This window comes from Streptomyces humi (assembly GCF_001005085.2).
Classification (GTDB): Bacteria; Actinomycetota; Actinomycetes; order Streptomycetales; family Streptomycetaceae; genus Streptomyces; species Streptomyces humi.
In genome coordinates, this window is record NZ_LBMU02000055.1 from 1 (window position 1) to 56,111 (window position 56,111).

A 56,111-nucleotide genomic window follows, 5' to 3' on the forward strand; every position below is an offset into this window, starting at 1 on the left:
CGCCTCCGCCTCCGCCTCCGCCTCCGCCCCCGCCCCGACCGGCACACCGAGCGCCGCCTCCACCGACCCCGGTACCCCCACCGCCTCCGGCACGTCAGCCGATGACGACGACAGCGGGGACGACCACGGCGGTGGGCGGGGGAGCGGCGGAGGGAGCGGCCGGGGCAGCGGTCATCGCAGCGGTCATGGCAGCGACGGGGGCGGCGGGAAGGCCGACGTCGACGACACCTACGGCAGCACCCCGGCCCGCGGCAAGGTGAGCACCGATGTGGACCGCGAGACGCTGGCCGTGCGGTTCGGCGACCGAACCCGCGACTACGGCTTCGCCGCCGTCCAGGGAACGACGTACGACGGACGCACCTACACCGTTTACGCGGGTACCTCCCTCGCGGACGAAAAGGCCACTCTCGACCAGGTCTCCCGCGCGATGCTCGCCGCCCTGCCGTTCCTGATCCTGGTCGTGGCCGGCGTGACCTGGCTGGTCGTCCGGCGAGCGCTGCGCCCGGTCGAGGGCATCCGGGCCGAGATGGCCGCGATCACCGGCAGCGGTGACCTGACGCGGCGGGTCCCGGTGCCCGGTTCCCGCGACGAGATAGCCCGCCTCGCCCGTACCACCAACCAGACGCTGGCCGCGCTGGAGGAGTCCGTCGAGCGCCAGCACCGGTTCGTCGCCGACGCTTCCCACGAACTCCGCAGCCCCATCGCCTCGTTGCGCACCCAGATAGAGGTCGCCGACCTGCATCCCGGTCTCCTGGACACCGGCGACCTGCACCATGACGTCGTACGCCTCCAGCACCTGGCCGCGGACCTGCTGCTGCTCGCCCGGCTCGACGCGGGCGAACAGCCCGGCCACGCCCGCCTCGATCTGACGGCGCTGGTACGGGAGGAGGTCGCCCGCCGTGCCCCGTCGGACCCGGTGGCCCCCGACGTACGGGCCGACGAGAACCTGCCACAGGTCCGGGGCAGCCGCAGCCAGTTGGTCCGCGTCTTCGGGAACCTCCTGGACAACGCCCAGCGGCACACCGCCACCGCGATCACCGTGACCCTGGCCCGATCGGGCGACGAGGTCGTGCTCACCGTCGCCGACGACGGTCACGGCATCGCACCCGACGACCGCGCCCGCGTCTTCGAGCGTTTCGTCCGCCTCGACGAGGCGCGCGGTCGCGACGACGGCGGGGCCGGGCTCGGGCTGGCCATCGCACGGGACGTCGTACGCAGCCACGGCGGGGACCTCACCGTCACCGACGCACCGGAAGGCGGCGCCGCCTTCCGGATCACCCTGCCGTCGGCACCGCCCGACGCAGACGCCGACCGCGTCTGACAGCGCGTGCTGGGGGCGACCGGGACAACCGGGCCGGCCGCCGGTTCATCCGGTCGGCGGCTGGATGTAGTCCTCCAGACGGGCTACGGCGAAGCCCTGTTCGCGGATGCGCCGGAGCAGGTTGGCGAACATGTGCGTCATCGTGGTGCCCTTGAGCTCGGACGGCCCGCGGAAGTGGGCCAGGATGATGTCTCCGGGGTGCAGCTTCCTGTCCGCCGACTGGTACTGCATGCCGCGGATCTGCATGGACTCCCGCCACCACACGATCGCGCGGGGCCCGCACTCCCCGACCGCGATCCTGGTGTCGGTGTCGTAGGCGCCGTAGGGCGGCCGGAAGAGCAGCGGCGCGGTGCCGTACTCCCTGGTGAGGATCTTCTGGTCGCCGCACACTTCTTCCTTCTGGCGGGCCAGGGAGAGGGTGCTCATCACGGGGTGGTGCAGGGTGTGGTTCTGGATGTGGTTGCCCAGTGCCTGTAGCGGTTTGAAGTACGTGTAGTCCGATTTGATGGCGTCGTTCATCAGGAACATCGTGATCGGGACCTTCAGGGCCCGCAGCATCTGGATGAACCTGGGGTCCTTCTCCTGCCCGTCGTCCACGGTGATGAAGACGACCTTCTGTGCGGTCGGAACGTGTGTGAGGACCGGAACGGTTCCGGTCGCCGAAAGCCGCACCGGCTTGTCGGCCGGTGGCCGTGGGGTGGCGGGCAGCGGACGCAGGCCCCACTTGCGCCAGGCGGCCACGGAGTCGGAAACGGCGGGCGCGGTGCTGCCGGCGCCGTCCGGTGCGGCGGGCCGGGAGGTGCGGGCGGCATGACCGGTTCCGCCGTCGGCGCCGCAACCGCCGACCATCAGGGCCACCGCGACCGCCCCTGTCACCGACCGGTACAGCCTGCCCGAGCCCCTGTGCTGCTTCACTGTGTCCGTCCCTCAACTGACAAGGATCTTGATCAGCCGAAAGGTATCCCGACGACACTAAGAAATGATCAACAGTCAGGTGTGATTACACCAGGCAGCGTCCCCCCCGGCCCGCGACGGACCCGCACCTCACCGTTCTCAGCCGCCCCGTCGCCCTCCGGCCGGCGCCGGGTCACCCCCATGGGCTATAGTCGATCTTGAGCTGGTCGCCGGACTCCGGTCGGCTGGTCCCGCGTTGGTGGTCCAAGGAAAGACGCCCCGCTTCCTGCGGGGAAATGCAGGTGCAAGGCCTGCCCGGCGCTCGATGTCAGGGCCCGTCCGCACACCGCGGACGGGCCCTGCGTGTTGCGGTGACCGCCCAGGCCGAACCGCGGACGACTGCTCAAGTCGAACCGCGGACGAAGGCCCGCACCGCCATTGGGCGGCCACCCGGCGCACTCGCCGCGGCCGGAGCCTCAGAGCCATACGCCCAGGTGGTTTGGCCGGTGCACCCCGTCGATCGACCTTACGCCCACCTTACCTTCGGAGAGTAGCCGTCTGGCTACACCGAGTGAGAGGTGGCGCGGATGCGTCCGAAGTCCATGGGCCGACTGGTTGCCCTTGCCTCGACGGCCCTGCTGGTGGCCGGTGCGGTGAGTGCCGGTTCGGCCACCGCGGTCCCGGCGAGCGCCGACCGCGGCCGGGCCGCACAGTCACTGAACTGGGTGGCGCTGGGAGACTCCTACAGCGCGGATGTGATGGTCCCGCCGTGGGACGACCCCGCTGACAGCGACGGGTGCGGCCGTTCCGGGTACAGCTGGGAGGCGATGCTGAAGCGGGACCTCGACGCGGCGCACCCGGGCTGGACGCACCTGACCGACGTGACGTGCGGTGGAGCCACGGTCGCGCACGGGGTTCTGGGACCCCAGCCGGCCGGAGTGCTCTTCGGGCCGCCCGCCAACGGCAAGGACCATGGCGGCTGGGTCACCAAGCCGCCGCAGATCGACAAGGTCAACGCCGGCACCGACATCGTCACGGTCGGCATCGGCGGCAACGACCTCGGCTTCGGGGACATCATGAACAACTGCCTGGCCATCGGTGCCGAGCAGACGCTGCCCGTCAACTACTGCAAGACCTACTACGAGTCCGAGGCAGGGCAGCACTGGCTCAACGAGCTCTGGGGGATCGTCGAGGACGGCCTCCAGGCCACTCTGGCGGACATCCACTCCAGGGCTCCTGAGGCGAAGGTGTTCCTGCTCGGGTACCCCGCCATCGCGCACTCCCGGTTCGGCTGCTCGTACGGCAACTTCCACCAGCTCGGCACGATCCGGCTGACCAACGACGCACCGTACCTCGACTCCGTGCAGCAGCAGCTGAACCAGAGGATCGCGGACGCGGCGGGCGAGAACCAGGCCACGTACGTCGACACCTACACCTCGAGCGAGGCCCACGGCGTGTGCGCCAGCGGCTCGAACCGCTGGATGTACGGCGTCTTCTCGAACCTGGTCATGCCGCCCGGAGTGGACAAGCCCGCCGACCCGGCCGAGTACCAGTGTCCGGCCCGCGACCACGTACCCGCGCTGCTCCCCAAGGGTGAGGCCTGCACCTTCATCCACCCCAACTACTACGGCGCGCTCAACCAGCGCAACGAAGTCGAAGCCGCGTTCCAGGCCGCCGGCCTCACCCCGTGAACGACCGGCCCGCCAGAAATCGCGCGTGGCCGGCCCAGGATCCCGACGACGTCGGCCTCGCCGATGGTCACACCTGCTGACACCACGTCCGACCTGACAGGGGTCGCGCTGTGCGGCGCGGTCGTACTCCGGTGGCCTGCCACCGGTACGGCCGCGCCGCTTCCGTTGGGCGCTCAGACCTGGGCTGCCGCGCCTTCGGACAGGTGCCGGCGCGGTGCCGTCGTCCGCGTCACACACGTGTGGGCGGTTGTGCGGTGAGGGCGCGGGCGAAGTCGAGGGACGTCGTGAAGCACCGTTCGACGTCCGCGTCGGACAGGCCGGCCCATGCGTGGTCGGCGCCTGGGACGGGCCGGAAGTCGACGTCGGCTCCTGCCTGGCGTAGGGCGGCGGCGAGTTGCTCGCTCTGGGCGAGCGGGATGAGGGCGTCTTCGGTGCCGTGCAGGATGAGGAAGGGCGGGGCGTCGGCGGTGACGTGACTGACCGGGCTGGCCGCGCGGGCGCGGTCGGGGGCCGTGGCCAAAGGTGCCCCGATCAGCAGCGCCTCGCGTGTCGTGGGGCTCGTGGCGTCATAGGTGCCGGGCCGGGACTGGGCGGGCAGAGTGGTCAGGTCGGTGGGGCCGTACCAGGCGACGCAGCCGAGCACCGGGGTGGTGAGGGCCAGCAGCGCGGCGAGATGGGCTCCGGCGGATTCTCCCCAGGTGACAACCCGACCGATGTCCAGGCCGAGTTCGCCGGCGCGGGCGTGGAGCCAGGCCAGGGCGGCGGTGACGTCCTCGAGCTGGGCGGGGTGGGTGGCCTCGCCGGTGAGCCGGTAGTCGAGGCTGGCGACGGCGAATCCGGCCTGTGCGAGGCGGGCGAAGGGGCTGGGGTGCCACGGGCGGAAGCGCGGTCCCATGTCCGTGCGGGTGCCCGTACGCCAGCCGCCGCCGTGGAGGTAGACGATGACCGGCAGCGGGCCGTGCGGCTCGTCGGGCAGCCACAGATCGAGTTCGAGTGGGCGGATCCCGTCGGGGGCGGCGTAGACGGCGCCCCGCAACAGCCGTGCGCCCGGGGCGGGGTGCGCGGCGGGCGGCAGCGGCAGCTGGGCGGGTGCGGGTGAGGCGAGCAGGGCGGCGAGCTCGGGCGACAGAGGCATGAAGGTTCTTTCCGAACGGGACGAGGGCGGTGCCAAGGGCGTCGGAGGAGGCGGCCCGGTCGATTCCGGTGCGCGGGTCACCGGGAGGTGTGCGGGCCAGCGAGGTGTGTGTGAGTCGGCGAGGTGTGTGCGGGTCACCGGGATGTGCGTGGGTCACCGGGATGTATGTGGGGCACCGGGATGTGCGTGGGTCACTGGGGTGCGGACGGCACGCAGGTGCAGCTGGACGGCTTCTCCAGGTCGGCCGCGTGCGGAGCTCCGGGTGGCGGCGGAGGGGCGCGGTGCAGGGTGATCCGCGCCCCCAGCGCCGTGGCGGCACGCTCGCCGAGGCCGATGCCCAGCAGGCCGGTGAGGCCCAGCAGGGCCGGCGCCGGTGCCCTCAGGCCGCAGATCCGGTAGAGGGCGCCCATGGCCAGCCCCGCGACGAAGGAGATGGCGACGCGTCGGCCGAACGCGGCCATGCGAGCGCGGGCTGCGCTGCTCACAGCCGCTCCAGGACGGTCTGCCCGATCAGTATGCCGAGCAGGCCGGCCAGGGCGACGGGCGGGGGAGCGGGGGCCTTGACGCGCAGTGCCGCGTACAGGGCGCCGGCCAGGGTCCCGGCCAGCAGCGTCTGGACGTACGCCATCGCGGTCAGTTCCCGGTGCGCCACTGGTGGTCGGGCAGGAAGCGCACGTCGTGCTGGAGCGGGACCGTGCCGAACTTGTGCGGTTCGGGCACGTACGGCTGCGTCGGCAGGCCCAGTTCCTCGGTGGGTGTGCCGAGGCTTTCGAAGAACCGCTCGAAGGTCTTGCCCGGGCCGGCGGCGACCCCGACGATCCGGCTGTGGTGGCGCTCGATGCGGTAGGCGTGCGGGCAGTTCTTGGGTACGAATCCGAAGTCGCCCGCGGTGAGGAGCTTCTCCTGCTGCTCACCCTGGAGGTCCTCGACGAAGAGCCGGACCGCGCCGTCGGTGACGTAGAAGATCTCGTGGGTGTCGGCGTGGGAGTGGGCGGGGATGATGTCGCCCCTGGGGCCCTCGACGGTGAAGAAGTTGAACGTGTTCTCGGTCTGCTCGCCGCCGGCGTAGACGGTGACCAGGTCGGTGAACAGGTGGGCGCGGTCACCCATGCCCTTCTCGATGAAGTAGGGCTTGCCCGGCTCGGCGGGAATGCGCGAGCGGGACCGGTAGCGGGTGGCGAACTCCATGGTCATGGAAAACCTCCGGTAGGACGACGAGACGACGGATCACGAGACGACGGGACTACGGGACTACGGGGCTACGGGGCTACGGCGAGACGCCGGCGTGACGATGGGGCGATGAATGTCAGGCTACCTGACATTTGGCTCCGGGTGCCCTGCGATGCGGCAGGTTTTGCCGGACCAGGGCCGCCGGAGAATGGTCGGTATGCTCGACACCCCGTCCTGCCGAGGAGCCATGACCACGCCCGCGCCGAACCTGCCCCAGCTGTTCACCGAGGCCAAGCGGTGGTTCGACGACGCGTTGCTGGCCAGCATGGAGGCCGCGGGCGAGCAGGCGGTGACCGTCGCCCAGGCCGCTGTCTTCGCCACCCTGGACGAACAAGGCACCACGATCTCCGAGCTCGCCCGCCGGATGGGCGTCACCCGGCAGACCGTCCATCAGGCCGTGCACGGCCTGATCGGCATGGGTCTGTTGGAGCAGATCCCCGACCCCGCCTCCGCCCGCAGCCGTCTGATCCGCCCCACCGGTGAAGGCGGCCGCGTCCATCACCGGGCCCAGGCCGCGCTCGCCGTGATCGAGGGCGTGCTGGCCGAACGCATCGGCACCGCAGCCGTCGGCGCGCTGCGGCAGGCGCTGGCCGCCCCCTGGGGGGAACCGCCTCTCGTCGAGGCACCCTGAGGCCCTGAGGCCCTGAGGCCCTGAGGCCCTGAGCACGGTGCCGGAGCGTGCGGCTGAGGCGCGCACACCACCGCATACGCATCCGTCAGGTGTGCTCATGGAACATGGCGATCGTGTAGGTGTGTGTGCCCGGTCCTGCGGTCACGGGATCGGCTCCCGGGAGGCGGATCTCCGCCTCGGTGCCCGGAGGGATCAGCACCGTGAGGCTGAACTCCCCGCCCTGGAGCCGCCATTCGCTCGCGATGCGGCCGTGGGGCGATTCGAGGCGAGCGGATGCGGAGCCGAGTCCGCCGCCCGGCTGCGGGGCGATGACGAAACGCCGGTATCCGGCTTCGCCCGCGGCGGGGGTCACGGGCAGGCGGATGCCCGCGACGTACTGGTGGAGGAAGGAGACGACGGAACCCTTGCTGTAGTGGTTGTAGGACATCTTGGGACGTCCCCCGCCGTCGGTTCCCTCCCAGTCCTCCCAGATGGTGGTCGCCCCTCTGTCGATCATGGTCAGCCAGGAGGGCGCGGTGTCCTGGAGCAGCAGTTCGTAGGCGAGGTCGAGCCGGCCGGCCTCGGCGAGGACCGGAAGCAGCAGGCCGGTGCTGAGGAAGCCGGTGGACAGGTGGGTGCCGGCGGCGCGGATCAGGGCGGCGAGCCGGTCGGCGGTGCGGGGCCGCAGCGGGGCCGGGACCAGGTCGAAGGCCAGCGCGCGGACCAGGGTGGCCTGGGTGTCGGGGGTGATGGTGCCGTCGTCGGCGAGGTACTCGCGCTGCCATGCGCGCCGGGCGCCCTCGGCGATGCGGCGGTAGCGGGCCTCGTCGGCCGGGTGCCCGAGCAGGGCGGCGGCGCGGGCGAGCAGGTCGGCCGAGCGGTGCAGGTAGGCGGTGGCCACGGCGCCGTGGTCGCGCGTGGGATCGAGATCCGGGACGACACCCGGCTCCAGCCATTCACCGAAGTGGAAACCCGTGTCCCACAAGTGCTCCTCGTGCGGGGCCGGTCGGCGCCGTGCGGCAGCCCGGTCGGGGTGGCGGCGGGTGCGGGCCTGGTGGGCGGCGAAGTCGACCCAGGCGCACATGGAGGGGTACTGGACGCGCAGGAGGTCCAGGTCGCCGTAGGCGCGCCACATCTCCCAGGGGACGATGACGGCGGCGTCGCCCCAGCCCGCCGATCCGTTCATGCCGCCTTCGGCGGAGGCGCGGCGGGCCCGCTCGTCGGCGGGGTCGGGTACGAAGTTGGGGACGGTGCCGTCGGCCCACTGGCCGGCCGCCAGGTCGCGCAGCCACTTGGCGGTGAAGCCTGCGACGTCGTAGAGGTAGGCGGCGGTGGGCGCGAAGACCTGCCAGTCGCCTGTCCACGCGGCGCGCTCGCGCTGGGGGCAGTCCGTGGGTACGTCGCACACGTTGCCGCGCAGGCTCCACACGGCGGCTTCGTGGAGTCGGTTGAGCCGTTCGTCGCTGCTGGTGAACCAGCCGGTGCGGGTCAGGTCGGTGTGCACGACGACGCCGCGGACGTCGTCCGGGGTGAGCGGCCCGGGGTGGCCCTCCACGCGGACGTAGCGGAAGCCGTGGGTGGTGTGGCGCGGCTCGAACACGTCGCCGGGCCGGCCCGCCGAGACGACCGTGTCGATCTGCCCGGCGGGCAGAGGACGACGGGTCGCCCAGTCGAACGCGCGGATGTTGTCGGTGGTCACGTCGCCTTGGGCGTCGAGGGCTTCGCCGTGGACGAGGGTGAGGCGGGTCCCGGCGGGGCCGAGGTTCGTCAGCCGTACCCAGCCGTTGATGTTCTGTCCCAGGTCCACCACATGACGGGCGGCCCCGAGTGAGGTCACCGCGACGGGTGTGAGTTCCTCGACCCGGCGGACGGGCGGGGCGAGAGGACCGGTCAGGCGCGTGAAGTCGTCGTAGAGCCCGCCGACGGCGACCTGTGCCTTCCCCCAGTCGCGGTCGTCGAACGCGGCCGTCGCCCAGCGCGGGGTGTGGAGGCGCAGATCGGTGGTCTGGCCGTCCATGAGGTCGGCGGCGGTGATGGCGCCCGGGGCGCTGCGCCAGGCGGGGCCGGTGCCCAGGACGGTCGTGGTGCCGTCGTGGTGCGTGATCGTCAGTTGGGCGAGAAGAGCGGTACGGGAGCCGAAGCCGTCCGCCTCGCGGGCGAAGCCGTGCCGGCCGCGGAACCAGCCGTCGGACAGGATCGCCCCGACGGCGTTGTCACCGTGGACCAGCAGGTCCGTGACGTCGTACGCCTGGACCTGGAGGCGGGAGCGGTAGGCGGTGAAGCCCGGGGTGAGTTCCATGTCCCCGATGCGCCGGCCGTTGAGGAACGCCTCGTACACCCCGTGGGCGGTGGCGTGCAGCCGCGCCTCGCGGACGGGCTTGGCGAGGCTGAAGCCGTGGCGCAGCAAGTGGGCGGGCCGGTGGCCGGCGGCGGCGGGTTCGTCCTCCGCCGGCTCGATCCAGTGTGCCTGCCAGTCCTGCGGCTCGAGCAGGCCGGTCTCCCACCAGGACTCCTCGGACCAGGGGCTTTCACCCAGGTCGGTCCACACCTTCACCCGCCAGGGTATCCGGACGGCCGAGCCGGCCACCGTACCCCCGTAGGGGATGCGGGTGTTGTCCTGGGACTCCACCCGGCCCGTGTCCCAGTCCCCGGCCTCGACGCGGTACGCGAGTTGTGCGCGGGCATCGTGCGGAAGTCGCCACGACAGGCGCGGGCGTCGGGTGTGGATGCCCAGAGGCCGGTCGAGGTGTTCGACGCGCAGGTGGCTGGGGCGGGCGTGGGGCACGGGTGTTCCTCTCAAACGGGTGTGGGAATGTGGAGGTGTGGGCGGTTTTTTCAGGCGGTCCGGGCGGTGGTCGGCGGGGTGGCGAGGTCGTGTGCGGCGGTGTCCGCGGGGCGGCCGAGCCGGGGGATGGCGAGCGAGATCAGCAGGCCGAGGACGACGACGGCGGCCATCGTGAGGTAGGCGTGGGTGAAGGCGGCGTCGTGGTAGAAGGCGGTGCCGTGGAACACGGTGGAGTCCGCCGCCAGGACGGTGTAGAGCGCCTGGTTGGTCAGAGCCAGGAAGACCTGGGTGAGAAGCGACGACAGTCCGTTGGCGGCGGCCTGCTCCTCGGCGGAGACCACCGACACGATCATGGCCTGCTGGCCGGCCATCAGGATGCCGCCGCCCAGGCCCATGACGAGACCGGTCAGGACGATCTGGGCGGCGTCGTGGTGGTAGAGGCCGGCCAGGACGAGCCCGGTGGCGAGGACGCCGAGTCCCATGTACCAGACACTGCGCGGACTGACCGTCCGCACGGCCCTGCCGACGCCGATGCCGGCCGCGAAGGTGATGATTCCGGCGGGGATGCCGAGCACTGCGTTGTGCGTGGTCGACCAGCCCAGCCCGTCGGAGACGTGCGGGATCGGCGGGAAGAGCGCCAGGAAGATCAGGATCGCCTGTGAGGCGAAGAAGGCCGCCTGGGGCACGGAGGAGCCGAGCAGCACGGTGGCCAGCGACCTGCGCCCCAGCATGCGGAGGTCCAGGATCGGGTTCGCCACCCGCAGTTCCACGGTGACGAAGACGGCCAGCGCGGTCAGACCGCCGAGGAAGGAGGCGATCACCGCGGCCGAGGTCCAGCCCCAGTCACGGCCCTGGCCGACGCCGAAGACCACCAGGGCGAGGCCGCCGCCCAGGAGCAGCGCACCGGACCGGTCGAGCCGTTCGGCCACCGCTCGCCGCGGTGTCTCGGGCACGGCGAGCAGCGCCAGGATCGCCACCACGGTGGAGGCGACCAGGAACCACAGGGCACCGCGCCAGCCGAACGCGTCCAGCAGCCAGCCGGACAGCAGCGGGGCGAGCATGCTGAGCACACCGACCGAGCCGGCGACCGTACCCAGCGCCACGGCGACCTTGCGGGGCGGGAACAGATCGCGGACGGCGGCCAGGACGAGGACCGCGACGGGACCGTAGAGGCCGCCGATCACGCGGCCGATGACCATCACCGGATAGTTCGGGGCGGCCACCGTGACGAGGTCGCCGACGAGTCCGGCCGCCGCGAGAGCGAGCATCACCCTGCGCTTGCCGTACATGTCGCCCAGGCGTACCGCGAACGGCGTGGCGACGATCGTGGCCAGGGTGAAGGCCAGGCTGAACCAGGCGATCTGCGTGGTGTGGAAGTGCTGCGCGATCTGCGGCTGGGAGTTCGCGGCGATGATCCCGGCCACCACGAGCAGCTGTCCGGGCCAGATCAGGGCGGTCAGCCGGCGCAGCTCGGAAGCGCTCCAACGCCCGGTATCGCGGGCATCGGTCAGGCGGGGGTCACCAGGGGCGGCGGGCGGGGACAGCGGCGCCGGGTCCTGCGAAAGGCTCATGTGGAGGCTCCCAGGAAGGTCGGCGCATCGTTACGCCGAGGTTTCGACCGATGATGCGAAGCGAAAACCGAGTACGCTAGGTTTTCGGAGAGTGACTCATGTCACAGCACGGGTCGTGGCGGGCACCGCCCGGTGCCCCCGCGAACGGAGGTGACTACGGTGAACCCCATGACCAGCAGCACCCAGGGGCGGCGAGGCAGCTACGCGGTCGGCATCGCCCGACGGCAGAAAATCGTGGAGGCGGCCGCCCGGCGGTTCGCCCTCGAGGGCTACCAGCGCACCGCGCTCACCCGCGTCGCGGAGGACGTCGGCATCACCGAGGGCGGTCTGCTGCACCACTTCCGCAGCAAGAAGCACCTGCTGCTCGCCGTGATGGAGCATCGCTTCACCGCCGAGGCCGCGTGGTGGTCCCGGCTCCCCGACGACGCGGACGGCCGCGACATCCTGCGGGCCATGGTGGCGGCCACCGAACGCCACCTGAGGGAGCCCGGTCTCATCGAGCTGTTCGTCCTGACCTCGGCCGAGGCCGCCGATCCCGCGAGCGCGGCGCACGCGCTCTTCGCGGAGCGCTACCAGAGCGCCGTCGACGAACTCGCCCGGAAACTGGCCGCCGCGATGGATCTGGGCACGGTACGCGCGGACACCGACTGCCCCGCGGTGGCCCGCGAGTGCATCGCCGTCAGCGACGGCCTCCAGTTGCAGTGGGTGATCTCCGGCGGCACGCTGGACCTGGCCGAAGCCGTCCGCCTGCACGCCGACCGCCTCGCACGCACACTCCTGCCCGACGGCAACGGACTCTGACCGCCTCCACGGAGAGCGGGGCCCGGCCCGGCCCCCGCACGTCCTTCCTGCACGCCCCCTTGTCGGCGGGTGTGCCCGAGCACGTCAGGTACGCAATCCCGGACTTCTGCTGCGGTGACTCCAGCCGCACGCCCTGCGTTCCTACCGACCGACCGCCCCGAGACGGTGACGTCGCGGACCAGGGCGAGGGACCAGCGGTCGAGCGTTCGGCCGGCAGCGCGCGTGACGACGGCCACGTGCCGGCCCGTTCCTCCTCGTTCAGGCACTGGCCGGGGCGGTGGTGTACTCCTCGTCGGTGACGGGGGCGAGCCAGTGCACGACGTCGTGATCGTCGTCCCCCTCGTTGATGGCCAGGTGGACCATCAACCGGTTCGGGGCGGCGCCGTGCCAGTGCTCCTCGTCGGCCTCGAACAGGACGCGGTCGCCGGGCCTGATGACCTCGACCGGCCCGCCACGGCGCTGGCACAGACCGACGCCCTCGGTGACGAAGACGGTCTGCCCCAGCGGGTGCCGGTGCCAGTGGGTGCGCGCGCCGGGCATGAAGTGCACCAGGTTCGCGGTGACCCGGGACGGGGCGGGGGCGGCGGCGACGGCGTCGATGTAGACGTCGCCGGTGAACCAGTCGGCCGGTCCCTTGGCGGTGTCGACCGAACTGCGGGTGATCTGCATGGATGTTCCTTCGGACTGGCGCTTGTCAGGGCTTCTTGTCAGGGCTTCTTGTCAGGGCTTGAGGAGGGTCTTCACGGCGCGGCGCTCGTCCATCGCCCGGTAGCCCTCGGCGACCTGGTCGAGGGGCAGGGTCAGGTCGAAGACCCGTCCCGGGTCGATCCGGCGGTTGAGGACGCGGTCGATCAGGTCGGGGAGGTAGCGGCGTACGGGGGCGGGGCCGCCCCGCAGGCCGACATGGGAGAAGAACAGCTCCTGCCCGTCGACCGCGACGTCGTGGGGGACGCCGACGAAGCCGACGTTGCCGCCGGGGCGGGCGGAGTGCAGGGCCTGGCGCATCGCCTCGGCCGTGCCGACGCACTCCAGGACACTGTCGGCGCCGATCCCGCCGGTCAGCTCCCTGATCCGCTCGATGCCCTGGTCGCCGCGCTCGGTGACGATGTCGGTGGCACCGAACTCCAGCGCCAGCTTCTGCCGGCTCTCGTGCCGGGACATGGCGATGATCCGCCGCGCGCCCATCTCCTTCGCCGCGATCACGGCGCACAGGCCCACCGCGCCGTCGCCGACGACCACGGCCGTCGAGCCGGGCGTGACCTCGGCGGCCTCGGCGGCCCACCAACCGGTGCCCATGACGTCGGACACGGCCAGCAGACCCGGCCAGAACTCCTCGCCGGGCACCTCGTCGGTGGCGACCAGGGTGCCCTGGGCGTTGGGGATGCGCACGTACTCGGCCTGGCAGGTCGACATGAACTCGCGGTGCAGGCAGTTCGACTGGAAGCCGTTGGCGCAGTTGGCGCAGGTGTTGTCGGAGGTGGCGAAGGACCCGACGACGAACTGGCCCGGCCGCAGCGCGGTGACCTCGGGGCCGACCTCCTCCACGAAGCCGACGTACTCGTGGCCCATCGGGTGCGGGTCGACGATCGGCTCGGCACCGCGGTACGACCACAGGTCCGAGCCGCACACACAGGTCACGGCCGTCCGGATGACCGCGTCGGTCGGGTGAAGGATCTCGGGGTCGGCCACGGTCTCGAAACGGACGTCGCCGGGAGCGTGGATCACTGCACTGCGCCGCGCATGAGTGGGGTTCCTTTGCGTGCCGGGGCGTGCGGCCGCCGGATGACCGGGGCCGTCGCCGTGCCGTGTGCGGAGCGGGGTGCATGTCCGTCGTGCCGGGGCGGAAAGCACCACGTCAACCAGGTAACCCGGTCCGGCCGTACGGAGCGAGGCACCGTCAATGGGTGTACCGCCAGTACACCCTTGTGGACGCGGGCAGGACGTACCGTCGAAGGCGTGGACAACCAGGCAGAGGTACGCGAGTTCCTGACCTCGCGGCGCGCGAAGATCAGCCCCGAACAGGCGGGACTGCCCGCGGGCAGCCGCAGGCGGGTGCCCGGCCTGCGCCGCAGCGAGGTCGCCGCGCTCGCCGATGTGAGCGTGGAGTACTACGCCAAACTGGAGCGCGGGAACCTCGCCGGAGCCTCCCCGGCCGTCCTCGAAGCCGTCGCCCGCGCCCTTCACCTCGACGACGCCGAACGCGCCCACCTCCTGAACCTGGCGCAGGCCGCCGACGGCTCCGACGCCCTCACGCGGCCCCGCCGCCGCGCCACCCGGGCCTGGACCGCCCACCGGAGCCTGCAATGGGTCCTGGACGCCGTCACCACCGGCCCGGCCTTCGTCCGCAACGGCCGTATGGACCTGCTCGCCACCAACCAGCTCGCCCGCGCCTTCTACGACGACGTCTACGCCTCGGCCGGCAACCAGGCCAACCTGGCGCGCTTCCAGTTCCTCGACCCCGCCTCGCGCCGCTTCTACCCCGACTGGGACCTGGCCGCCGACATGGCCGTGGCCATCCTGCGCACCGAAGCCGGGCGCGACCCCCACGACAAGGACCTCCACGACCTGGTCGGCGAGCTGTCCACCCGCAGCGACGACTTCCGCACGCGCTGGGGCGCCCACGACGTCCGCCACCACGGCACCGGCACCAAGCGCTTCCACCACCACGCCGTCGGTGACCTGACGCTCGCCTACGAGGGCCTGGAGATGGCCGCCGAACCCGGCCTCACGCTCACCGTCTACACCGCGGAACCCGGCTCGGTCTCCGAGGAGGGACTGCGCCTGCTCTCCTCCTGGGCCGCCACAGCGGAGTCCGAGCGTCCCTCCCACCAGCCGGCGGACTGACCGCCGGGCTCAGCACCGACGCCCCGGCCTCGCTGCCTGATCACGGAACGTGGTCGAGTGCGCCTTCGGAGGCCCGCGCCGCCAGGTCGGGCCTGAGCATGCGGACCAGCGTGGGAAGAGCGTGGGCCGCGCTGCGAGCCTGAGCCGTTGCCAGCCCGGCGACGTCGGCGGGCAGCTCCGTGCCGTCGCGCGGAATGGCGAGGACGCGCATGCCCGCGGTGACCGCCGAACGGATGCCACTGGGGGAGTCCTCCACGGCCAGGCACTCGGAGGCCGGGACGCCGAGTTCGTACGCCGCGCGCGCATAGGCATCGGGCGCGGGCTTGGCCCGGGTCACGTCTTCGCCGCAGACGACGGTGTGCAGCCGCGCTGCGAGCCCGAGCCGTTCGAGTGCGGCGTGGACGAAGCGGCGGGGGCTGGCGGTGGCGATGCCGATCAGCCCGTGCCGTGCGGCTTCGCGCACCAGGTCCACCGCGCCGGGGAGTGCGTGTACGCGTCCGGCGTCGACTTCGCCGATCATCGCGACGGTGCACGCTTCGATCACCTCGTCGGGTCCCGTCGCGTCGGCGCACAGGGCAGCCACGTAGGCGGCCCAGGCGCCGTTGCCGTGCAGTGCGAGGGTGTCCTCGGTGCGCCAGCGGTGCCCGTGGCGGGCCGCGAACGCGGCGCAGACCCGCGGCCACAGGTGCTGGGTGTCGAGCAGGGTGTCGTCGAGATCGAAGATCGTCGCCCGGGCCGCCACCGTCACGGGGTCACCGTCTGGGCGTTGCGCAGCCCGTCGGCGATCTGCTCGATGGAGACGAGTGCGAGGCCGTGCGTGTCGGCGAAGGCACGCAGCTGCTCGAAGCGGGCGACGGAGCCGTCGTCCTGGCAGACCTCGCTGATCACTCCGACAGGGCTGAGGCCGGCCAGCCGCAGCAGGTCGACGGTGGCCTCGGTGTGCCCGCGCCGTTCGGCGATCCCGCCCGGGCGGGATCGCAGCGGGAACACGTGCCCGGGGCGCGTCAACCGGTCGGGAAGGGTGTGCGGGTCGGCCAGCGCCCGTACGGTGCTCGCCCGGTCCGCGGCGGAGATCCCCGAGCCGGTGCCCGCCGCGTCCACGGACACGGTGAACGCGGTCGCCCCGACCGGGTCGGTGCCCGCGAGGGGCGGGACCATCAGCGGCAGCTGAAGCCGGTCGGCCACCTCCGGTGCCAGCGGTGCGCAGATCAGGCCGCTGGTCCAGCGCACGAAGAACCCGATGGCCTCGGGAGTGGCGAACTCGGCCGCCATGACCAGGTCCCCCTCGTTCTCCCGGTCCTCGTCGTCGACCACGATGACCGGGCGCCCGGCCCGCAGGTCGTCGACGGCAAGCGCGAGCGAGTCCAGCGTCCGCCGCACCGATGCTGACGTCACAGTGTCCAGCCCTTCCCAGGAGGATCTTCCAGGGAGGACATCGGTCACCGCCCGCACGGACTTGAGCCCGCGGCACCCCGACAGCGCAACGCGAACAGACCGACGGAGCCCCCCCCGTGATGGGCGTCGTGGGACCCGATCGGCTCCCGCCGGGGCCGGTGCTGGTTCGTAATCAAGGTCGGCTTCGCCGCATGGCCGTGCCTTGTTGAGGTCGTCCTGTGCATGCGGACACGGGCCCGGATCACCGAGCGTGGCGTCCTGTGCTCACGGGGGAGCGCCCCGCAGCGCGTGGCTGCGGGGCGCCTGGTGGGATTCAGTCGACCATCTGCCCGTCGAACCTGCCGCCACTGCACGTGTTGTTCGCCCAGTTCACAGTTCCGCCGCCCTGCTCGCACTCACCCGGGGTGAGGCTGGCGGCGGTGGCGGTGGCGGCGCCTGTGAGGCCGAGTCCGGCGAGGGCTGCCGTGGCGATGACGGCGGCGAGGATTCGTCGAATGCGCATGTGGTTCCCCTTTCACGGATTGCCTCAATTGGGGCACTGGCCAGCCTGATCTTCACCCATGTGGGTGGCACGTCACGTTGGGCCATTCGGGTGACGTTGCAGATGGCGTCGGCAGTGCCACCCGAGGAGAACGGCTGTCAGCGTCTCACGACGGCACGACGCCTCAGGAGGCGCTCGCCCGCTCGCCCGCTACCCGCTCCGCCGACGGCGCTGAGATCGCCCATGGTCGTCGGCGGTCTCCTGTGCTTTTAGGATGGCGAGGGTGACAGCAGGAACCAGTGACATCGAGAAGGCGGCCGGTGTGCTGCGCGCCGGCGGCCTGGTGGCCCTCCCGACCGAGACCGTCTACGGACTGGGCGCGAACGCCGAGGATCCCGCCGCCGTCGCGCGCATCTTCCAGGTCAAGGGGCGCCCGCCCTCCCACCCGCTGATCGTCCACATCGGCGGCGCGGAGCAGCTGGACGACTGGGTTGAGGACGTGCCCGCCACGGCTCGCCTGCTGGCCGAACACTTCTGGCCCGGGCCGCTCACGCTGGTCCTGCGGCGCGGTTCCCGCGTGCCTCTCGAAGCGACCGGCGGCCTGGACACGGTCGCCGTGCGTGTGCCGGACCACCCCGTCGCGCTCGCGCTGCTGGCGGCCTTCGCCGGCGGTGTCACGGCCCCGTCCGCCAACCGCTTCGGCCAGGTCAGTCCGACCACGGCGAACGACGTCCGGGACGAGCTCGGCGACGCCGTCGACTTCGTGCTGGACGGCGGCCCCTGCCAGGTCGGCGTCGAGTCCACCATCGTCGACGTCACCGGCGAGGCCCCGAGCATCCTGCGGCCCGGCGGTGTGACCCGCGAGGACCTCGAAGCGGTACTCGGATTCCCGCTCGCGGTCCCCTCGGCCAGCCACATCCGGGTGCCGGGCCAGCATCCGTCGCACTACGCGCCGCGTGCGCGGGTCGTCCTGGTGGAGCCGGAGAAGGTCATCGCCGAGGCGGAGCGCGCCCAGGAGCTGGGACACCGGGTGGGCGTCTTCGTGCCCGCCCCCTTCGCCGGCGCCCCGGTGAAGGCGCACACCGTGGTGGCGGTGCCTGCTTCGATGGCCGCCTACGCGCGCGGGCTGTACGGGTTCCTGCGTGAACTCGACCAGCGGGGCTGCGATCTCATCGTCGCGTCCGTGCCGGCCCAGGAAGGGTTGGGACTGGCGATCGCCAACCGGCTCCGCCGCGCCGCGGGGCCCCGGTCCACCGTGTGACCGGCACCGTCGCCATGCCCTTGCTCATCCCCGAGAGGGGGGCCGGGGCAGATGCGTGACGGATTCGGCGGAGCGCCCGGCGCGCTGGCGGCACGGGCACAGCCCGTGCCGCCAGCCGTCGATGATGACCTGTTCCCCGTCCCCGGCACACGAGGGTCCTGCGACGACACCAACGCTGAGCGGCCGCGGCCGGGCGGTCAGGAAGCGGCGGGCACCGCCGCGTCGAGGCCACGGGAGGCGACGACCTGCGCACTGCCGTCGGCCAGGCGGTAGCACAGGCCCACGACGGCGGCCTGGCCGGCGGCGACCCTGTCGGCGAGGACCCGCGAACGGTCCAGGAGCAGGTCGACGGTGTGCCTTATGTGCTCGGCGAGGATCTCCTCGGGCTCGACGTGTCCGGCGGCCCGCGCGGACAGCACGCTGGGGGTGACCCGCTCGACGACGTCCCGGACGTATCCGGACGGCGTCATGCCGTCCTCCAGCGCGGCGCACGCGGCGCCGACCGCGCCGCACGAGTCGTGACCGAGGACCACGACCAGCGGGCAGCCCAGGATGTCCACGCCGTACTCGATACTGCCCAGCACCTCCGGGCCCATCACATGGCCCGCGGTGCGCACCACGAACAGGTCGCCCAGGCCGCGGTCGAAGATGATCTCGGCGGCCAGCCGGGAGTCGGAGCACCCGAACAGCACGGCGAAGGGCTGCTGCGAGGGTGCGATCTCGGCGCGGCGGGTGGAATCCTGGTTGGGGTGCTCAGGGAAGCCCGCGACGAAGCGCTGGTTACCGGCCAGCAGCAGCTCGAAGGCGTCGCGGGGCGTCGGGGTCTGGATCTCGGTCATGCCCGCAGCTTAGGGCGTGGCACCAGCCGTCGCACCGCCTGGTCCCGCCGGTGAAGGTTGCCGGGAGGCGAGGCGGGGCCGGCAGGCTCGTGAGAGGCGGGCATGGGCCCAAGCCGAGTCGGCCCCTTGAGATCGACCATGTTCACTGCCTGGCCCTGGCCCTGGCCCTGGCCCTGGCCCTGGCCCTGGCCCTGGCCCTGGCCGGGGCCGCTTGCGCGGCCTGACGGGAGTCGTCGGTGGTCAGACGGTCTGCTGGATGAGGTGGTCGACGACGTCATGGTGACTGTGCCGGTGGCGGTAGGCGGCTCGTTGGCGGTCGGCCCCGTTGCCCTGTCCGGCCAGGCGTCGGCGGACGGTGCCGGCGATGCCGAGGTCGTCGGAGGGCAGGGCGGGTAAGGCGGTGTTCCAGAGCTGCTCGAGGAGGAGGCCGGCGGGCTGGAGCCGACCGGAGGGCAGGTCGATGCTGTGGCCTTTCACGCCGTCACGTGCGGCGCGCCAGCACGCGGCCCGCAGCATCTCCGTTTCCGGTCTCGGCCCGGGTCGTCCGTCACGCACTGCGGCGAGGGCTGCGGTGGTCAGGCCTTTGACGGCGGCGGCCAGCAGGAGGGTGTCGTCGGGGGTGGGGGCGGCGTCGGTGACGCGGATTTCCAGGGTCGGGACGTGGTGGGAGGGGCGGATGTCCCAGTACACGCTGGCGCGGTCCAGGAGGGTGTGGCTGGTGATGAGCCGGCCGACGAGGTCCTCGTAGTGGGCGGCGGACTCGAAGTAGGGCGGGGGCCCGGCCACGGGCCAGCGCTGCCAGGTCAGGGTGCGCCAGCTGTCGTAGCCGGTGTCCTGGCCTTGCCAGTAGGGCGAGTTGCCGCTCAAGGCGATCAGTGCGGGCAGGTGGGGACGCAGGTGGTTGCTGACGGCGAGAGCGGTGTCCAGGTCGGGGATCTCCACGTGGATGTGGCAGGCGCACACGGTCTGCTCGTGGTCCAGTGCGCGGAAGGTGGCCAGACTCTGCGCATAACGCTGTCCGGCCGCGAGTGGCGGGGGAGTGTGCTGGCCCAGGACGGGTGTGCCGCTGGAGATGATGCGCAGTCCCAGACGTGCGGCGGCGCGTGCGACGGCGTGCCGGGCATGGCGGAGGTCCTCGCCGAGGGCCGCGAGGCTGGTGTGGGGGTCGGTGCGGACCTCGACCTGGTAGCGGGTCAGTTCGGTGGTGACCCTCTGACCGAGTTCGCCGGCTGCTTCGGTGACGACCTTGTCCGCCCGGGTGCTGAGCCGGCGGGAGACCGGGTCCACCAGCAGGTACTCCTCCTCGACCCCCACCCGCACGGCGGGCGTAGCACGGTGAGGGGAGGACGGAGCGTCAGTCGTAGGTGAAGGTGCGGGGGAGGATGTCCACGTCTCACTCTTCATGGCCACCAGTCTGTCACTCAACGTAACCGCGCCGGGGCTGTTGGCTGGAAAGAGGCCCGCATGGTCGGTCCTCGGTCCACCCCGCTCCGGCCGTCGTCCTTCCCGCCAGCGGTCTCGGTGTTCCTGTTGAACGTACCCGCCCGTTCCAGGAGTGCCTGGCGGCCGGCCATCGATACGGCGACGACTGTCCGGCCTCACTGGCCGGTTACCGGGACGCGATCGACGAGCTCACCCGGCGGATGCACGAGCCTGCCCGCCGACCTGCCAGTCCCCGAGGACGACGACGCAGCTGCTCACCTGCCCGGTACGAAGGTGCCGCACCTGGACTACAAACGGCTGTCTCTGATCATCCGCGAGGGCGTGATCGAGCATGTCTTCTGTACGGGCGCTCGAGGGGTGGGCAGCCGCCGGTGCCGGCTCCGTCGGGCAGTTGTGACGTTCTTTGCCGGTGGGCCGGCGGGGTGTCCCTCCGACCCACCGATCGGGTGATGTCGAGGAGTTCCGGAGGAACTGGCTCTCTTGCCCGGGCAGGAACAGAGCATGAAAAAGATGATCGTCACAACAGTGCTCGCGGTCGGCTTGCTCGGGATCGCCCCTCAGGCGATGGCCAGCGACAACGACGGTGGAACGACGAGCCTCAGCGGCAACAACGCTCAGACGGCATTCGGCAACTCCAAGACCGACGGGGCCATGAGCCCCCAGACGGCCCTGGTCCAGGGCTCGCTGAACAACATCTGTGCCGGCGTGCCGGTCAAGGTCGACGCCGCCTCCCTCGTCGGAGTCGTGCCGGTTTCCGTGCTCCAGGACGTGCCGATCCTGTCGGCGCCGCAGAACCAGCAGTGCACCGAGAACTCGACCCAGGCGAAGGGCGACGAGCCGCTGTCGCACCTCCTGGGCTAGATCCCGGTCCCCGCTCGCGTCGACGGACCCCGGCCTGAGCTGCCGGGCAACAGGCCTCCTGTGCCCGGCAGTTGCAGGACGATCGGGAGAAGGCGGAGCCATCTGCCGATTACCGCTCACCCAGGAACGGATTCGGAACTCCGTGGGTCGTCAGCGGATGCCGGGCTCGCCCGGGACGAGGCGGACCGGATCTGCGGGCGAACGGCGGAACATCGCGCGGTAGTCCCGTGGCCGCCTGCCCGTGTGCCGGGCGAACACGGCACTGAACGTGCTCGCGTCGGCGTACCCGACGCCGGCCGCGATGCTCGCGACCGTCCTGTCGGTCGTCTCCAGCAGCAGCCGGGCCCGGCGGACCCGAGCGGACTGCACGTACGCGAGAGGGGTCTGGCCCGCCTCCTCTCCGAAGCGGCGGAGCATCGTCCGCGTGCTCACGTGAAACGCCGCGGCGAGGGCGGAGAGGTCGTAGCGGGACCCCAGGTTCTGATCGAGCCACCGCTTCACACCGCGGGAGAACTCCCGGCCCGCGACGGGCAGCAGCGCCGGGTCGACGTACGGGGACTGGGTGGTACGGGCGTCGTCGACGAGCGCCACACGCGCGGTGCCACGGGCGACGCCGGCGCCGTCCTGCTCGCGGATGAGCTGGAGCGCGTAGTCGTACATGGCGCTGAAGGCGGCCGTGGTCGTCACCCCGCGGTCGGTGACGACCAGGCGCTCGGGGCGCACCTTCACGTCGGGGTACCGGCGGGCGAGGCGATCCGCGAACAACCAGGAGGTCGTCGCCTCGCGCCCGTCGAGCAGGCCGGCCTCGGCAGTGAGGAAGGCGCCGACGCAGATCGACACGACGGCGGCTCCGGAGACCGCCTGCGAGTGAATGGCCGCCACCTCGGGCCGCAGGTCAGCCAGTGCCGCGTCGAGATCGAGCGCGGGCGAGAGCTCGAACCCCGGTACGACCAGCACGTCCACCGGGCGCATGGCCGAGACGCCGACGGCCAGACCACCGGAGGCGACCACCCGCTGCCGGGGCGAGACCACGGACGCTTCGAACGAAGGCCGTACCGCCCCCTGTGCCGCGGCGACGTGACGGGCCATCACCAGCAGGTCCGGGACTCCGAACACCTCCGAGCCGAAACAGCCGGGGTAGGCCAGGACTCCCAGTCGCAGTGTTCCCACATGTCCCCCCGACACGAGCGGGTGGCGATTTCACCGCACTATCTGGCGATGCCGCCGTTTCCGAGGGAGCCAGTCTCCAGCCAGGCTGCCTCCCATGACAACCACGCACCTGCGACACGACGCCCCCCTGGACGACCCCCTGGACGACTTCTCGCACCGCGTCATCGACATCGACTCGGTCGGCAAGACCGTGCACGTCACCGGCTCGGGACCGGCCGTCGTCCTGCTGCCCGAGATGCCGGGGATCAGCCCGGACGTCGCGCGCCTGGCGCGCTGGCTGCGCGATGCCGGCTTCCGCGTGTACCTGCCCTCCCTGTTCGGCGTCGACGGGGCCTACCCGACCGCCGACGCGGGCCAGGCCGTCGTCCGCCGCGCCTGCGTCAGCGCCGAGTTCCGTGCGTTCGCCGGCGGCGGCACCAGCCCCGTCGTGGCGTGGCTGCGCGGGCTCGCGCGCGTGGCGCACGCGGAGTGCGGCGGGCCGGGTGTCGGCGCGGTCGGGCTGTGCTTCACCGGCAACTTCGCCCTGACCATGACGCTCGAACCCGCCGTCATCGCCCCCGTCGTCAACCATCCCTCGCTCCCTCTCGACGACCCGGCAGGCCTGGAGATCGCAGCCGACGACGCCGCGCGCGTCGCCGAGCGCGTCCGACGCGACGGCCTCACAGTCCTCGCCTACCGCTTCGAGAACGACAGGTGGTGCACCGGCCGGCGGTTCGCTGCCTACCGGGCTCTGCTCGGCGACGCGTTCGACGGCCGTGTGCTGGCGGACGACGCGGCGAACACGAACCCGCCGCCCTTCTTCCGTGACGTCGTCGGCTGCGCGCACAGCGTCACCACGGCCCATCTCGTCGACGAGCGGGGTCACCCGACCACGCGTGCCCGTGACGAGATCATCGCCTTCCTCGCCGAACGGCTGGGGACGACCGCACCCGGCATCCGAGCCGACGGACCGGCCTGACCCGCGGACCTTCCTCAACCGGGTCTCGCCCGGAGCACGTCGAAAATGGCGTCGGGACCGCCACGCTCCAAGGGTGAATGAACGAACCAGAAGTCTGTTGACTTTCGGCTTGACTAGCCAGAGTATTCCAGGAGTGACACACACCGACCCCCAGCCCGCCCGCGCAGTTCTCCCCGCCGATCTGGACGAGGCTGCCCACCGCTGCCTGGTCGCGGGATTCGAGGGCACCACCGTCGTCCCCGACACGCTCAGGCGGCTGATCGACCGGGGCCTCGGCGGTGTCATCCTGTTCACCCGCAACATCCGGGACGCCGAGCAGGTGCGTCGGCTCACCGACACCCTGCGCGCCCTCCGCCCCGACCTGCTGGTGGGCATCGACAACGAGGGCGGCGGCATCGGTCACCTGGTGGCCGCGGGTGCCCCGGAGGTCCCCGGCAACTACGCGCTCGGCGTGGTCGACGACCCGGCCCTGACCGCGCGCTGCGCCGACGCGCTGGCCGGGCATCTGGCCGTGCTCGGTATCACCGCCTCGTACGCCCCCGTCGCGGACGTCCAGCGGCAGGCGGGTAACCCGATCGTGCGCACGCGTGCCTTCGGCGACGATCCCGGGCAGGTCTCGCGGCACCTGCGCGCGTGGATCGAGGCGACCGAGGCGCGGGGCATCGCCTCCTGCGCCAAGCACTTCCCCGGGCACGGGGGCACCCTCACCGACAGCCACCACGAACTGGCGGTCGACCCGCGGCCGTACGAGGAACTCGACCTCGCACCCTTCCGGGCCGCGATCGCCGCGGGGGTGCCGATGCTGATGAGCGCGCACGTCGTGTTCCCGGCGCTCGACCAGAACCGTCCCGCGACGCTCAGCCGCCGGATCCTGAGGGACCTGCTCAGGTTCGAACTCGGCTTCGACGGGGTGCTCGTCAGCGACGCGCTGGAGATGAAGGCGATCGCCGACCGGTACGGGGAGGCGGCGGGGGCGAGGATCGCGCTGGCCGCGGGGGCCGATCAGGTGATCGTGGCCGTGCCCGATCTCGGGGTCACCGTGCGGTGCCGGGACGCGGTGCTCGCGGCGCTGCGCTCCGGGACGCTGGCCGAGGGACGGGTGCGGGAGGCGGCGGGGCGGGTGCGGAAGCTCTCCTCGCGGTATGCGGAGCCCGCGGCCCTGGTCGGTCCGTGGGACGCCCAGGCCGGGCTGGAGGCCGCTCGTCGGGCCGTGGGCGGACAGGGCAGACAGGGCAGACAGGGCAGACAGGGCGGACAGGGTGTACAGAGCGGACAGGCCGGGTCGGTCGGGGTGACCGGGGCGCATGTCGTCGACCTGTTTCCGGCGCCGCATCCCGCGCTGAACTGGGGTGGGGAGGATCTGCCGGCCGCGGTGCGGTCGGTGGATCCTTCGGCCACGGGGACCGCGGTGACGGGGGAGCCCGCCGATCCGGGGGCGCTGGTCGAGGTGATCCTGCGGCGTGCCGGGGGCGGGCCGTTGGTCGTCGCCACCAGCGATGCCGGGCTGTACCCGTGGCAGGTCCGCTTGAGCGAAGAGCTGACGGCCCGGCGGCCCGACGCGATACGCGTCGCCACGGGCCTGCCGGAACGAGACGCGGTGGTGTGTTCCTACGGGCGCGGGAAGGTCAACCTGCGGGCGCTGGCGGAGGTGCTGGTCGGGACGCGGTGACGGTCGCCGCCGGGCGGTGGGCCGCGCCCGCGTGGCGGACGCCACGGCCGGGCACGGACCCACACCTCTGAAGGCATCCGGTCACGGCGTTCGCAGGAGCTCCTTGATTCCCCTTGCCGCCAGGTACGTCTCGTCGCTCGCCCGCTCGGCCAGGACCACCGCCGGGCGGGCTCCCTGTCGGCGCAGTTCCATCCAGGTCTCGAAGTACGTGCCTCCCGGCCCCGACGTCGAGCGGGTGGACGGAGTGCAGTCCAGGACGAGGGCTGTCTCCCGCCGCTCGGGAGTCCGCGGTGCGGCCCGCAACTCCGTGATCGTGGCCGCGAGGGACTCCGCGATCGGCTTCGGGCGACCGGCGGAGTCGAAGAGCCCCAGGGTGTACTCCAGCTCCGGGAAGTCGGCCAGGGAGCGGTCGACGTCGTGGGAGCACCACCAGGTCACGCCCCACAGGTTCGGGCAACCGGACACGTTCAGGACCGTTTCGCGAGCGAACCCGGGAGCGTCGGCCGCTGGGATGTGGGGCTCCGGGGCACCCGTCTCCTGGACCCAGACCGGGCGTACGGGGTCGACCGCGTAGGCCGTGGCCAGTTCCGTGCCGTACTCGGCGAGATGCTGGACCTGAGGAGAGCGCGGGCCGTAACGGCGGGCGCAGTCGCCGGAGAACACCCAGGGGTGGACCGTGGTCACGTCGCCCTTGCGGGCCGACGCCTCGGGGGTGAAGGGGTGGTCGTCGCCGTACCAGGCCGCGTCGTACGCGGAATGCGTGACCAGGCCCCCTGGCGCGCCCAGGCCACCTGGCGAGCCCAGGCCACCGGGGGCGCCCAGGCCACCGGGGGCGCCCAGGCCCTCGCGGGCCGCCGCCAGCAGGGTGTCGAGGTAGTGGTCGACCTGTGTCACCGTCACCGGGTTGTGCTCGACCAGGTTGTTGAGCTCGTTGCCGAGCTGGAGGCCGATGAGGTTCGGACGGCCGGTCAGGGCGCCGCCCAGCGTACGCAACAGGACCGCCTGGGCCTCGATCGCCTCGGGGTCGGTGAACACGTTCCGGTGGTGCCAGCTGCGGGTCCACTCCGGGTAGAAGTCGAAGCTCGACAGGTGGCCCTGCACGCCGTCCACCAGGACGTCGAGGCCCTCTTCGGCGGCCAGGTCCACCAGCCGCACCAACTGGTCCACGGCGGCGGTCCGGATCAGGGTGCGGTTGGGCTGGAGGAGCGGCCACAGGTGGAAGACCCTGACGTGGTCGAGACCGAGGCCGGCGATCTGGGCCAGATCCTCACGGGTCCGGGCCGGATCGAAGTCCTGCCAGGAGTGGAACCAGCCGTGACGGGGCGTGTAGTTGACGCCGAAGCGGAGCGTGGAAATGGGACCCTCCCTGAGCCGGCTTCCCGGAGTTCCTGTCCGGTCGTTCGCGAATTGCTCTTGTCCTGCGCGAATGTATCAACCACCATAGTCAGTGATGGGTAATGATTTGAACCAGAAACTCGTCATCGGTCTCGACGCCGGTGGCACCCGTACCCGTGTCGTGCTCGCCGGCGCCGCCGACGGCCGTGTGCTGGCCGAGGCCACGGCCGGTCCGGGCAACGCCCTGACCGTGCCGCCGCGGCAGCTCACCGATTGTCTGGCCGAGGCGCTCGCCGCGGTGATGCCCGAAGGGGCCCGCGATCGGGTCGTCGCCGTGGCCGGCGGATTCGCCGGTGCCACGGCGGCCGACGCGGGCGATCCCGGGACGGTCCGGGCCCGCCGTGCCCTCACCGAGGCGCTGCGCCGGCTCGGCGTGCCCGAGGGCCCGGTCGGCATCTGGAGCGACATCGAGGCAGCCTTCGCCGCGGCTCCCGGCGCCCCGGCCGACGGTCTTGCCCTGGTCGCCGGTACCGGCGCGGTCGCCATGCGCATCGCCGGCCGGCAGGCCACGACCACCGTGGACGGCGACGGCTGGCTTCTCGGTGACGAGGGCAGCGGCTTCTGGATCGGGCGCAGCGCGGTGCGCGCCGCGCTGCGCATGGCGGACGGGCGGGGACGGGAGACGGTACTGGCCGAGCGGGTCGGGCGTTCGCTCGGCCTGCCGGTGGACGTCCTGCCCACGGGAAGCGTGCCGTCGTACGACGAGACAGGCGCCCCCGCCCCGGTCGGCCCGGTCTGCGCGCTCGGCCCGGTCGGTGCGGGATCCCGGGCCGTCGGGGCCGCCGACTGGTCCCGCGCCCGGCGTGAGGACTTCCGCAGGCATCTGCTGCCCGCCGTGATGGCCGATCCACCGATCCGGCTCGCCCGGTTCGCACCGCTGGTCGCCGAGGCGGCCGGCGAGCAGGACGCCGTCGCGCTGGAGATCCTCGACGAGGCCGCGGACCACCTGCTGGCCACGGTCCGCGCGCTGGAGCCCGGCCCCGGTGAGCGGATCGTCGCCACCGGCGGACTGCTCGGCCCGGCCGGTCCGATGACCGCCCCGCTGACCGAGCGCCTGCGTGTCCTCGGCCTGAACCTCGACTGGGTGCCCGACGGGGGACCGGGCGCGGTGGCGCTCGCGCGTTTCATGTACGACGGCCGGGCCCTGTGAACGGCAGACACGCCGACAGCAGACACGCCGACGGCGGATCTTCCGACGGCGGATCACCCACCGGCGGACCCGCCGGCGCGACACCCGTGAACGACACCCCGGAGAGCCCCGGACGATGAGCGACCACCTCTGCCGCGCCAACCTCCTCTACCGCGACCCCACCGCCCCCGTCGACGCCCGCGTCAGCGATCTCCTCTCCCGGATGACCCTGCGGGAGAAGGTGGGGCAGGTCAACCAGCGCATGTACGGCTGGGACGCCTACCGGCACACCCCCGACGGCGGCTTCGAACTCACCGACGCCCTGTACGCCGAGACCGAGCGCTTCGAGGGGCTCGGTGCCCTGTACGGCTTGCAGCGTGCCGACGCCTGGTCCGGCGTCGACCACGACAACGGACCGGACGCCGAACACGGCGCGGCCCTCGCCGAGACGGTGCAGCGGCACGTCGTGGAGCGCAGCCGCCTCGGCATCCCCGCCCTGTTCGTGGAGGAGGTCCCGCACGGCCTCATGGCCCTCGACGGCACGGTCTTCCCGGTCAACCTGGCCGTCGGCGCCACCTGGGACCCGGAGCTGTACGAGCGTGCCGCCGCCCACGCCGCCGCCGAACTCCGGTCCCGCGGCGGCCATGTCGCCCTCGTTTCCGCGCTCGACGTCTCCCGCGACCCGCGCTGGGGCCGCACCGAGGAGTGCTACGGCGAGGACCCGTACCTCGCCGCGCGACTGACGGAGGCGCTGGTCCGCGGCGCGCAGGGCACCGTCTCCCCGGACGGCTCCTTCGCCGCCGACAGGGCCCCGGTCGTCCTCAAGCACTTCGCCGGCCAGGGGGCCACCGTCGGCGGCCGCAACTCCGCCGAGTCCGAGCTCGGCCGGCGCGAGCTGCACGAGATCCATCTCCCCGCCGCCCGGGCCGGCGTCCGCGCGGGCGCCGCCGCCGTCATGGCGGCGTACAACGAGGTCGACGGCATGCCCTGCGCCGGCAACCGCGCCCTGCTCACCGAACTCCTGCGGGACGACTGGGGTTTCGAAGGGCTGGTCATGGCGGACGGCCTGGCCGTCGACCGGCTGGCCCGCATCACCGGTGACAAGGTGTCGGCGGGCGCACTCGCCCTCAACTCCGGTGTGGATCTGAGCCTTTGGGACGAGGGGTTCACGCACCTGGAGGAAGCGGTCGAGCGTGGGCTCGTCGAGGAGACCGTGCTGGACACCGCCGTCGCCCGGGTGCTGCGCCTCAAGTTCCGCCTCGGGCTGTTCGACGGGACCCCCGAGTCCTCCGCACCCGAAGCGGGCGGGGACCTCAGCAAGGAAGTCGCCCGCGCCGCCGTCACCCTCCTGCGCAACGACGGGGTACTCCCCATCGGCGGAAACGTAACCCGTGTCGCCGTCCTCGGACCCCAGGCCGCCACCGTCGCCCACCAGTCGGGCGACTACACGGCTCCGCAGCGCCCCGGTACCGGCAGCGCGGTCCTCGACGCTCTGCGCCGGCTGGCCCCGCCCGGACTCGACATCCGGCACGCCCGGGGCTGCGCCCTCACCGGTGACGACCTCTCCGGGATCCCGGCCGCGATCGCCGAGGCCGCCGCCGCCGACCTCGCCGTGCTGGTGCTGGGCGGCAGCAGCGCGCGCGGCGCCGGCACCGAGTTCGACGCCAACGGCGCGGCCCTGACCGCCGTCGACCACATGACCTGCGGTGAGGGCGTCGACCTCGCCGAACTCCGTCTCGGCGCCGCCCAGTACACACTGCTGGACGCCGTGGTCGCCACCGGCACGCCCACCGCGGTCGTCCTGGTCCAGGGGCGCCCGCACGTCGTCCCGGACACCGCGCCCGCCCTGCTCACCGCCTGGTATCCGGGCCCGTGGGGCGGCGAGGCGATCGCCGAGGTGCTGCTCGGGCTCGCGGAACCGACAGGGCGGCTGCCGGTCTCCGTGCCGCGCTCGGCCGCCCAACTCCCCGTCTACTACAACCACAAGGACACCGAGTACGGCGGCTACGTCGACGGGAGCGCCGAGCCCGCCTACTCCTTCGGGCACGGACTGGCGTATACGGACTTCGTGTTCGGCGCGCCCCGGCTCGACGGCCGGACCGTCGCCGTCGAGGTCACCAACACCGGTGTCCGGCAAGGGCGTTCGATGGTACAGGTCTATCTGCGGCGGATGATCACCGCCAGCTGGCCGCGCACCCTCGAACTGTGCGCGTTCGAGGGCGTCGACCTCGCGCCGGGCGAGTGCCGCACGGTCCTGACACGACTCGGCGCCGACCGACTGGCCGGCGCCGACGTCGTTCAGATCCGGGTCGCCTCCTCGGCACGGGCGGCCCTCACCGCCGTACCGCTGACCCTGGACCTCAGATCTTGACCGCTCCCGAGGACACGCCCTTGTAGAACCACCGCTGCGTGATCACGAACAGCACCAGCACCGGGATCACGGAGATCACCGAACCGGCCATGACCATGCGCTGGTCGTAGCCGAACGACGAGCTCTGTAGCCGGGAAAGTCCCAGCGTGAGCGTCATGTTGCTCTCGGAGCGCAGCACGATCAGCGGCCACAGGAAGTCGTCCCATGCGCTGATGAACGTGTTGATGACGACCACCATGATCGCGCCCCACGCGGACGGCAGATACAGGTACTTGAAGCGCTGCCACTCGTTCGCGCCGTCCAGCATCGCCGAGTCCTCGATCTCGCGCGGTACCGCGAGGAACGCGCCGCGCATCAGCAGCACGTTGATGGCGCCGACGAAGCCGGGCAGCCACACGCCGGCCAGGCTGTCGACCAGGCCCAGGTCGCGGATGCTGATGAACAGCGAGACCATGATCGACTCGAAGGGGAACATCATCGAGGCGACCAGCACCACCCAGACCGCTTTGCGGCCCTTCCAGGCGGGCTTGGAGAGCATGTAGCCGGCCGTCGTGGAGAAGACCAGCTGGCTGGTGATCGACAGGGCGACCACGATCAGGCTGTTCCTGATGTACGACCACACCGGTACCTGGTCGAAGACCGTCCGGTAGGCGCGCAGCGTCGGGTGGTGCGGCAGCAGGGTGGCGTCCGCGCCGAAGACGTCCTCGCTCGTGCCCTTCAGGGAGGCCAGCAGCTGCCACAGCAGCGGGCCCACGGTCAGGCCGAGCACCAGGAGGAGGAGCAGGTAGCGGACGACCAGCTCGCGTGGCCGGCCGTAGTCACGCCAACGCGGCAGCAGGCGACGGCCCTTGGTCTCGACGACACTCGTCGTCATGACTCGTCCTCCTTGGTCAGGCGCTGCGCCAGCAGGGTCAGCCCCAGCGTCAGCGCGAACAGGGCCACGCTGACGGCCGAGCCGTAACCCGCGTTGCCGGTGATCGGGTCCAGGCCGACGTCCCGGATGTAGAACGGCAGGGTGCGGTCGGCTCCGCCGGGGCCGCCGGTGGAACTGCCGAGCATGTAGATCTCGGTGAACACCCTGAGCGAGCCGATGCCGGTGAGCGTGCCGACGAGCATCATGGCCTGCCGGACGCCGGGGATGGTGATGTGCCAGAAGCGGCGCACCGCACCGGCGCCGTCCATCTGCGCGGCCTCGTGCAGTTCCTTGGGCACGTTCCCGAGGGCGGCCAGGTAGAAGACCATGTACCAGCCGAGACCCTTCCACAGGGTCAGACCCATCGCGGACAGCAGGATCAGCCACGAGTCCGACAGGAACGGGACGGCCGATCTGATCAGATGGGCCTTCTCCAGCCAGGTGTTGACCAGCCCGTCGTCCGCGAGCAGCCACTGCCAGCTCAGGCCGACGACCACGCTGGAGGCCAGCACCGGTGTGTAGAACGCCGATCGGAAGAAGCCGATGCCGGGGAGGTTCTTCTCCACCAGGACGGCCAGCATCAGCGGCAGCAGCACCATCAGCGGGACGACGACCACCGCGTACAGGACGCTGTTGCGGGTGGCGAGCCAGAAGTCGTCGTCCTGGAGCATCCGCGTGTAGTTGTCGAGCCCGACGAAACCCGCGGCGCCGCCCAGTGGCTTGGCGTCGGTGAACGACAGCAGGACCGTGTTGAGGAACGGGAACACCCCGAAGACCACCGCGCACCCGATCGCGGGGGCGGTCCACAGCCACGGCAGCCACCAACGGCGGTACATGGCCGCTCCGTTGGCTCCGGGCGCGGGGCCGGGCAGAGCTGCCTTGGCGAGCCGGCGGAGGCGGGACGGGGCCGGGCCCGGCGCGGAGGTCCTGGCCTCCGCGCCGGACGCCGGCTTCATGATCTGTGCCGTCACGGTCAGCTGCCCTGCTTCAGCAGTTCGTTCGCCTTCTCCTGGGCGTCCTTGACGGCGTCCGCCGCGCTCTTCTTGCCCTGCATGGCCAGCTGCACCTGGGCCACGATGGCGTTCTGCACGGCCGGGGAGAGGTTGGTCTGGTTGGTGGAGGCCGTCTTGAGCTGGTCGGCGACCAGCTTGCGGGCCTGGGAGAACGGGTCGGTGCCGGTGACCTTCTGGAAGAACGGGTCGTCCAGCGACGCCGAGGTCGTCGGGAAGATCACCACGTCCGGGTCCTTGCACCAGGCGGTCTGGTTCTCGGCGTTGGTGAGGAACTCCGCGAACGCGAGGGCCACCGGGGCGTGTTCGCTGGTCGCGGCGACCGAGATGTACTGCGGGGCGCCGGCGGAGGCGACGCCGAGGGCGTCGTAGGGCTGCTGGCCGACGGCCGTCTTGGCGTAGACCGACGGGCTGTTCTGCTTCACGAACCGCACGAAGCTCGGGTTCGTCGAACCGTAGGCCACCTTTCCCTGACTGTAGAGGGTGGACGGGTCGTTGCTGGAGGACAGCGAGTCCTTCGGCATCGCGCCCTCCTTGTACAGCTTCGCCATCCACGCCACCCACTGGGTGGTGCGCGGGTCGTCGGCGAAGACGGCGGACTTGCCGTCGCCGGAGAGGACCTTGATGTTCATCTGGTCGAAGTCGGCGGGTATGCGCCAGACCGGGTTGGCCATCGTCGCGAAGTACTTGCCGTCGGCGGCCTTGGCGATCTTCTCGTAGTCGGCGAAGAGCCCGAAGACGGTCGTCGGCGGCTTCGCCGGGTCGACGCCGGCCTTCTCCAGCAGGTCCTTGTTGTACGTCAGCAGGACACCGCCGGTGTACCAGGGCAGCGTGGTGTGGATGGACTTGCCCGAGGCGTCCGGGAAGGTGGCGGTCTTCCAGAACGACGGGACGAAGGGCTTGGACGCGTCGGGGTCCTTCGTGCCGACGTCGAGCAGGTAGCCGGCTTTGGTCAGGGCCGTCGCCGTCGGTGCGTTGACGTTGATGACGTCGGCCATCGTGCAGGCCTGGGCGTCGGCGACGGTCCGGCTGGTGAAGGTGTTGTCACCGGGGTCGTCGATCCACTTGACCTTGGTGCCGGGGTGGGCCTTCTGGAAGTCCGCGATCACTCCGTTGAAGAAGCCGCCGAAGTCCTTCTTCAGGTTCGTGGTCTGGAAGGTGATCGTGCCCTTGACCTCCCCGGTCAGCTTCCCCGAGCCGACGTTGCCCTTGTCGACCTTGCAACCGCCGGCGGTGGCGCCCCCGTCACCGGAGCCGCCACCGGACAGACCGCAGCCGGCGGTTGCCAGCGACAGCGCGGCGATACAGGTCAAGGTGCGGGTCAGTCTTCTTACGCGCATGTGATGGGCCCTCCTGCGACCGGGCGAGTCAGGAAATGTAGCTGGTTCAAATCACCAACTTGGATTCCGATTGATGAAAATGTGGACCAGAAGTCATCGGAGGTCAATGCCTGGCCGTGTTGCGTTTGGATTCCGTACGGCTGACGGAGCCGCGTCAGTGACGGTGTTCGTGGTCCGAATGGCCGGGATCGCCCGGGTGTTCGTGACCGTGCGCGTACACGACCTGGCCCCGGGCCAGGTCCAGCCAGCCGAAGAAGGCCCGCCGGCCCGCCGCGCGGCGCAGTTCCCGCACCACGCCCTCGCGGACGGCCTCGTAGGGGAGGACGTCGTCGGGCGCGGTGCCCCCGAAGGGGTCGACCCCGCGTCTGAGCGCGTCCGGGGTGAGGAAGCGGTCCCGGTTGCGCCCGTAGTAGTCCCGCACGTCGGCCTCGGGTACCACCTGCCCGGCCTCCAGGGCGTCCAGCAGCACCCGCGCGGCCGCCGAGTGGGCCAGCGCCGCGGCGACGATGCTCCCCAGGCCGGCGACATCGTCCCCGGCGACGGTGAGCAGCCGCTCCGCGGACGCCTCGGGAGGCACCTCCAGCCCTCGCGCGGCGCACTCCCGCCGCGCGAGTTCGTCGGCGACGACCACTTGCGTCGCCCAGCGTCGCCGCTGCCGCTCCGCCCGCGCGAGCGACTCGGGCCGGGAGGCCACCGGGTCACGAGCCGGAACGGCGGCGAGCAGGGCGTCCACCCGCGCCCTGGGGACCGCGTCCGGCCCGATGAACGCGGCATGGGGACCAGCGGCCGAGGGAGGCGTGCGGGTGCGACGGTGCCGTGTCCCGCCAGGGCCCACCGCCTCTCCCGGCCGCACCCTCTCTCCCGGCGCCACCGCTTCTCCCGGCCTCACCGCCTCACGCATCCGTCACCTCCAGCACCACGGCCTCCGTGTACGTCACACAGCCGTGCCACGCGGCCTTCGCCAGCAGCCAGTACGAGCCGCGCGGTACGGCCGAGCCGTCCACCTCGATCACGGCCTCCACTGTCTCCCCGGGGGGCACCGTGAAGCCCTGGAGGCCCGGAACGACCCCAGGCCAGGTGCCCCACGGGGAGACGGCCCAGAGCTGGCCGGTGACCGGGCCCCGGGTGGTGTTGCGCAGGGCGACCGGGACACGGGCCCGTTCCCCCCGCCGTACGGTGATCCGGTCGGTGCCCAGCGCGCACACCAGGCCGGAGCCCGCGGGCGGCCCGCCCGGCACGTCCAGGCCCACCACGTCCTCGTACGTCTGGCCGCCGTACGACAGCCGCGCGGCGAGCCGATGGCGGCCGGGCCCGGCGTGCGGCGCCGGCGTCACCGTGACCTCGGCCAGCGTGAACCCGCCGGGGCCCAGCTCGTACGGCAACGATGCGGGCTCCGCCGTCCAGCCGTCCGGCAGCTCGAAGGCCACCGTGCCGGACACCGGCGCGTCCGTCAGCTCGGAACTCACCCGGACCGTCGCCGTGACGGGACCGGCAGCGGTCAGCGACGTGGGCGACACGTACAGCGCGACCGGCATGTTGCCACGCGGGGCCGGGCCCGAGTTGTGCAGCCAGTACCGGGTGCCGACCGGCTGCGCGGGCTCGTGCGCCGCCACACCGGGACCCGAGCACCCCGCGGCGGTGACCGGCGTCGCCAGCACCGTGGCCACCTCGAAGCCGCCGAGGTCCACCCCCAGCGAGCCCCCGCCCTCCGGGGCAAGCGGCTCTCCCGCCCTCTCCAGTACGTCCGCTCGCGCGCCGCCGGCCCACCCGACGGGCCCCCGCACCCGCGCCCGCACCGGCTGTCCGTTCGCCTCGTGCACCCGCACCACGACCCCGCGCCCCGGATCCACCGCGTCCGTACCGCCCCGGGCCAGCGGTGAGCCCACCGGCTTCAGCGCGTCGAGGATCACCTCGCGGGCGGGCTCCACGGACAGCAGGCAGGCCGTGCGGGGCAGCGTGGGACTCGCGCCTCCGCCCCCGCCCCCGCCCCCGCCCCGCACGTGTCCCGTCAGCGGACGGTTGTACGCGTGCCCGCGGGCGGGCAGCTCCAGCTCCCGCCAGTCGCCCTCGCCCGCGACGACCGCGTACTCGAAGGTGTGCGACCAGCGTTGGAGCTGGAACGCCGAGCCGTCGGGCGCGGTGCGCCGGGGCGGGTCGACCCAGATGCCGGAGGGCCAGCCGGTGCAGGACCGCATCAGGGACATGTAGAGGTCGCCGGAGGCGGTCACCACGCAGCCGGGTGTGCCCCGGTTCAGCACGGCGAATCCGCGCCCGTCCCAGGCGTCGCCGGGCGGCAGGGCCTCACCGCCGCCCGCCGCGGTGGCCGACACGGTGAAGTCGGCGAGGTCGGCGACGAGCGCGTCGACCGCCTCGGCGTCACCCGCGGCGTCCGGGCCCGCGATCACGAGCAGCGGCAGCCGCTCCAGGTCGCGGAGGTCCGCGCCGGGCACCCACTCCTCGCGCAGGGAGGCGCGGGGCGCCACCCAGACGGCGGCCGTGCCCCGTTCGGCGAGCTGTCGGCGCAGCTCGCGGCCGGCCGCCGGGTCCATGGCGAGTGCCTCGGCGACCAGCGCGTTGCGGTCCGGTCCGCCCACGGCGATCCGCAGGTCGGGCAGGTTGGAGTCGACCTCCAGGTCGCCGTAGCGGGGGCCGCCGGCGATGGTCGAGGTGGCGGTGACCCCCGTGCGGACCAGGGCCGCCGCGAGCGGGGCGCCCAGTTCGCCGGCCTCGTCCCAGTCGGCGTACACCAGCTCCGCGACGCCGACGGACCGGTGGCCCAGCAGCGTCCCGGTGTCGTCGTGGACCGCGACCCGGGCCGTGGACCCGAGGCCGAACCAGGTGTTGGCGGGGTTGTCCAGCGTCCACGGGAAACGCTCGCTGTCGACGTCCACGAAACCGAACCCGCGCCCGATCACCGCGTCCGCGACCTCGTGCACGGGCAGCCCGCCCCGCACGTCCGAGGGCCAGCGCACCCGGACGAGGCGGTCGGCGCCGTCGTAGCCGTCGATCGTGGTGGTGACGTCGAGCCGGTCGACGCCCGTCCACAGGGTCAGCCGCTGCGTGTACGTGAAGAGGCCGAGGTCGGCCCGGACGGTGATCCGGGAGCCGGCGGGGGAGTGCTCGACATCGATGTCGGCGGTGACGTCACCGCCGCGTGCGGCGGTCGTGCCGGTCGGGGTGAGGTGCCAGGGGCCCTCGCCGAAGCGCGGGTGACGGGGGTACTCCTCCTGGACGACGAGTTCGTTGCCGATGTCGCCGGGGCGCAGCAGTTCACGGCCCCCCTCGGCCAGCGCCCTGAGGCCGCTGACGGCGCCGCCGCGGGCCGGGTCGACCGTCACCTCGTAGAACTCGTTGCGGATGGTCGTGCCCTCGCCGGGAACCCATCCGGGGACGCGGCCCGTGTACAGCGGCACGGTCTTCAGGCCCACACCGGGGACCTCGGGTATGACGACCCGGAGCGTGCCGTCCTCCTCGCGTACGGCCGGCAGTGGCCGGGAGTCGTCGCCGACGGGGACGAGGCCCGGGTCGTCGACGGTGAGCACGTCCCGGCGCTGCCAGGTGGCGGAGTTGAAGACGACGAGGTCCGGTCCGCCGCCGGGCGCCACGCTGTCGGCGAGCGCCCTCGTGGCGTCGGCGTGCACGGTCTCGGCGAGGTCGGCCAGCTCCCGCCAGCCGGTCAGCAGGTCGATGTAGACCTGGTCGGACTCGGAGCCGGTGATGGCGTCGTGGTGAGCGCCGTAGACCAGCTGCCGCCAGGCCTTGTCGAGGGCCGCGTCCGGGTAGGCGTGCCCGGTGATCAGGGAGGCCAGGGTCGCCCAGGCCTCGGCGTCGGCGAGGAGCGTCTCGCCGTACCGCTGGGCCTGCTTGGTGTCGATGTAGGAGACGTCCTTGCCGGTGTAGACCGGGTTCATGTCCCGGGTCTGCGGCGAGGCCTTGCGGCCCTCGGCGGTCAACTCGGCGCGTACGGCGGCGAAGAAGTCGCGGGGAATGCCGCTGACGAACCGCGGCCAGACGTAACGGGCGTTCCAGTCGCGGTGGATGGCCATGACCCAGCGGCACGGCGGCGCGTAGTCCCCGCCGACCGGCAGCAGCACGTTCCGGGTGAGTGCGACCTGCTTGAGCCCCGTGAACAGCTTGAGGGCCTCGGCCTCCGCCTCCGGCAGCGTCGGCGCGTTGTCGATCCGCCAGCCCGCGCCGTAGTGGTTGACCATGTACGCGGTGAGGATGCCGCGCCCCGAGGGGGCGATCCAGTCGAACTCCGCCGGGAACTGCATCCGCTTCGGATCCCGCGGCTCCTCGCCGAACACGGACAGCGTCGGCCCCCACTGGTGGAAGGGTCCGCGCGCCCACGAGCTGGAGCTGACCCCGGCGTCCGCCATCAGCCCGGGGAACTGCGGGTCGTGCCCGAAGGCGTCGAGCTGCCAGGCCGTCTCCGGTGACGCCCCGAGGATCGCCCGCTGGTACCCGTCGCCGTACAGGGCGTTGCGTACGGTGGCCTCGGCGCCGGTGAGGTTGGTGTTCGGCTCGTTGTAGGTGCCGCCCATGATCTCGACCCGGCCGCTGCGGATCAGCTGGCGCAGGAAGGCCCGCTCCTCCGGGAAGGCGTCCCAGTACGGCTTGAGGTAGTCGACCTCCGCCAGGACGAACGTGTACGCCGGGTCGCGCCGTGCGAGGTCGCAGTGGGCGCGGACCAGGCTCATCCCGGACTGGCCGCGCGAGTCGAAGGTGCGGGCGGGCAGTCCGGTGACGGCCGGGTCGTCGGCGACGTCCCAGGTCTCGGTGTAGGCGGCCTGGGTGTTCCACCAGACGGGGTCGTAGTGGAAGTGGCTGACCATGAACATGGTCCAGCCCGGCTCGGCGACCGTGAACTCGCCGCCGAGACGCGCGACTTCGTCCCCGTCGGTGGCGACGACCGTCATCGGGCCGCTCTCGCCCGTCACAGGGATCTCGGCGCGTACGGTGCCGTCCTCGCCGACGGTCACGGCCGTCTCCCCGACACCGCTCACGGCCCCTTCGACGGTCAGCCGGACCGCACGGCCCGGTATGTGCTCGACCTCGGCCGCCACCACCTGGTGCGGGGTCTCGGGGCTGCCGACGAACAACTCGGTCGACTCGACGGAGGTGACGCGCATGGGTCTCCTAGTGAGTGGAAGAGCCCCATCCTGCACCGGCTGGATGATTCAAACAACCATCTTTGAGTATCTCGGGTGGTTCATCCATGCACACCCGGCCTTGATCGCCTGCGGTCACCGGCCCCGGCGGCTCTTGCGCGCGTGCTGCGGGGTGATGTGGTCGGTCAGCGCCAGGGAGGCGCTGGAGCGCTGGTAGGTGAGCTGCGCGACCCGTACGTAGAGGCAGTCGATGAGGACCAGCACGGAGTGCCTGCCGCCGATGCTGCCGGTGCGCCCGGGGAAGCCGGTCTCGGTGGGGGAGGCCGAGACGAGCCGGATGTCGGCGGCGCGGGCCAGCGGCGAGCGCGGGTCCGAGGTGATCGCCACGGTGGTCGCACCGCGCTCCCTGGCCAGTTCCAGCGGCTCGATGGTCTCCCGGGTGGCTCCCGAGTGCGAGATGCCGATGGCCAGGTCGGCCGGCGTGAGCAGGGCGGCGGAGGTGGCGGCGCCGTGCACCTCGGACCAGCCGCGCACCGAACACCCGATCCGGAACAGCCGGATCTCGGTCTCCTGGGCCACCGCGCCGCTGCCGCCGACGCCGTACACGTCGATCCGGCGGGCCCGGGCCATCGCCTGGGCGGCACGCTCCATGGCGTCCAGGTCGATCCGGTCGATGGTCTGCTGCACCGCGCGCAGGTCCGCGGTGCCGACGACCTGCACGACCCGCTCCAGGCTGTCGTCCGGGGAGATGTCCGGGCCGATCTCGGCGCTGCCCCAGTCGGAGACCTCGCTGCGCCCGCGCTCCTGGGCCAGCTCGATCAGCAGGTGCTGATAGGAGTCGAGTCCGATGGCCCGGCAGAACCGCGTCACCGTGGCCTGGGAGGTACCGGTACGGCGGCCCAGCTCGGCGGCCGAGCAGTGCGTGGCGGCGGCCGGATCCTCCAGGATCAGCTCGCCGACCTTCCGCAGGGAACCGGCCAGCCGGGGCAGTTCGGTGCGGATCAGTGTGGTGACGTCCGTCGCAGGCATGCAGAGAAGGTACCAGTCACCCTTCTGCGCCTTGAATGAATACCAGGACCGTCATACGGTTTATCGATTCACTCGGCGATGGTTATATGGTGGTTCAATCCATCAGAAGGAGTGAAGCGTGTCCGTCGAGTCAGTCAGCGCCCAGAGCTTCGCCGAGCAGAGCCTGGCCGCCCTTCGTCACGTCACCGAGTCAGCGCGCGAGGAAGTGCGCCGCGCCGCCGAGCTGATCGTCGACTGTGTCCGCGGCGACGGTGTGGTCCAGGCGTTCGGTACCGGGCACTCCCAGGCGATGGTCCTCGAAGTCGCCGGCCGCGCGGGCGGACTGGTGCCGACGAACCGGCTCCAGATGGCCGACCTCGTTCTCTTCGGCGGCGACGATCCCGGAGTGCTCGACGATCCGCTGCTGGAGCGTGCGCCGGGCATCGCCGCACGCCTCTACGACCTGGCCGCGCCGCGTGGCGAGGACCTTTTCGTGATCATCTCCAACTCCGGGGTGAACAGCGTCATCGTGGAGATGGCGCTCCACGCGAAGGAGCACGGGCACAAGATCCTGGCGATCACGTCACTCACCCACACCCGAGCCGTTCCCGCCGGGCACGCGAGCGGGAAGAAGCTGGTCGATCTGGCCGACGTGGTGCTGGACAACGCGGCGCCGGTCGGGGACGCGTTGCTCGGGCTGCCGGGGGGCGGGGCGGTGTCCGCGCTGTCCACGCTGACCGGGGTGGCGCTGGTGCAGATGGCGGTCGCCGAGGCGTCGGGGTTGCTGCTCGCCGCGGGGGAGGTGCCGCCGGTCTACGTGTCCGCGAACGTGCCGGGCGGCTTCGAGCGGAACCTGGAGCTGGAGAGGAAGTACGCGGGGCGGATCCGGCGCACCGCCAGTTAGGGGTCGCGCGGGGAAGCCGCGGGCCGGTGACGGCCGGACGCGCGGCTCCCCGCTCCCCTGGCCGGGTCACCCGGCCGTCACCCCACGGGCACCGGGGTCAGCGCCACGGCCAGTGGATACGCGCCTGTCGTCAGCGGTGAACCTGCGGTGCCGGTCGCCGTGTCGACCGGCACCAGTCCGTTTCCGTCGGCTGTGGTGACGTAGGCCGTGGCGCCGTTCCAGTCCAGGGCCACGTCGAAGGCCGACGCGCCTACCGTGATCGTGGTGCCGGGGGCGCCGGTCACCGTGTCCACCGGAGTGACGTGGTCACCGTTGCTCGGACTGACCCAGAGCGTGCGGCCGTCCGGCGAGAGGGCGAGCCCGTAGGCCTGGCCGGAGACCAGGATGGTCGGTTGGGTGTCGTCGGTCGCGGTGTCGATCGGGGTGACCGTCGAGCCGCCGGAGTCGGAGACGTACACCGTTCTGCCGTCGGGCGCGGCGACCACGTTGAAGGGGCTCGGTCCCACGGGGATCGCCGTGCCCGCTCTCCCCGTCGTCAGGTCGACGGGGGTGACGGTGTCGTCGTGGATGTTCGCCACGTAGAGGGTCCGGCCGTCAGGGGTGACCGTCATGTTCTCCGGGCCGGAGCCCACGGGGACCGGCTCGCCCGTCCTCAGGGTGCCCGTGTCGATCGGCTGCACCGCGTTGTCGGAGTAGTCGGCCACCCACAGGGTCCTGCCGTCCGGGGTGAGCGCGAGTCCGGCGGGGACGTTGCCCACCGAGACCGTGGCGTCGACCGTGCCCTTCGCCACGTCGATCACGCTGACCGTGTCGGAGCCCTAGTCGGCCGCGTACGCGGTCCGGCCGTCGGCGCTCACCACGACCTCGCCGGGGTTGTTCCCGACCGCGATGTCCGTCGTGGTCCCGGTGGCGAGATCGATCGAACTCACCGACGCGCCGCTGAAGTCGGCGGTCAGGGCACGGAAGTGCCCGGTGCCGTCGGTGACCTGGACGGGGAGCGCGCGGGAGAGGACGCCGGTGCCTTCGGCGACCACCGCGTGCACGCCCTCGGTACCGCCGGTAAGGGTGACGGTCGCCGAAGCCCCGCCCCCGGCCGGGACGGTCACGGTCCCTTCGGCGGGAGACGCGGTGACGCCGTCGGGCACGTCGAGCCGCCAGCCGACCGTCCTGTCCTCGGTGGAGCGCTTGTCGGAGAGTTCGAGCGTCACGGTCCGCGAGGCGCCGGGCTTCAGCGACAGGGACGACGGGGAGAAGGAGACGTCGACTCCCGGGTCGGGCGCGTTCTCCAGCATCGTCGTGTAGAGGAACTGGTCCATCACGCCCGGGGAGACCTGCTGCGGGACGGCGTCCAACTCCTTGCGTTCGGCCCGCAGCAGGTTCCAGTACTCGGACACCGCCTCCGAGTCCCCCGCCCTGTTCGCCAACAGCAGGTCCACGGCCGTCCTGCCCGCGCTGCCGTAGCCGCCGAGCTTGTCCAGCCAGGCTGACGTCTCGTCCAGGAACCCGGGGTTGTCCAGGCGGGCTCGCAACCGGGCGGGCGTGGCGGCCATGTCGGCGAAGTACGCCTTGAGCGTGGCCGCGGCCCGGCCGAGACCCCTGTCCTCCTCGTACGCGGTGCGGAAGGCGGCGATCAGCCTGGTGAGCGTCGGGGACTCGGGCGCGCCGAGCCGGGAGGAGACGTTGTTCTCGGCGAAGATCCGGAGCCACTTGGCGGCCCGCGCCCCGCCGAGGTCGCGGACGGACGCGAGGAAGGCCTGGTGCGGGTCGTAGGCGGCCGGGTTCCACAGGTAGTCGGCCGAGGTGAACAGGGCCAGCCTGCTCGCCTCGCCCTGGACCATCGGGTTGGCGGTCACCCCGGCCGCCTCCGTGGCGACGCCTGTCTCCCTGCCCGTGTAGGGCCCGAGCAGGAGCCGGCTGGTCACGTAGTCGTTGACCGGGTAGTTGTCCCAGATCAGGACCGGATGGCCGTAGACCTCGCGCGCCTGCTTCACCTGGTCGGTGGTGATGGTGGGCGCGATGACGCCGACGCCGGTCCACTCCACGACCACGGAGGGGTCGAGCCGTTCCCGCAGGGCCTTCTTGTACGGGGAGTCCGCGAGGTCGGAGTACTCGGTGGGGACCGTCTCCAGAGGCTGGAGCCCGGTGTGGCCGGCGGAGAACGCCTTCCAGACGGCGTTCAGCAGGTGTGCCTGCGCGGCACCGGCGGCGGCGCCGCCCGTCCCGAACTCCCGCTCGTCCTCGGCGCAGTTCCACCTTGTGTAGCTGATGTCGTCCAGCGGGATCGCGAAGGAGCGCACGCCGATCGCGTAGAGCGAGTCGAACTTCGCGGTCAGCGCCCGGACGTCGGCGTCGGAGGAGTAGCAGACCGACAGGCCGGGGGAGAGCGCGTAGGTGAAGCGGACGTGGTTCGCGCCGGCCCGGTCGACCAGTTCCTTCAACTGAGCGAGTGCGGGCGGCGGGTACTCGTCCCGCCAGCGGGCGCGCAGGTAGTCGTCGTCCTTGGGGGAGTAGACGTACACGTTCTGCTTCGTGCGGCCGTAGAAGTCGAGCTGGTCGAGCCGCTCGGTGTGCGTCCAGGGGGTGCCGTAGAAGCCCTCGACGACCCCGCGCAGCGCGGCGCTCGGCCAGTCCCGGATGGTGGTGACCGGCAACTCGTTGCTGCCGTCGAGGAGTTGGCGCAGGGTCTGGGCCGCGTAGAAGGTGCCGGTGGTGTCGACACCGGAGAGGGCGAGGACGGCGCGGCCCTGACCGCGGCCGGCGGCGAGGACGTAGCCGCCGGAGGCGAGACCGGCGGGTGAGCCGGCCCTGAGCCGCCGCAGCGCCCCGGCGGTGGCGCTGTTCTCACCGGGACCGCCGACGTAGACGGTGAGAGAGGCGGCGGGCGGGCGGCTACCGGCGTCGACCACGGTGATCCGCTCGGCTCCGGAAGCCCGGAGCGCCGTCTCGACGACCTTCCGGGCCGAGTGGTCGGTGCCGGGGCCGACGACCTCGACGACCTGGTCGGGCACGCGGAGCCTGCCGGGTCCTGTGTGCGTGCTCTGCGGGGTCGGCCACACCTGGGGAGCGGGCTGACGCGGTTCGGCCACGGCGGGTACCGCCGGGGCCGCGAGTCCGACGGCCAGCATCAAGGCGGCCGTACATCTGAGCATGATGGATGAAGCCACCTGGGCATGCTAGGTATGTTGAATGGTTCATTCAAGACGGTGTGAGTGAGCGCCGGCCCGTGCGGCGGCAGCGCCAACGCGGGCCGAGGTGCTGGTCACGACCGGATCCGCACCCGCACAGGCGCGTTCGTGTGGGCGGTGACCTCGTCCGCGGTGACGCCGGGGGCCGTCTCGACGAGCGTCAGTCCGTCGGCGGTGACGTCGAGGACCCCGAGATCGGTGATGACGCGGTGCACGCAGGTCCGGCCGGTCAGCGGCAGGGTGCACCGTTCGACGAGTTTGGGGCCGCCGTCCTTCGCGGTGTGCTCCATCAGCACGATCACCCGCCGGGCTCCGTGCACCAGGTCCATCGCACCGCCCATCCCCTTGACCAACTTGCCGGGGATCGCCCAGTTGGCCAGGTCGCCCGCGGCGGACACCTGCATGGCGCCGAGCACCGCCGTGTCGATGTGCCCGCCCCGGATCATCCCGAAGGACAGCGCGGAGTCGAAGAACGAGGCGCCGGGCAGTACGGTGACCGTCTCCTTCCCGGCGTTGATCAGATCCGGGTCCACCTCGTCCTCGTGCGGGTAGGGGCCGGTGCCGAGGATGCCGTTCTCCGAGTGCAGGGTGACGTGCACGTCCGGCGGCAGGTGGCCGGGAATCGTGGTGGGCAGGCCGATGCCCAGGTTGACGTAGGAGCCGTCGGTCAGCTCCAGCGCGGCGCGGGCCGCCATCTGGTCACGGGTCCAGGCCATCAGTGTCGTACCGTCCCTTGTGTCGAAGACGCGGAAACCGTGCGGCGTTCGATCTTCTTGGCGGCCGCCTGCCCGGGGGTGAGGACGACGATCCGTTGCACGAACACGCCGGGCAGATGGACCTGGTCCGGTCCGAGGGCGCCGGGCTCGACCAGTTCCTCCACCTCGGCGATCGTGATCCGGCCGGCCATCGCCGCCAGCGGGTTGAAGTTGGCGGCGGCCCTGCGGAACACCAGGTTGCCGTGGCGGTCCCCGCGCCAGGCCCGGACCAGCGCGAAATCGGTGGTGATGCCGTGCTCCAGGACGTACGTCCGGTCCGCGAAGGTCCGGCTCTCCTTCACCGGGGAGGCGACGGCGACCGAGCCGTCGGGACCGTACCGCCAGGGCAGCCCGCCGTCGGCGACCTGGGTACCGACCCCGGCCGGGGTGTAGAACGCCGGTATGCCGCACCCTCCGGCGCGCAGCCGCTCTGCCAGGGTGCCCTGGGGGGTCAATTCGACCTCCAGTTCCCCGGACAGGTACTGCCGGGCGAACTCCTTGTTCTCGCCGACGTACGAACCCGTCACCCGGGCGATGCGGCGGGCGGCGAGCAGGACGCCGAGCCCGGCGCCGTCCACGCCGCAGTTGTTGGACACCACCGACAGCGCGGTGGCGCCCTGTTCGTACAGCGCGCCGATCACGACCTCCGGCGCCCCGCTGAGGCCGAAGCCACCGACGGCCAGTGACGACCCGTCGGCTATGTCGTGGACCGCCTCGACGGCGGTCGCGCAGACCTTGTTCACGGCTGGGGCTCCTTGTCCGGTGCGGGGACGCCGAAGAGGCGCAACTGGAGGGCGAGGGTGGCGTAGTAGCCGACGAGTGTGGACAGTTCGAACAGGACGGCCTCGCCGAGGGCCGCGCGGGCCTCGGCGTACCAGGCGTCGTCCAGGCGCTCCGGACGTCCGGCGAGCGCACGGGCGGCCGACCAGGCGGCACGTTCGAAGGGACCGCTGAAACCGGGGTCGTCACGGTGACGTTCCCGGAAACGAATGGGTGTTGTCGGACTCGGCACCCGCTCCTCGAAGTTCACCGCGGCCCGGAGCGCCAGGTGCACATAGCTCCGTGGTCAGGACGAGCAGATTGCGTGCCGCGGCGACGTCGGCCAGGGCCGCCAGGTAGATCGATCCCGATCGGTGGGGCACGCGAATCCACCAGCTCTCCCGGTGTTCGCCATGCTGCGCCCGATGGGCGACGCCCACCCTGTGATCGACCAGCAGTTCGCCGAGTTCGGGTCGATCACCGCATCGAACTCCACGGCCGTGGCGGCCCCCTCATCCGTCCTCGCCCCAACTCCTGTGAACTGCGCCTCTACCAGGCGTTCCAGAGCACACCATGACGGTGGCGGACCGGCGGTATGTCAGCGTCGTCGAGTTCGTGGCCGGCGCGGTGCAGTCCGCGGATCCGCTGGGCTTGGAGTCGGCTCTGAAGCCGGGCACGGCCCTCAGCCGTAGCGATCTCTGCGGAAAACGAGCCCTTCCGGCAGTAGAGCACCATCCACTGCCAAGAGGTGAGCCTGCGCCGCGTCTTCGCGGGGGCGGGGCGACGGCCTTCGCGGGCGGCCCGGGCCAGTTCGGCGGTCGCATAGCGCAGGTCGTACAGCGACATGGACTCCGATGCGCCCTCTTGGACGCGGAATCGCCTCGGAGTCGTGCGGACAGTTCGGGACATCGAGAGCCTCCGTAGGGCCTCTGGACTTTCCAGAGGCCCTACGGAGGGCGCGTACCGGTCAGCACAACTCAGCTCCCTTCGGCGGTCACGACGATCCACCAGCAGCACGGTAGTCGTGCGAAGGCGTGCACGCCGAGGCTTTCCGCTCGGCTGGGTCTCCCCGACGGCGCTCCGCCCCAGGGGTCGACCACGACAACGAAGCTGCCGGGCCCCAGGGCAGCCCACGCGGCGAGCGCCGATCGGGTCAGCGGCCGAACGCCCGGAACCGCCGGCGTTCCGGGGCCGGCGGTGAGGTGTCCTGGAGTGCTGGGCCAGGACCCGTGAACGGCGGCTCATCGGCGAGCGGCCACCGATCAGGCCCGTCGGCCGGACGCACGATGGCCTGACCGTCCGGGCCGGTGGACACGATGCCTGGGGCGCGGGCGGCAGCGAGCCAGGTGTCGCTCTCGACCTTGCTCAGACTCACGGCCATCCGCCCTTCCCCGCCCGACGGCGGCACCCGGGCAACCCCGGCTTCCGCGGGCGCGTGATCATCGGCGCACCCGGGACACTGTGTGCCAGGCGTGAGGCCGGTGGCAAGTCCCCGCTGTAGCGCGCCCACTACCGACCAGCACAGGGCCCTCCGTGGGGACCGCGAGCCGTACGGACCTGCCTGTCAGTGATCAGGTCGCGGCCCCTCCTTGCGGACGGGGGCGCCGCCTCCGGTGGCCAGCCGCATGAGATCGGTGTCGAAGTCGACGTCGTCGACGGACCGCTCGGCGCCGGTGGCGTTCCCGCCGAACTGGTGCTGGTAGCCGCCCCAGTTGCGATCGGCGATCTGCGGGCCGGCTCCGGAGCGGAGCAGTACGGAGAGTTCCTGCGCGGCGCGGGTGATGCGCTTGCCGAGGTCGGCCGACCCCCAGTCCTCGGGCGTGGCGTACAGGGAGGTGGGCATCGGCAGGGCCCGGAGGAACGCGAACAGGGGCCGGAGGTGCTCGTCGACGACCATGGCGTGCCGTGCGCTGCCGCCCGTCGCGGCGAGGACGACGGGCCTGGCGATCAGCAGGTCGTTGTCGACCAGGTCGACGAAGGACTTGAAGAGGCCACTGATGGCGGCCTTGTAGACCGGAGTTGCGGCGATGACCGCGTCAGCGCCGGCCAGCAGTTCCATGACCGACTGCACCTTGGCGTTGAGCATGCCGGACACGATGCCCTGTGCGATGTCCGTGGCGAGCGGGCCGAGGTCGATCGAACGCACGGTCGCTGTCGTGCCGGCGGCCCGCAGGGCGTCGATCGTCTTCTGGGCGACGCGGTCGGCGAGCAGCCTGGTCGAGGACGGATCGCTGACACCCGCGTTGACGATGACGAGCGTGACCGGACCGCCGGGAGCCGGACGATCGTTCATGCCGAGTTCGCCGCCGCCCTGTCCGTGGTCTGCCGCGTGGGCCGCGCGAGGGGCGCCCGCCATCAGAACGCCGCCGGGAAGCCGGCCTGGACGTCCGGGGTGCTGTCCTGGTACGGCGAGGTGCCCGACAGGTTGTCGCCCCGGTTGGGGTTCGGACGCGGCTGGCGCGGTTCGGCGTCGCCGTACTTCGCTTTGACCAGTGTGGCGTGCGTCGGTGCGTCGGGAATGCCGGGCCTGCGGCGGGCCGCCATCTCCTTGCGCAGCACCGGCACCACCTCGGTGCCCAGCAACTCGACCTGCTCCAGCGCCATCTCGATGGGCAGGCCGCCGGAGTCGACCGCGAAGAGCTGACGCTGGTAGTCGCCGAAGCCCTCCTGCCAGGTGAGGGCCTTGTCGATCACTTCCTGCGGACTGCCGACCGTCATGGGCGTGGCGGCCATGTAGTCCTCCAGCTTCGAGCCCCGGAAGAGGGGATAGTTCTCGAAGTAGGGACGGTAGGCGCTGACCGCGTCCTGGGACCGCTTCGCGATGAACGCCATGCCGCCCAGACCGACGATGGCCTGCTCGGCGGTGCCGTGACCGTAGTGCTCGTACCGGCGCCGGTAGAGCTCGACGATCGGCTTGAAGTGGAAGTTCGGGGCCAGGATGTGGTTGGCGAAGAACCCGTTGCCGTAGTACGCCGCCTGTTCGGCGGTCTCCGGGCTGCGGATGGAGCCGTGCCACACGAACGGCGGGACGTCGTCCAGTGGGCGCGGAGTGGAGGTGAAGCCCTGGAGCGGGGTGCGGAACTGTCCTTCCCAGTCGACCACGTCCTCGCGCCACAGCCGGTGGAGCAGGTTGTAGTTCTCCAGGGCGAGCGGTACGCCCTGGCGGATGTCCTTGCCGAACCAGGGATAGACCGGCACGGTGTTCCCGCGCCCGAGCATCAGGTCCAGACGTCCCTTGGCGAGGTGCTGCACCATCGCGTAGTCCTCGGCGATCTTCACCGGGTCGTTGGTGGTGATCAGGGTGACGGCCGTGCTCAGGACGATCCGCTCCGTCAGGGCCGCGATGTGGGCGAGCACGGCCGGGGGAGAGGACGGCACGAAGGGCGGGTTGTGGTGCTCCCCCAGCGCGAACACGTCGAGGCCCACCTCGTCGGCCCGCCGGGCGACCTTGACGATGTTGCTGATCCGCTCGGCCTCGCTCTGGGTCCGACCGCTGACCGGGTCCGGCGAGATGTCACCGACGCTGAATATGCCGAACTGCATGGCGGGGCTCCTAGGGTTTGCACGACTGTGCACATGATTCAACAAGTTGACACGTCACATAAACCCAGGGCGAGTGAATCACCTATGGCGTTCGTCACGCCGGCAACCTGTCACCGACCTTTCGGTGACAGGTCGGCAGCGGCCGGTGAGCGCCCGTTCCATGCGGGTGGTCGCGTTCTCTCGCGGCGATTACTTTGGGATTCACCTGATGGGACACGTGCCGTCCTGACCCCAGGTGATGCGACTCGTCTCGCTCCCGTCCCGAGGAGCGCCCGTGAAACCGACCCAGCCGCCGCCCCCGCCGTTCCCCGCCGGCGATGTGCGTCGTCCCCCGGTGCGGGGCCGGCTGGAAGAACGCGCCGTGCTTGACGCGCGGTTCGACGCGCTGGCCCAGGGGCGCGGCGGGGTCGTCTGCGTGACGGGACCGCCTGGTAGCGGCAAGACCCGGTTCCTCTCCGAGGCCTGTTCGGTGGCCGGGCGCCGGGCCTTCAAGGTGTACCGGGGCGGCGCGAGCCCGGACAGCCAGTTCGTGCCGCTGGCCCCGCTGCTGGAGGGCACCCAGACCGAGGGGACCCCGCTCTTCGACACCGCGAGACTGCGTGCCCTGGCCACCGCGCCCGACCAGCGTTTCTGGCTCCTTCAGGAGCTCCAGGACCAGCTCGAACGGGCCGCCCTCGACTGCCCCCGGGTCGTGGTCCTGGACGATGTCCAGTGGTGTGACGATCTGACCCTCCTCGCCCTGCGCACGCTCTCGTCCCGGCTGTCCGCCCACGCCATCGTGTGGTTGGTGGCGGTACGGGGCGGGAGCAGCACCCCGGAGGTGCTCACCACACTGGACCGGCTGGAGCGGGACGGCGCACTCCGGATCAGTCTCGGTCCGCTCTCCGACGCCGCCGTCCGCGAGATCACCCAGGACGTTCTCGGAGCTCCTCCGGACACCGCGACCCTGGACGTCGTCCGGCGCGCGGAGGGTGTTCCCCTGCTCCTGATGGAGCTGCTGCACGGCATGAGCGCCGAAGGCAGGGTGGTAGTCAAGGCCGGTGTGGCCCGCCTGGTCGGCCGCCGGCTTCCGGCCCGTTTCCAGACCTCCATCCTGCACCGTCTCCACAGCCTGTCCGAGCCCACCAGGGAGGTCGTCCGCGCGGCCTCCGCCATCGGGCACGCCGTCACCGTCGATCTTCTTGCCGAACTCCTCGACCGGCCGGTCGGCGCGCTGGTCGCTCCGGTGCAGGAGGCACTTGACTCCGACCTCTTCACCGAACGGGAGGGACGGCTGGTCTTCCGCCACGACCTCATCCGCGAAGCCGTGGCGGACAGCCTGCCGGAGTCCGTACGAAAGGCCCTGCGGCGGCATGCGGCCGAGATCGTCCTGGCCCGTGGCGCTTCGCTGAGCGAGGCGGCCTCCCTGGTGATGGACAGCGCGGAACCCGGTGACCGGGCCGCCGTGCAGCTGCTGCGGGCCGCTGCCGCGGAGCTCGCGGAGACCGCTCCCTCGGCCGCGGCGGAACTGAGCCGTCAGGCACTGGAACTCACCGCCGAGGAGGGCCCGGAGCGGTCGACGATCATGGCCGAGACCATGGTGCTCCTCTGGCGGGCCGGACGGGCCACACAGGCGCGCGCACTCGGCGCGACGGCCGTGCCCGGCACCCTCCCGTGCGAGGCCGCGGCGCGGGTGCGTCTGAGCCTCGCACGCGTGTCGAGCCAGTACGACTTCACCGAGGGAGCACACCATGCCGGCGTCGGAGCGGCCCTGCCGGGGATCCCGGAGTGCCTGCGCGCTCATCTGCTGGCCCTGTACTGCCTCGACCTGGGACTGGTCGGGGACTTCGGAGCCACGGCACGTGCGGCGGTCGACAAGGCGCTGCGGTCCGCGCGGCAGGTGGGGGACAGGGCCGCGCTGGCCACCGCCATGACGGCGCACTCCGTCATGCTCTACTACCAGTGCGACTGGGCCCGGGCGTTCCAGCGCGCGGACGAGGCCGAGGAGATCGCTTCCGAAGCCGGTTTCTCGCGTTCCCTCTGGGTGCCCGAGGCGCTGTGGAAGGCGTTCATGCTCAACGCGGCAGGCCGTACGGCGGAGGCACTCGCCGCGTCGGAGGCAGGTGTCCGGGACACCCAGCGGCAGGGCCAGGCAGCCGCCATGCGTCTGTGGGTCATGAACCGTTCCCGGGTCCTCCTGGATGCCGGACGGCTGTCCGACGCCAGGGCGGAGGCGGAAGCCGGCGCGGCCATGGCCGACGAACTGGGCATGGGCAATTTCGCCGACGCGACGCTCCTGTACACCCTGCTCCGGGTCGCCCTGCACACCGGCGACCGCGACGCGGCGAAGACGTACGCGGCCGAGGTCGGACGGATGGTCGGCGATCCGGCGGTACTCGTCCGCAACGCCGGGTCCTGGCTGCTGGCGCTCGTGGCCGACGTGGAGGGCAGCCCGGACCGGGCCATGGCGCTGCTCGACGAGTCGTTCGCCACCTTCGAGCAGGTGGGCCCCTCGCTGGCGAGTCCCGACGACCCGGCCGATCTGCCCGTCCTCGTGCGTATGGCACTACGTGCGGGCGCCCATGACCGTGCCGTCGCCGTGGTCGCCGTCGCGGAGCACCGGGCCGCCCGCAACCCGGGGTTCCCGATCGCCGCCGCGGCGGCGGCCCACGCCCGGGGCCTGCTCGACAACGACACCCCGCACCTCCTGCACGCCGTGGACCTGTACCAGGGAATCGGACGGCTCCTGCCGCGTGCCTCGGCCCTGGAGGACGCCGGGCGGAGACTGGCCGTCGCCCACCCCGCGGACGCCGTGCCCGTCCTCGGCGCGGCGCTCGACCGCTATGCCGAGGCGGGCGCCGAGCACGACGCCGCCCGAGTCCGCCGCCGGCTACGGGCGCTGGGCGCGCCGCGCCGCCGCACGACATCCGCCGCGACCGTGTCCGCATGGCCGGAACTGACGGCGTCGGAGGTCGCCGTGGTGAGACTGGTGGCGCGGGGCATGACCAACCGACAGGTGGCCGAGCACCTCGCGAACTCTCCGCACACCGTCAGCTCCCATCTCCGGCACGCCTTCCTCAAGCTCGGCCTGACCTCACGTGCCGAACTGGCCCGGCTGGCACGAGAGCGCGAACACCCGGAGTAACCGCTTCGTATCCCACACCCGGGCGCAGAACTGACCGGAAGCCATGTGATGTGCCGTTTTGCACCTATATGACAGGCTCATCCAGGTAAGGCCGGTAAGGCCGGTAAGGCCCTTTCACCTTGCGGCGGTCGAAGACCTCGCGGTGGATCAGCTCGCGCCCCATGGACGGAGGGGTTGAATGAGAAAGCCAGTTCGCTCGGTCGTGTACGGAACGACGGCACAAGTGAACGTCAGGGGGGAGCCCCAGGTTTCCCTTCCGGCGGAGCTGCGCTACAGGACCGCCGATCCGTACGCCGTGTGTCTTTCGCTCGGCGCGCCGCTCACCGGTCCCGTCGACTGGCTCTTCGCCCGCAGCCTGCTCGCGGCGGGCCTGCGTCTGCCGGCCGGCACGGGGGATGTGCGGGTGATTCCCCGGCACCGTGGACACCCGGACCGTGTGGGCGTCGTGCTCCGGGTGCGGGCCCAGGAGGCGGCCGTCGACATCGAGACCTCCGTGGTGAGCGCGTTCCTCATGCGGACCCTCGCACTGGTGCCTGAGGGCACGGAAGGTCTCCATGTCGACCTGGACCGCGCCGTCGCCGAGCTTCTCGAAGACGCCGAATGAATTCCGGAACGCTCCGGCCTTCCGTCTGTGTAAAGAAACCCCTCTGTCTTTCGGAGATGCGATGTCCCTCGTGATGGACAAACCCGCACGTTCCTACGATCTCGGCCATCTGCGGATCTGTGTTCTGCGTCTGGACGGCCGGTCCGCCCCGGCTCCCCCGTGGCTGTCGGACCCGGACGCCGGTGAGGCCCTGTACGTGGCGATATACGGGCACGGCTCGATCGCTGTGAATCAAGGGCAGCAGAAGACCTGTGAGCATGCGGGTGACATCGTCTTCTGCGACCCGCGGCAATCGGAATTCACCTGCTGCGGCAACTCGTGTGCGATGACGGTCCTGCGAGTGCCCCGGCGCAGCCTGGGCATCGCCGAATCGGACCTGCGGCGTATCCACGGGATGCGGCTGGCCTGTGCGGACGGGACTCGGGGAAGGGTGACCCACTTCCTCACCGCGCTCGTGTCGGAGGCGGAGTGCCGTAGGACGCGGATCGGTGACCGGCTCGCCCGCAGCGCTGTGGACCTGCTGGCCGTACTGGTCACGGAGTGGGCACTGGAGCGCCGGGTGGCGGCGGAGAACGGCGCACATACGTAAGGTTCAAGGCGCCTCGGACGAGCCGTCATGCCCGGTCGCTGCCCCTGTCAACAGGACGATCTTGCCGGTCGCGTGGCCGGTCCGGCTCGCCTCGAGCGCGGCGGCCGCTTCCGTGAGGCCGTAGGTGCGCGCCACCGGCACACGCAGCCGGCCGTCCTGGATCAGTTGCAGGATCTCGCCCAGGGCGCGAGCACCCTGCCCGGCCGCGCCGCCCGTGTGGATCTGGATGCCGGTCCCGGCGGCGTCGAAGGCCACCAGGGTGAGAACCCGCTCCGGCCCTCCCGCCAGCTCGATCGAGTCCGGGATCTCACCGCGGCCGGACGCGTCGACGACGGCGTCGACGCCGTCGGGGGCAACGGCCCGGACCCGCTCCACCAGCCCGGGTCCGTACGTGACCGGCAGGGCGCCGAGTTCGCGCAGCAGTCCGTGGTTGCGTTCGCTCGCCGTGCCGATGACGCGGGCGCCCCGGGCGGCCGCCAGTTGGACCGCGAAGGTGCCTACGCCGCCGGCGGCCGCGTGCATCAGCACGGTGTCACCCTCGGTGACCTTCAGCCGCTCCAGGACCGTCCATGCGGTGCCGCCCGCGCCGGCGAGGGCGCCCGCCACGTGCCACGGCACCGTGCCGGGCCTGGCGACCAGCGCGGCGGGATCGGCCAGTGCGGACTGGGCGTAGGACGGGGTGAGCGAGGTGCCGAGCACCTCGTCGCCGATCTCGATCCCGGTCACACCCTGGCCGACGGCATCGACCACGCCGGCCACGTCGGACCCCAGACCGGCCGGGAGGGTGAGCGGGATCTGCTCGCGCATCGCTCCCTGGAGGATCTTCCAGTCGATGGGGTTGACTCCGGCCGCGCGTACCGCCAGCCGTACCTGACCCGGACCGGGAGCCGGGGGTGTCACGTCTACGACACGCAGGTGTTCCGTAGCGCCGTACTCGGAGAACTGCACTGCGAGGGACATCTCCTGGCTCCGGTCTTCTTCAGCGGATGTGCCGACTCCGATTCTAGCAACAAGATGATGCATCAACCATTTGCCGGTGTGTCGCGACCCCCTCGGCGGCTCCCGTCGTCACCCCTCCTGGCCGGCTTGGCCTTTCCGCTCGGGGGCGGCCGGCCGGCAGAGGCGTTCGATGAGGAGCTGCCAGCTGTCGGCCAGGCGTGCGATGTGACGGGCGTCGTCGGTCCGTGGAGGCACCGACAGGTAGAGCAGGATGGGACCTTCGAGCGCGCCGGTCAGTTGCACGGCGAGGCTGTCGACGTCCGGAACGTCGAGCCCGGCCTGCCCGAGAAGCACACGGAGATGGATCTGGGACAGGGTCGACTCCCCGGCCGGAATCGGCTGGTTGCGATCCAGGGCGGCGCGGGCGACGGCATGGCGTTCCAGAAGGAACCTGATGCGCGCACGGCCGTATGCCACCAGCCGGGCGACCGGCGCAGCCCCGGGGCCAAGAGGCGGAGGGCCGGAGAGGACCCGTTCCTGAAAGGCGCGCTCGTCGTCGTCCAGGAGGGCGTGGAAGATGCCGGCCCTGCTTCGGAAGCGACGGAAGACGGTGCCCTTGCCCAGGCCTGCCCGTTCGGCCAGGCCGTCCATCGTCACCTGCTCCACGCCGGCCTCGGCGATCATCTCGCGGACCGTGTTCAGCAGAAGCTGCCGGTTGCGCGCCGCGTCGGCGCGTTCGGCGCGCTCGCCTCCCAGTTTCACCACGGGTCTCTGCACCGCCGCAGACTACCGGCACGCAATAAGCGGGGTAAAGTCCGCTTGCGGTACGGTCGAGTAGGTCGATCGACCGGACCCGCAGACCAGTGGAGAGGAAGCATCAGAGATGGCGATGAACGGTGTCCCGAATCGCGCAGTGGTCCTGCGCCCCGTCGGGGTGGAGCGACTCGACCTGTCGGACAGGCGGCTGACCGTCTTCGGAGGAACGAACGGTCTCGGGCGGGCCATCGCGTGGCAGGCGCTGGCCCGGGGTGCGGAGGTCACCGTGGTGGGACGCACGTTCCGCAGTGATCCTCAGGCGCGGCTGACGTTCGTGCGGGCCGATCTGTCGTCGATGCGCGAGGCCGTGCGTCTCGGACGCGAGCTACCCGTCGAGACGCATGACCTCGTCGTGTTCACGCTGGGCGTCTCTGCCTCCCCGGCCCGCAGGGAAACCGACGAACGCGTCGAGCGGGACATGGCGGTGAGCTACCTCAGCCGATTCGCGGTCATGCAGGGGCTCAGCGCACGACTCGGCGCTTCGCGCCCCGCCGCTCCACCGCGGCCTCGTGTGTTCGTCATGGGCGCCCCGGGATCCGGGGTGCTCGGCGACCCCGACGACCTCAACTCCGAGAAGCCCTACAAGGCGCTCCGCGCGCACCTGAACACCGTCGCCGGGAACGAGGCGCTGGTGCTCGGCGGTGCCGACCGGCTCCCCGGCCCTGCCTACTTCGGGCTGAACCCCGGCCTCATCAGGACCGACATCCGATCGGAGTTCCTGGGAGGAGGAAGTCTCAAGCACAGGCTGACCGAGACCGTCATCGGATGGGTGGGGCAGTCACCGCAGGCCTACGCCAAGCGGATCGTGCCTCTGCTGTTCGCTCCGGAGCTGGAAGGACAGACCGGGTTGCTCTTCAACAACAAGGCCCGGCCGATTCTGCCGTCCCGCGGATTCGACCGGGCACGCACGGAGCGGTTCCTGACAGGCTCGGAAGCCCTCCTGCGGCATGCGCTCGGCTGACCGCGACGGGCCCAGGCCCCCTGCCTGACAGGCCGGTCGGCATGCGCTCGGCCCGGTGCCCGGGGGCTGGTCCGGAGCGTGGCGGGGACGAGTCATCCCGGGGCAGCGGGGGCGAAGTCGCGAACAGTTCCGGATGCCCCCGCTTCAGCTGGACGTACGCCTTGAGCCGGGCCCTTCGTCGGGTTGCAGAACATCCGTCTCAGGCCGCGCCGTGCAGCAGCCGGGAGAGCTCGGCGTCCACGTCCAGACCCTCGGCCTCCTGTCCGGACGGTACCAACTCATATGTCCGTCCGAGCCATTGAGCGACCACCCGGAGCGGTGCGAGGAGCTGTGCCCTCCCGTGCGGTGAGGACAGGATCAGGCTGAGCTCGGTACGGGGGCCGGTCCCGGTCGGCCGAAGGCGCACGTCGCCACGCCCCGTGGGCCGGCGGAGCCCTTCGGCCAGCATGTCGCGGTCCAGGACCCAGCGGACTTGGTGGTCGGTGCCGGTGTGGAAATCGAGGACTGCGGCAAAGGGGTCCTTGGCGCTGTACCGCAGAAGGGTCGGCACAGCGAGACGCTCGCCGGACGGGAGCACGAGCTCCATGTGCAACAGCTGGTCTATTACATGGTCGGGCATGGCTCGGATCGCTTCCAGAAGGCCTGCGCTGCCCGGGCCCCCGCTCACCGTCCGCGGTGGTGTCCGGATTCGTGGGG

General features: G+C 71.7%; 50 protein-coding genes. 16 read left to right on the forward strand and 34 right to left on the reverse strand.

All coding sequences use genetic code 11. The features are described 5' to 3' along the window. Positions 1-1,321: sensor histidine kinase (locus AAW13_RS24470; protein ID WP_071659677.1), on the forward strand; the 1,321-nt coding region annotated here is incomplete at its 5' end. 45 nt (positions 1,322-1,366) lie between these two features. Here the strand turns inward: AAW13_RS24470 and AAW13_RS24475 are convergent. Continuing rightward, positions 1,367-2,236 (reverse strand): polysaccharide deacetylase family protein, encoded by an 870-nt coding sequence (locus AAW13_RS24475; RefSeq protein WP_046731752.1) that lies wholly within the window; start codon positions 2,234-2,236, stop codon positions 1,367-1,369. Positions 2,237-2,802: 566 nt separating this feature from the next. Here AAW13_RS24475 and AAW13_RS24480 point away from each other — a divergent pair. Further along, the gene (locus AAW13_RS24480; protein ID WP_046731753.1) at positions 2,803-3,906 is read left to right on the forward strand and encodes an SGNH/GDSL hydrolase family protein; all 1,104 of its coding nucleotides are present in this window, start codon (positions 2,803-2,805) and stop codon (positions 3,904-3,906) included. Between the two features lie 229 nt (positions 3,907-4,135). Here AAW13_RS24480 and AAW13_RS24485 read toward each other — a convergent pair whose 3' ends face one another. The 4 genes from AAW13_RS24485 to AAW13_RS24500 form a co-directional block, all read right to left on the reverse strand. Then, entirely contained in the window at positions 4,136-5,041 is a 906-nt protein-coding gene (locus AAW13_RS24485) for an alpha/beta hydrolase (RefSeq protein WP_046731754.1), read from the reverse strand. Positions 5,042-5,232: 191 nt separating this feature from the next. Then, positions 5,233-5,526, reverse strand: coding sequence for a DUF1427 family protein (locus AAW13_RS24490; protein ID WP_143145040.1), 294 nt, complete (start codon positions 5,524-5,526; stop codon positions 5,233-5,235). Beyond that, the gene (locus tag AAW13_RS24495; protein ID WP_079178953.1) at positions 5,523-5,669 is read right to left on the reverse strand and encodes a DUF1427 family protein; all 147 of its coding nucleotides are present in this window, start codon (positions 5,667-5,669) and stop codon (positions 5,523-5,525) included. Before AAW13_RS24495 ends, AAW13_RS24490 begins: the two co-directional genes overlap by 4 nt. A gap of 5 nt (positions 5,670-5,674) precedes the next feature. Beyond that, positions 5,675-6,235 carry a quercetin 2,3-dioxygenase gene (locus tag AAW13_RS24500; protein WP_046731756.1) on the reverse strand — a complete coding sequence of 187 codons (561 nt, stop codon included), beginning with the start codon at positions 6,233-6,235 and terminating at the stop codon, positions 5,675-5,677. 223 nt (positions 6,236-6,458) lie between these two features. Between AAW13_RS24500 and AAW13_RS24505 the strand changes: the two genes are divergently transcribed. Next, entirely contained in the window at positions 6,459-6,902 is a 444-nt protein-coding gene (locus tag AAW13_RS24505) for a MarR family winged helix-turn-helix transcriptional regulator (RefSeq protein ID WP_046731757.1), read from the forward strand. Positions 6,903-6,987: 85 nt separating this feature from the next. Here the strand turns inward: AAW13_RS24505 and AAW13_RS24510 are convergent, their stop codons facing one another. Next, positions 6,988-9,666: a family 78 glycoside hydrolase catalytic domain gene (locus AAW13_RS24510; RefSeq protein ID WP_046731758.1), complete on the reverse strand. Its 2,679-nt coding sequence runs from the start codon at positions 9,664-9,666 to the stop codon at positions 6,988-6,990. Between the two features lie 50 nt (positions 9,667-9,716). Continuing rightward, positions 9,717-11,237 (reverse strand): MFS transporter, encoded by a 1,521-nt coding sequence (locus AAW13_RS24515; protein ID WP_052768657.1) that lies wholly within the window; start codon positions 11,235-11,237, stop codon positions 9,717-9,719. Positions 11,238-11,405: 168 nt separating this feature from the next. Here AAW13_RS24515 and AAW13_RS24520 point away from each other — a divergent pair, with 168 nt between their 5' ends. Next, the gene (locus AAW13_RS24520) at positions 11,406-12,038 is read left to right on the forward strand and encodes a TetR/AcrR family transcriptional regulator (protein ID WP_046731759.1); all 633 of its coding nucleotides are present in this window, start codon (positions 11,406-11,408) and stop codon (positions 12,036-12,038) included. Positions 12,039-12,296: 258 nt separating this feature from the next. Here the strand turns inward: AAW13_RS24520 and AAW13_RS24525 are convergent, their stop codons facing one another. Both AAW13_RS24525 and AAW13_RS24530 read right to left on the reverse strand, forming a co-directional pair. Continuing rightward, positions 12,297-12,707 carry a (R)-mandelonitrile lyase gene (locus tag AAW13_RS24525; RefSeq protein ID WP_046731760.1) on the reverse strand — a complete coding sequence of 137 codons (411 nt, stop codon included), beginning with the start codon at positions 12,705-12,707 and terminating at the stop codon, positions 12,297-12,299. 51 nt (positions 12,708-12,758) lie between these two features. Then, positions 12,759-13,763, reverse strand: coding sequence for a zinc-dependent alcohol dehydrogenase family protein (locus AAW13_RS24530; RefSeq protein ID WP_046731761.1), 1,005 nt, complete (start codon positions 13,761-13,763; stop codon positions 12,759-12,761). Between the two features lie 231 nt (positions 13,764-13,994). Here AAW13_RS24530 and AAW13_RS24535 point away from each other — a divergent pair, with 231 nt between their 5' ends. Continuing rightward, the gene (locus AAW13_RS24535) at positions 13,995-14,882 is read left to right on the forward strand and encodes a helix-turn-helix transcriptional regulator (protein WP_046731762.1); all 888 of its coding nucleotides are present in this window, start codon (positions 13,995-13,997) and stop codon (positions 14,880-14,882) included. Between the two features lie 40 nt (positions 14,883-14,922). Here the strand turns inward: AAW13_RS24535 and AAW13_RS24540 are convergent, their stop codons facing one another. From AAW13_RS24540 to AAW13_RS24550, 3 genes are all read right to left on the reverse strand, one after another. After that, complete coding sequence (locus tag AAW13_RS24540; RefSeq protein WP_052768658.1) at positions 14,923-15,630, reverse strand: HAD family hydrolase; 708 nt, start codon at positions 15,628-15,630, stop codon at positions 14,923-14,925. Further along, positions 15,627-16,277: a 3,4-dihydroxy-2-butanone-4-phosphate synthase gene (gene ribB / locus AAW13_RS24545; RefSeq protein ID WP_046731763.1), complete on the reverse strand. Its 651-nt coding sequence runs from the start codon at positions 16,275-16,277 to the stop codon at positions 15,627-15,629. The genes AAW13_RS24540 and ribB overlap by 4 nt, the downstream gene beginning before the upstream one ends. Positions 16,278-16,590: 313 nt before the next feature. Continuing rightward, complete coding sequence (locus AAW13_RS24550; RefSeq protein ID WP_046731764.1) at positions 16,591-16,779, reverse strand: hypothetical protein; 189 nt, start codon at positions 16,777-16,779, stop codon at positions 16,591-16,593. Between the two features lie 253 nt (positions 16,780-17,032). On the opposite strand from AAW13_RS24550, the gene AAW13_RS24555 reads away from it, so the two are divergent. Beyond that, positions 17,033-18,019 carry an L-threonylcarbamoyladenylate synthase gene (locus tag AAW13_RS24555; protein ID WP_046731765.1) on the forward strand — a complete coding sequence of 329 codons (987 nt, stop codon included), beginning with the start codon at positions 17,033-17,035 and terminating at the stop codon, positions 18,017-18,019. Positions 18,020-18,216: 197 nt separating this feature from the next. On the opposite strand, the gene AAW13_RS24560 is transcribed toward AAW13_RS24555, so the two are convergent. Beyond that, positions 18,217-18,858: a carbonic anhydrase gene (locus AAW13_RS24560; RefSeq protein WP_046731766.1), complete on the reverse strand. Its 642-nt coding sequence runs from the start codon at positions 18,856-18,858 to the stop codon at positions 18,217-18,219. Between the two features lie 240 nt (positions 18,859-19,098). After that, positions 19,099-20,178, reverse strand: a complete 1,080-nt coding sequence (locus AAW13_RS24565; RefSeq protein WP_046731767.1) for a carboxylate-amine ligase — start codon at positions 20,176-20,178, stop codon at positions 19,099-19,101. A 624-nt stretch (positions 20,179-20,802) separates the two neighbouring features. Between AAW13_RS24565 and AAW13_RS24570 the strand changes: the two genes are divergently transcribed. Continuing rightward, positions 20,803-21,162 carry a rodlin gene (locus tag AAW13_RS24570; protein WP_046731768.1) on the forward strand — a complete coding sequence of 120 codons (360 nt, stop codon included), beginning with the start codon at positions 20,803-20,805 and terminating at the stop codon, positions 21,160-21,162. Between the two features lie 150 nt (positions 21,163-21,312). Here the strand turns inward: AAW13_RS24570 and AAW13_RS24575 are convergent, their stop codons facing one another. Further along, positions 21,313-22,332 carry a GlxA family transcriptional regulator gene (locus tag AAW13_RS24575; protein ID WP_240528719.1) on the reverse strand — a complete coding sequence of 340 codons (1,020 nt, stop codon included), beginning with the start codon at positions 22,330-22,332 and terminating at the stop codon, positions 21,313-21,315. A gap of 94 nt (positions 22,333-22,426) precedes the next feature. On the opposite strand from AAW13_RS24575, the gene AAW13_RS24580 reads away from it, so the two are divergent. Continuing rightward, positions 22,427-23,290: a dienelactone hydrolase family protein gene (locus tag AAW13_RS24580; protein WP_046731769.1), complete on the forward strand. Its 864-nt coding sequence runs from the start codon at positions 22,427-22,429 to the stop codon at positions 23,288-23,290. A 133-nt stretch (positions 23,291-23,423) separates the two neighbouring features. Next, positions 23,424-24,959, forward strand: coding sequence for a glycoside hydrolase family 3 protein (locus AAW13_RS24585; RefSeq protein WP_046731770.1), 1,536 nt, complete (start codon positions 23,424-23,426; stop codon positions 24,957-24,959). Between the two features lie 81 nt (positions 24,960-25,040). On the opposite strand, the gene AAW13_RS24590 is transcribed toward AAW13_RS24585, so the two are convergent. Beyond that, complete coding sequence (locus AAW13_RS24590) at positions 25,041-26,315, reverse strand: glycoside hydrolase 5 family protein (protein WP_046731771.1); 1,275 nt, start codon at positions 26,313-26,315, stop codon at positions 25,041-25,043. A gap of 94 nt (positions 26,316-26,409) precedes the next feature. Between AAW13_RS24590 and AAW13_RS24595 the strand changes: the two genes are divergently transcribed. Continuing rightward, the gene (locus tag AAW13_RS24595; protein WP_046731772.1) at positions 26,410-27,504 is read left to right on the forward strand and encodes an N-acetylglucosamine kinase; all 1,095 of its coding nucleotides are present in this window, start codon (positions 26,410-26,412) and stop codon (positions 27,502-27,504) included. Between the two features lie 115 nt (positions 27,505-27,619). Then, complete coding sequence (locus tag AAW13_RS24600; RefSeq protein ID WP_107483399.1) at positions 27,620-29,854, forward strand: glycoside hydrolase family 3 N-terminal domain-containing protein; 2,235 nt, start codon at positions 27,620-27,622, stop codon at positions 29,852-29,854. On the opposite strand, the gene AAW13_RS24605 is transcribed toward AAW13_RS24600, so the two are convergent. The 6 genes from AAW13_RS24605 to AAW13_RS24630 all read right to left on the reverse strand — a co-directional run bounded on the left by AAW13_RS24605 (position 29,844) and on the right by AAW13_RS24630 (position 39,257). After that, positions 29,844-30,728: a carbohydrate ABC transporter permease gene (locus AAW13_RS24605; protein ID WP_046731773.1), complete on the reverse strand. Its 885-nt coding sequence runs from the start codon at positions 30,726-30,728 to the stop codon at positions 29,844-29,846. The genes AAW13_RS24600 and AAW13_RS24605 overlap by 11 nt on opposite strands. After that, complete coding sequence (locus AAW13_RS24610; protein WP_046731807.1) at positions 30,725-31,723, reverse strand: carbohydrate ABC transporter permease; 999 nt, start codon at positions 31,721-31,723, stop codon at positions 30,725-30,727. Before AAW13_RS24610 ends, AAW13_RS24605 begins: the two co-directional genes overlap by 4 nt. A 17-nt stretch (positions 31,724-31,740) precedes the next feature. Then, complete coding sequence (locus tag AAW13_RS24615) at positions 31,741-33,117, reverse strand: extracellular solute-binding protein (protein ID WP_046731774.1); 1,377 nt, start codon at positions 33,115-33,117, stop codon at positions 31,741-31,743. A gap of 154 nt (positions 33,118-33,271) precedes the next feature. Beyond that, positions 33,272-34,018: a peptidyl-prolyl cis-trans isomerase gene (locus tag AAW13_RS24620; RefSeq protein WP_420855491.1), complete on the reverse strand. Its 747-nt coding sequence runs from the start codon at positions 34,016-34,018 to the stop codon at positions 33,272-33,274. Beyond that, positions 34,011-38,249, reverse strand: a complete 4,239-nt coding sequence (locus AAW13_RS24625; protein ID WP_046731776.1) for a glycoside hydrolase family 38 N-terminal domain-containing protein — start codon at positions 38,247-38,249, stop codon at positions 34,011-34,013. Before AAW13_RS24625 ends, AAW13_RS24620 begins: the two co-directional genes overlap by 8 nt. 114 nt (positions 38,250-38,363) lie before the next feature. Next, positions 38,364-39,257 (reverse strand): MurR/RpiR family transcriptional regulator, encoded by an 894-nt coding sequence (locus AAW13_RS24630; RefSeq protein ID WP_046731777.1) that lies wholly within the window; start codon positions 39,255-39,257, stop codon positions 38,364-38,366. A 118-nt stretch (positions 39,258-39,375) separates the two neighbouring features. Between AAW13_RS24630 and AAW13_RS24635 the strand changes: the two genes are divergently transcribed. Beyond that, complete coding sequence (locus AAW13_RS24635; protein ID WP_046731778.1) at positions 39,376-40,140, forward strand: sugar isomerase domain-containing protein; 765 nt, start codon at positions 39,376-39,378, stop codon at positions 40,138-40,140. Positions 40,141-40,217: 77 nt separating this feature from the next. Here the strand turns inward: AAW13_RS24635 and AAW13_RS46955 are convergent, their stop codons facing one another. The 9 genes from AAW13_RS46955 to AAW13_RS24675 form a co-directional block, all read right to left on the reverse strand. Further along, positions 40,218-40,940 carry a YVTN family beta-propeller repeat protein gene (locus AAW13_RS46955; protein WP_046731779.1) on the reverse strand — a complete coding sequence of 241 codons (723 nt, stop codon included), beginning with the start codon at positions 40,938-40,940 and terminating at the stop codon, positions 40,218-40,220. An 18-nt stretch (positions 40,941-40,958) separates the two neighbouring features. Beyond that, positions 40,959-43,289 carry a beta-N-acetylglucosaminidase domain-containing protein gene (locus tag AAW13_RS24640; protein WP_240528721.1) on the reverse strand — a complete coding sequence of 777 codons (2,331 nt, stop codon included), beginning with the start codon at positions 43,287-43,289 and terminating at the stop codon, positions 40,959-40,961. Positions 43,290-43,399: 110 nt separating this feature from the next. Continuing rightward, positions 43,400-44,041, reverse strand: a complete 642-nt coding sequence (locus AAW13_RS24645; protein WP_046731780.1) for a CoA transferase subunit B — start codon at positions 44,039-44,041, stop codon at positions 43,400-43,402. Beyond that, on the reverse strand, positions 44,041-44,823 hold the full coding sequence (locus tag AAW13_RS24650; protein WP_046731781.1) for a CoA transferase subunit A: 783 nt from the start codon (positions 44,821-44,823) through the stop codon (positions 44,041-44,043). Before AAW13_RS24650 ends, AAW13_RS24645 begins: the two co-directional genes overlap by 1 nt. Next, a complete protein-coding gene (locus AAW13_RS46425) occupies positions 44,820-45,134 on the reverse strand; it encodes a hypothetical protein (protein ID WP_052768660.1) in 315 nt (104 codons plus the stop codon). Before AAW13_RS46425 ends, AAW13_RS24650 begins: the two co-directional genes overlap by 4 nt. 254 nt (positions 45,135-45,388) lie before the next feature. Continuing rightward, positions 45,389-45,685: a hypothetical protein gene (locus AAW13_RS24660; RefSeq protein WP_071659679.1), complete on the reverse strand. Its 297-nt coding sequence runs from the start codon at positions 45,683-45,685 to the stop codon at positions 45,389-45,391. A 307-nt stretch (positions 45,686-45,992) separates the two neighbouring features. Beyond that, positions 45,993-46,220, reverse strand: coding sequence for a hypothetical protein (locus tag AAW13_RS24665; protein ID WP_046731782.1), 228 nt, complete (start codon positions 46,218-46,220; stop codon positions 45,993-45,995). 183 nt (positions 46,221-46,403) lie between these two features. Next, entirely contained in the window at positions 46,404-47,132 is a 729-nt protein-coding gene (locus AAW13_RS24670; RefSeq protein ID WP_046731811.1) for a CE1759 family FMN reductase, read from the reverse strand. Positions 47,133-47,194: 62 nt separating this feature from the next. After that, complete coding sequence (locus AAW13_RS24675; RefSeq protein WP_046731783.1) at positions 47,195-48,382, reverse strand: CE1758 family FMN-dependent luciferase-like monooxygenase; 1,188 nt, start codon at positions 48,380-48,382, stop codon at positions 47,195-47,197. Positions 48,383-48,656: 274 nt separating this feature from the next. On the opposite strand from AAW13_RS24675, the gene AAW13_RS24680 reads away from it, so the two are divergent. From AAW13_RS24680 to AAW13_RS24690, 3 genes are all read left to right on the forward strand, one after another. After that, positions 48,657-51,506, forward strand: a complete 2,850-nt coding sequence (locus tag AAW13_RS24680; RefSeq protein ID WP_240528722.1) for an ATP-binding protein — start codon at positions 48,657-48,659, stop codon at positions 51,504-51,506. A 178-nt stretch (positions 51,507-51,684) separates the two neighbouring features. Continuing rightward, on the forward strand, positions 51,685-52,110 hold the full coding sequence (locus tag AAW13_RS24685; protein ID WP_046731784.1) for an SsgA family sporulation/cell division regulator: 426 nt from the start codon (positions 51,685-51,687) through the stop codon (positions 52,108-52,110). Continuing rightward, positions 52,061-52,699, forward strand: coding sequence for an AraC-like ligand-binding domain-containing protein (locus AAW13_RS24690; protein ID WP_079178944.1), 639 nt, complete (start codon positions 52,061-52,063; stop codon positions 52,697-52,699). Before AAW13_RS24685 ends, AAW13_RS24690 begins: the two co-directional genes overlap by 50 nt. Positions 52,700-52,702: 3 nt before the next feature. Here AAW13_RS24690 and AAW13_RS24695 read toward each other — a convergent pair whose 3' ends face one another. Continuing rightward, on the reverse strand, positions 52,703-53,659 hold the full coding sequence (locus AAW13_RS24695) for an NADP-dependent oxidoreductase (protein ID WP_046731785.1): 957 nt from the start codon (positions 53,657-53,659) through the stop codon (positions 52,703-52,705). A gap of 108 nt (positions 53,660-53,767) precedes the next feature. Further along, positions 53,768-54,415, reverse strand: coding sequence for a TetR/AcrR family transcriptional regulator (locus tag AAW13_RS24700; protein WP_046731786.1), 648 nt, complete (start codon positions 54,413-54,415; stop codon positions 53,768-53,770). 106 nt (positions 54,416-54,521) lie between these two features. Here AAW13_RS24700 and AAW13_RS24705 point away from each other — a divergent pair, with 106 nt between their 5' ends. Further along, positions 54,522-55,415: a Rossmann-fold NAD(P)-binding domain-containing protein gene (locus AAW13_RS24705; protein ID WP_206306273.1), complete on the forward strand. Its 894-nt coding sequence runs from the start codon at positions 54,522-54,524 to the stop codon at positions 55,413-55,415. A gap of 199 nt (positions 55,416-55,614) precedes the next feature. Here AAW13_RS24705 and AAW13_RS24710 read toward each other — a convergent pair whose 3' ends face one another. Next, positions 55,615-56,034 (reverse strand): SsgA family sporulation/cell division regulator, encoded by a 420-nt coding sequence (locus AAW13_RS24710; RefSeq protein ID WP_046731787.1) that lies wholly within the window; start codon positions 56,032-56,034, stop codon positions 55,615-55,617. Between the last annotated feature and the right edge of the window lie 77 nt (positions 56,035-56,111).

Excerpts from the sequence above, each read along its gene's own strand:
- AAW13_RS24480 (WP_046731753.1), top strand. The coding sequence starts at position 2,803 with ATGCGTCCGAAGTCCATGGGCCGACTGGTTGCCCTTGCCTCGACGGCC.
- AAW13_RS24485 (WP_046731754.1), bottom strand. The coding sequence starts at position 5,041 with ATGCCTCTGTCGCCCGAGCTCGCCGCCCTGCTCGCCTCACCCGCACCC.
- AAW13_RS24495 (WP_079178953.1), bottom strand. The coding sequence starts at position 5,669 with ATGGCGTACGTCCAGACGCTGCTGGCCGGGACCCTGGCCGGCGCCCTG.
- AAW13_RS24500 (WP_046731756.1), bottom strand. The coding sequence starts at position 6,235 with ATGACCATGGAGTTCGCCACCCGCTACCGGTCCCGCTCGCGCATTCCC.
- AAW13_RS24505 (WP_046731757.1), top strand. The coding sequence starts at position 6,459 with ATGACCACGCCCGCGCCGAACCTGCCCCAGCTGTTCACCGAGGCCAAG.
- AAW13_RS24515 (WP_052768657.1), bottom strand. The coding sequence starts at position 11,237 with ATGAGCCTTTCGCAGGACCCGGCGCCGCTGTCCCCGCCCGCCGCCCCT.
- AAW13_RS24520 (WP_046731759.1), top strand. The coding sequence starts at position 11,406 with ATGACCAGCAGCACCCAGGGGCGGCGAGGCAGCTACGCGGTCGGCATC.
- AAW13_RS24525 (WP_046731760.1), bottom strand. The coding sequence starts at position 12,707 with ATGCAGATCACCCGCAGTTCGGTCGACACCGCCAAGGGACCGGCCGAC.
- AAW13_RS24550 (WP_046731764.1), bottom strand. The coding sequence starts at position 16,779 with ATGCGCATTCGACGAATCCTCGCCGCCGTCATCGCCACGGCAGCCCTC.
- AAW13_RS24555 (WP_046731765.1), top strand. The coding sequence starts at position 17,033 with ATGGCGAGGGTGACAGCAGGAACCAGTGACATCGAGAAGGCGGCCGGT.
- AAW13_RS24560 (WP_046731766.1), bottom strand. The coding sequence starts at position 18,858 with ATGACCGAGATCCAGACCCCGACGCCCCGCGACGCCTTCGAGCTGCTG.
- AAW13_RS24570 (WP_046731768.1), top strand. The coding sequence starts at position 20,803 with ATGAAAAAGATGATCGTCACAACAGTGCTCGCGGTCGGCTTGCTCGGG.
- AAW13_RS24580 (WP_046731769.1), top strand. The coding sequence starts at position 22,427 with ATGACAACCACGCACCTGCGACACGACGCCCCCCTGGACGACCCCCTG.
- AAW13_RS24595 (WP_046731772.1), top strand. The coding sequence starts at position 26,410 with ATGGGTAATGATTTGAACCAGAAACTCGTCATCGGTCTCGACGCCGGT.
- AAW13_RS24600 (WP_107483399.1), top strand. The coding sequence starts at position 27,620 with ATGAGCGACCACCTCTGCCGCGCCAACCTCCTCTACCGCGACCCCACC.
- AAW13_RS24605 (WP_046731773.1), bottom strand. The coding sequence starts at position 30,728 with ATGACGACGAGTGTCGTCGAGACCAAGGGCCGTCGCCTGCTGCCGCGT.
- AAW13_RS24610 (WP_046731807.1), bottom strand. The coding sequence starts at position 31,723 with ATGAAGCCGGCGTCCGGCGCGGAGGCCAGGACCTCCGCGCCGGGCCCG.
- AAW13_RS24615 (WP_046731774.1), bottom strand. The coding sequence starts at position 33,117 with ATGCGCGTAAGAAGACTGACCCGCACCTTGACCTGTATCGCCGCGCTG.
- AAW13_RS24620 (WP_420855491.1), bottom strand. The coding sequence starts at position 34,018 with ATGCGTGAGGCGGTGAGGCCGGGAGAAGCGGTGGCGCCGGGAGAGAGG.
- AAW13_RS24625 (WP_046731776.1), bottom strand. The coding sequence starts at position 38,249 with ATGCGCGTCACCTCCGTCGAGTCGACCGAGTTGTTCGTCGGCAGCCCC.
- AAW13_RS24630 (WP_046731777.1), bottom strand. The coding sequence starts at position 39,257 with ATGCCTGCGACGGACGTCACCACACTGATCCGCACCGAACTGCCCCGG.
- AAW13_RS24640 (WP_240528721.1), bottom strand. The coding sequence starts at position 43,289 with ATGCTCAGATGTACGGCCGCCTTGATGCTGGCCGTCGGACTCGCGGCC.
- AAW13_RS24645 (WP_046731780.1), bottom strand. The coding sequence starts at position 44,041 with ATGGCCTGGACCCGTGACCAGATGGCGGCCCGCGCCGCGCTGGAGCTG.
- AAW13_RS24660 (WP_071659679.1), bottom strand. The coding sequence starts at position 45,685 with ATGTCGCTGTACGACCTGCGCTATGCGACCGCCGAACTGGCCCGGGCC.
- AAW13_RS24665 (WP_046731782.1), bottom strand. The coding sequence starts at position 46,220 with ATGGCCGTGAGTCTGAGCAAGGTCGAGAGCGACACCTGGCTCGCTGCC.
- AAW13_RS24670 (WP_046731811.1), bottom strand. The coding sequence starts at position 47,132 with ATGAACGATCGTCCGGCTCCCGGCGGTCCGGTCACGCTCGTCATCGTC.
- AAW13_RS24675 (WP_046731783.1), bottom strand. The coding sequence starts at position 48,382 with ATGCAGTTCGGCATATTCAGCGTCGGTGACATCTCGCCGGACCCGGTC.
- AAW13_RS24685 (WP_046731784.1), top strand. The coding sequence starts at position 51,685 with ATGAGAAAGCCAGTTCGCTCGGTCGTGTACGGAACGACGGCACAAGTG.
- AAW13_RS24690 (WP_079178944.1), top strand. The coding sequence starts at position 52,061 with ATGTCGACCTGGACCGCGCCGTCGCCGAGCTTCTCGAAGACGCCGAAT.
- AAW13_RS24695 (WP_046731785.1), bottom strand. The coding sequence starts at position 53,659 with ATGTCCCTCGCAGTGCAGTTCTCCGAGTACGGCGCTACGGAACACCTG.
- AAW13_RS24705 (WP_206306273.1), top strand. The coding sequence starts at position 54,522 with ATGGCGATGAACGGTGTCCCGAATCGCGCAGTGGTCCTGCGCCCCGTC.
- AAW13_RS24710 (WP_046731787.1), bottom strand. The coding sequence starts at position 56,034 with ATGCCCGACCATGTAATAGACCAGCTGTTGCACATGGAGCTCGTGCTC.